Source organism: Streptomyces sp. NPDC046197, from assembly GCF_040646295.1.
In the GTDB taxonomy this organism is placed as follows: Bacteria; Actinomycetota; Actinomycetes; order Streptomycetales; family Streptomycetaceae; genus Streptomyces.
The window spans coordinates 57,672-113,106 of the sequence record NZ_JBEYZY010000018.1; the positions used below are offsets into that span (position 1 = coordinate 57,672).

53 protein-coding genes and 3 pseudogenes (1 of these 56 running past the window's edge) are annotated in these 55,435 nt (G+C 73.1%); 38 read left to right on the forward strand and 18 right to left on the reverse strand.

Annotation, left to right across the window (positions count from 1 at the left end):
- Positions 1–1,006, forward strand: partial view of a hypothetical protein gene (locus AB0A61_RS24510; RefSeq protein ID WP_361295955.1) — the 3' portion only. It extends 89 nt beyond the left edge of the window; the window shows 1,006 of its 1,095 coding nt (coding positions 90–1,095); its start codon lies off the left edge, out of view; its stop codon occupies positions 1,004–1,006.
- A 36-nt stretch (positions 1,007–1,042) separates the two neighbouring features.
- Here AB0A61_RS24510 and AB0A61_RS24515 read toward each other — a convergent pair whose 3' ends face one another.
- Both AB0A61_RS24515 and AB0A61_RS24520 read right to left on the reverse strand, forming a co-directional pair.
- Positions 1,043–1,585 (reverse strand): hypothetical protein, encoded by a 543-nt coding sequence (locus AB0A61_RS24515; RefSeq protein WP_361295958.1) that lies wholly within the window; start codon positions 1,583–1,585, stop codon positions 1,043–1,045.
- Between the two features lie 106 nt (positions 1,586–1,691).
- Complete coding sequence (locus AB0A61_RS24520; RefSeq protein ID WP_361295961.1) at positions 1,692–2,477, reverse strand: aspartate/glutamate racemase family protein; 786 nt, start codon at positions 2,475–2,477, stop codon at positions 1,692–1,694.
- Between the two features lie 57 nt (positions 2,478–2,534).
- Here AB0A61_RS24520 and AB0A61_RS24525 point away from each other — a divergent pair, with 57 nt between their 5' ends.
- Positions 2,535–3,716, forward strand: coding sequence for a glycosyltransferase (locus AB0A61_RS24525; protein ID WP_361295964.1), 1,182 nt, complete (start codon positions 2,535–2,537; stop codon positions 3,714–3,716).
- A 4-nt stretch (positions 3,717–3,720) separates the two neighbouring features.
- Here AB0A61_RS24525 and AB0A61_RS24530 read toward each other — a convergent pair whose 3' ends face one another.
- Complete coding sequence (locus AB0A61_RS24530) at positions 3,721–5,037, reverse strand: TerD family protein (protein ID WP_361295967.1); 1,317 nt, start codon at positions 5,035–5,037, stop codon at positions 3,721–3,723.
- A gap of 301 nt (positions 5,038–5,338) precedes the next feature.
- On the opposite strand from AB0A61_RS24530, the gene AB0A61_RS24535 reads away from it, so the two are divergent.
- From AB0A61_RS24535 to AB0A61_RS24550, 4 genes are all read left to right on the forward strand, one after another.
- Complete coding sequence (locus AB0A61_RS24535) at positions 5,339–5,770, forward strand: DUF6643 family protein (protein ID WP_361295970.1); 432 nt, start codon at positions 5,339–5,341, stop codon at positions 5,768–5,770.
- 40 nt (positions 5,771–5,810) lie between these two features.
- Positions 5,811–6,635, forward strand: coding sequence for an MOSC N-terminal beta barrel domain-containing protein (locus tag AB0A61_RS24540; RefSeq protein ID WP_361295972.1), 825 nt, complete (start codon positions 5,811–5,813; stop codon positions 6,633–6,635).
- 167 nt (positions 6,636–6,802) lie between these two features.
- Positions 6,803–7,408, forward strand: a complete 606-nt coding sequence (locus AB0A61_RS24545; protein ID WP_361295975.1) for a hypothetical protein — start codon at positions 6,803–6,805, stop codon at positions 7,406–7,408.
- A gap of 164 nt (positions 7,409–7,572) precedes the next feature.
- The gene (locus tag AB0A61_RS24550) at positions 7,573–10,011 is read left to right on the forward strand and encodes a right-handed parallel beta-helix repeat-containing protein (protein ID WP_361295978.1); all 2,439 of its coding nucleotides are present in this window, start codon (positions 7,573–7,575) and stop codon (positions 10,009–10,011) included.
- Between the two features lie 42 nt (positions 10,012–10,053).
- Here the strand turns inward: AB0A61_RS24550 and AB0A61_RS24555 are convergent, their stop codons facing one another.
- Positions 10,054–12,414, reverse strand: coding sequence for a hypothetical protein (locus AB0A61_RS24555; RefSeq protein ID WP_361295981.1), 2,361 nt, complete (start codon positions 12,412–12,414; stop codon positions 10,054–10,056).
- Between the two features lie 462 nt (positions 12,415–12,876).
- Here AB0A61_RS24555 and AB0A61_RS24560 point away from each other — a divergent pair, with 462 nt between their 5' ends.
- Both AB0A61_RS24560 and AB0A61_RS24565 read left to right on the forward strand, forming a co-directional pair.
- Positions 12,877–13,704, forward strand: a complete 828-nt coding sequence (locus tag AB0A61_RS24560; protein WP_361295984.1) for a DeoR/GlpR family DNA-binding transcription regulator — start codon at positions 12,877–12,879, stop codon at positions 13,702–13,704.
- Between the two features lie 68 nt (positions 13,705–13,772).
- Positions 13,773–14,246: an SRPBCC family protein gene (locus AB0A61_RS24565; protein WP_361295987.1), complete on the forward strand. Its 474-nt coding sequence runs from the start codon at positions 13,773–13,775 to the stop codon at positions 14,244–14,246.
- Positions 14,247–14,344: 98 nt separating this feature from the next.
- On the opposite strand, the gene AB0A61_RS24570 is transcribed toward AB0A61_RS24565, so the two are convergent.
- Positions 14,345–15,469 (reverse strand): PLP-dependent cysteine synthase family protein, encoded by a 1,125-nt coding sequence (locus tag AB0A61_RS24570; protein ID WP_361295990.1) that lies wholly within the window; start codon positions 15,467–15,469, stop codon positions 14,345–14,347.
- Positions 15,470–15,863: 394 nt separating this feature from the next.
- Between AB0A61_RS24570 and AB0A61_RS24575 the strand changes: the two genes are divergently transcribed.
- Both AB0A61_RS24575 and AB0A61_RS24580 read left to right on the forward strand, forming a co-directional pair.
- Positions 15,864–16,187 carry a hypothetical protein gene (locus AB0A61_RS24575; RefSeq protein WP_361295993.1) on the forward strand — a complete coding sequence of 108 codons (324 nt, stop codon included), beginning with the start codon at positions 15,864–15,866 and terminating at the stop codon, positions 16,185–16,187.
- 184 nt (positions 16,188–16,371) lie between these two features.
- Complete coding sequence (locus AB0A61_RS24580) at positions 16,372–16,920, forward strand: ATP-binding protein (RefSeq protein WP_361295996.1); 549 nt, start codon at positions 16,372–16,374, stop codon at positions 16,918–16,920.
- An 89-nt stretch (positions 16,921–17,009) separates the two neighbouring features.
- Here AB0A61_RS24580 and AB0A61_RS24585 read toward each other — a convergent pair whose 3' ends face one another.
- From AB0A61_RS24585 to AB0A61_RS24595, 3 genes are read right to left on the reverse strand one after another with little or no spacing between them, the layout of a single operon-like run.
- Entirely contained in the window at positions 17,010–19,571 is a 2,562-nt protein-coding gene (locus tag AB0A61_RS24585; protein WP_361295999.1) for an ABC transporter permease, read from the reverse strand.
- A complete protein-coding gene (locus tag AB0A61_RS24590; RefSeq protein ID WP_361296003.1) occupies positions 19,568–20,395 on the reverse strand; it encodes an ABC transporter ATP-binding protein in 828 nt (275 codons plus the stop codon). The genes AB0A61_RS24585 and AB0A61_RS24590 overlap by 4 nt, the downstream gene beginning before the upstream one ends.
- Positions 20,392–20,703: an SHOCT domain-containing protein gene (locus AB0A61_RS24595; RefSeq protein WP_361296006.1), complete on the reverse strand. Its 312-nt coding sequence runs from the start codon at positions 20,701–20,703 to the stop codon at positions 20,392–20,394. The genes AB0A61_RS24590 and AB0A61_RS24595 overlap by 4 nt, the downstream gene beginning before the upstream one ends.
- Positions 20,704–20,893: 190 nt before the next feature.
- Here AB0A61_RS24595 and AB0A61_RS24600 point away from each other — a divergent pair, with 190 nt between their 5' ends.
- The 5 genes from AB0A61_RS24600 (at position 20,894) to AB0A61_RS24620 (ending at position 23,743) form a co-directional block, all read left to right on the forward strand.
- Complete coding sequence (locus tag AB0A61_RS24600) at positions 20,894–21,463, forward strand: TetR/AcrR family transcriptional regulator (protein ID WP_361296008.1); 570 nt, start codon at positions 20,894–20,896, stop codon at positions 21,461–21,463.
- Positions 21,464–21,486: 23 nt separating this feature from the next.
- Positions 21,487–22,071 (forward strand): DUF4865 family protein, encoded by a 585-nt coding sequence (locus AB0A61_RS24605; RefSeq protein ID WP_361296011.1) that lies wholly within the window; start codon positions 21,487–21,489, stop codon positions 22,069–22,071.
- Positions 22,065–22,976: a phosphotriesterase gene (locus AB0A61_RS24610; protein ID WP_361296014.1), complete on the forward strand. Its 912-nt coding sequence runs from the start codon at positions 22,065–22,067 to the stop codon at positions 22,974–22,976. The genes AB0A61_RS24605 and AB0A61_RS24610 overlap by 7 nt, the downstream gene beginning before the upstream one ends.
- Before the next feature lie 120 nt (positions 22,977–23,096).
- A complete protein-coding gene (locus AB0A61_RS24615) occupies positions 23,097–23,282 on the forward strand; it encodes a DUF1272 domain-containing protein (protein WP_361296017.1) in 186 nt (61 codons plus the stop codon).
- A gap of 17 nt (positions 23,283–23,299) precedes the next feature.
- Positions 23,300–23,743, forward strand: coding sequence for a tautomerase family protein (locus AB0A61_RS24620; protein WP_361296020.1), 444 nt, complete (start codon positions 23,300–23,302; stop codon positions 23,741–23,743).
- Positions 23,744–23,770: 27 nt separating this feature from the next.
- Here AB0A61_RS24620 and AB0A61_RS24625 read toward each other — a convergent pair whose 3' ends face one another.
- Together AB0A61_RS24625 and AB0A61_RS24630 are read right to left on the reverse strand one after the other, a co-directional pair.
- Complete coding sequence (locus tag AB0A61_RS24625; RefSeq protein WP_361296023.1) at positions 23,771–25,009, reverse strand: ROK family protein; 1,239 nt, start codon at positions 25,007–25,009, stop codon at positions 23,771–23,773.
- Between the two features lie 48 nt (positions 25,010–25,057).
- Complete coding sequence (locus tag AB0A61_RS24630) at positions 25,058–25,708, reverse strand: alpha-ketoglutarate-dependent dioxygenase AlkB (RefSeq protein WP_361296026.1); 651 nt, start codon at positions 25,706–25,708, stop codon at positions 25,058–25,060.
- 313 nt (positions 25,709–26,021) lie between these two features.
- On the opposite strand from AB0A61_RS24630, the gene AB0A61_RS24635 reads away from it, so the two are divergent.
- Positions 26,022–27,164 (forward strand): methyltransferase, encoded by a 1,143-nt coding sequence (locus AB0A61_RS24635; RefSeq protein WP_361296252.1) that lies wholly within the window; start codon positions 26,022–26,024, stop codon positions 27,162–27,164.
- On the opposite strand, the gene AB0A61_RS24640 is transcribed toward AB0A61_RS24635, so the two are convergent.
- The gene (locus AB0A61_RS24640) at positions 27,154–28,026 is read right to left on the reverse strand and encodes a ketose-bisphosphate aldolase (RefSeq protein WP_361296029.1); all 873 of its coding nucleotides are present in this window, start codon (positions 28,024–28,026) and stop codon (positions 27,154–27,156) included. The genes AB0A61_RS24635 and AB0A61_RS24640 overlap by 11 nt on opposite strands.
- Positions 28,027–28,065: 39 nt before the next feature.
- A complete protein-coding gene (locus AB0A61_RS24645; RefSeq protein WP_361296032.1) occupies positions 28,066–28,947 on the reverse strand; it encodes an SIS domain-containing protein in 882 nt (293 codons plus the stop codon).
- 119 nt (positions 28,948–29,066) lie between these two features.
- On the opposite strand from AB0A61_RS24645, the gene AB0A61_RS24650 reads away from it, so the two are divergent.
- Positions 29,067–29,846 carry a DeoR/GlpR family DNA-binding transcription regulator gene (locus AB0A61_RS24650; RefSeq protein ID WP_361296035.1) on the forward strand — a complete coding sequence of 260 codons (780 nt, stop codon included), beginning with the start codon at positions 29,067–29,069 and terminating at the stop codon, positions 29,844–29,846.
- Positions 29,847–29,909: 63 nt separating this feature from the next.
- On the opposite strand, the gene AB0A61_RS24655 is transcribed toward AB0A61_RS24650, so the two are convergent.
- On the reverse strand, positions 29,910–30,290 hold the full coding sequence (locus AB0A61_RS24655) for a luciferase family protein (RefSeq protein ID WP_361296038.1): 381 nt from the start codon (positions 30,288–30,290) through the stop codon (positions 29,910–29,912).
- 375 nt (positions 30,291–30,665) lie between these two features.
- Here AB0A61_RS24655 and AB0A61_RS24660 point away from each other — a divergent pair, with 375 nt between their 5' ends.
- Together AB0A61_RS24660 and AB0A61_RS24665 are read left to right on the forward strand one after the other, a co-directional pair.
- Positions 30,666–31,496 carry an MIP/aquaporin family protein gene (locus AB0A61_RS24660; RefSeq protein WP_361296041.1) on the forward strand — a complete coding sequence of 277 codons (831 nt, stop codon included), beginning with the start codon at positions 30,666–30,668 and terminating at the stop codon, positions 31,494–31,496.
- A 176-nt stretch (positions 31,497–31,672) separates the two neighbouring features.
- Entirely contained in the window at positions 31,673–32,245 is a 573-nt protein-coding gene (locus AB0A61_RS24665) for a hypothetical protein (protein ID WP_361296044.1), read from the forward strand.
- Positions 32,246–32,295: 50 nt separating this feature from the next.
- Here AB0A61_RS24665 and AB0A61_RS24670 read toward each other — a convergent pair.
- Positions 32,296–32,755 (reverse strand): annotated as a pseudogene (locus AB0A61_RS24670) (GNAT family N-acetyltransferase).
- 809 nt (positions 32,756–33,564) lie between these two features.
- On the opposite strand from AB0A61_RS24670, the gene AB0A61_RS24675 reads away from it, so the two are divergent.
- The 5 genes and pseudogenes from AB0A61_RS24675 to AB0A61_RS24695 all read left to right on the forward strand — a co-directional run bounded on the left by AB0A61_RS24675 (position 33,565) and on the right by AB0A61_RS24695 (position 40,546).
- Positions 33,565–35,895 carry a heavy metal translocating P-type ATPase gene (locus AB0A61_RS24675; protein ID WP_361296047.1) on the forward strand — a complete coding sequence of 777 codons (2,331 nt, stop codon included), beginning with the start codon at positions 33,565–33,567 and terminating at the stop codon, positions 35,893–35,895.
- 129 nt (positions 35,896–36,024) lie between these two features.
- On the forward strand, positions 36,025–38,712 hold the full coding sequence (locus AB0A61_RS24680) for a GNAT family N-acetyltransferase (protein ID WP_361296049.1): 2,688 nt from the start codon (positions 36,025–36,027) through the stop codon (positions 38,710–38,712).
- 27 nt (positions 38,713–38,739) lie between these two features.
- A pseudogene (locus tag AB0A61_RS24685) lies at positions 38,740–39,188 on the forward strand (CBS domain-containing protein); the annotation flags it as partial.
- Between the two features lie 204 nt (positions 39,189–39,392).
- Complete coding sequence (locus AB0A61_RS24690; RefSeq protein ID WP_361296052.1) at positions 39,393–39,851, forward strand: cyclic nucleotide-binding domain-containing protein; 459 nt, start codon at positions 39,393–39,395, stop codon at positions 39,849–39,851.
- A gap of 74 nt (positions 39,852–39,925) precedes the next feature.
- Positions 39,926–40,546: a CBS domain-containing protein gene (locus tag AB0A61_RS24695; protein ID WP_361296055.1), complete on the forward strand. Its 621-nt coding sequence runs from the start codon at positions 39,926–39,928 to the stop codon at positions 40,544–40,546.
- 606 nt (positions 40,547–41,152) lie between these two features.
- Here the strand turns inward: AB0A61_RS24695 and AB0A61_RS24700 are convergent.
- On the reverse strand, positions 41,153–42,025 hold the full coding sequence (locus tag AB0A61_RS24700; protein ID WP_361296058.1) for a universal stress protein: 873 nt from the start codon (positions 42,023–42,025) through the stop codon (positions 41,153–41,155).
- Between the two features lie 131 nt (positions 42,026–42,156).
- Positions 42,157–43,062, reverse strand: coding sequence for a universal stress protein (locus AB0A61_RS24705; protein WP_361296061.1), 906 nt, complete (start codon positions 43,060–43,062; stop codon positions 42,157–42,159).
- Positions 43,063–43,232: 170 nt separating this feature from the next.
- Between AB0A61_RS24705 and AB0A61_RS24710 the strand changes: the two genes are divergently transcribed.
- Positions 43,233–43,883 carry a CBS domain-containing protein gene (locus AB0A61_RS24710; RefSeq protein WP_361296064.1) on the forward strand — a complete coding sequence of 217 codons (651 nt, stop codon included), beginning with the start codon at positions 43,233–43,235 and terminating at the stop codon, positions 43,881–43,883.
- Positions 43,884–44,076: 193 nt separating this feature from the next.
- On the opposite strand, the gene AB0A61_RS24715 is transcribed toward AB0A61_RS24710, so the two are convergent.
- A complete protein-coding gene (locus tag AB0A61_RS24715) occupies positions 44,077–44,952 on the reverse strand; it encodes a CBS domain-containing protein (RefSeq protein ID WP_361296066.1) in 876 nt (291 codons plus the stop codon).
- Between the two features lie 167 nt (positions 44,953–45,119).
- Here AB0A61_RS24715 and AB0A61_RS24720 point away from each other — a divergent pair, with 167 nt between their 5' ends.
- The 9 genes from AB0A61_RS24720 to AB0A61_RS24760 are packed head-to-tail and all read left to right on the forward strand — an operon-like array spanning position 45,120 to position 52,853.
- Entirely contained in the window at positions 45,120–45,557 is a 438-nt protein-coding gene (locus AB0A61_RS24720) for a hypothetical protein (RefSeq protein WP_361296069.1), read from the forward strand.
- A complete protein-coding gene (locus AB0A61_RS24725; protein ID WP_361296072.1) occupies positions 45,554–46,483 on the forward strand; it encodes a hypothetical protein in 930 nt (309 codons plus the stop codon). Before AB0A61_RS24720 ends, AB0A61_RS24725 begins: the two co-directional genes overlap by 4 nt.
- Complete coding sequence (locus AB0A61_RS24730; protein ID WP_361296075.1) at positions 46,470–47,912, forward strand: V-type ATPase 116kDa subunit family protein; 1,443 nt, start codon at positions 46,470–46,472, stop codon at positions 47,910–47,912. Before AB0A61_RS24725 ends, AB0A61_RS24730 begins: the two co-directional genes overlap by 14 nt.
- Positions 47,897–48,310 (forward strand): ATP synthase subunit C, encoded by a 414-nt coding sequence (locus tag AB0A61_RS24735; RefSeq protein ID WP_361296078.1) that lies wholly within the window; start codon positions 47,897–47,899, stop codon positions 48,308–48,310. The genes AB0A61_RS24730 and AB0A61_RS24735 overlap by 16 nt, the downstream gene beginning before the upstream one ends.
- A 2-nt stretch (positions 48,311–48,312) precedes the next feature.
- On the forward strand, positions 48,313–48,537 hold the full coding sequence (locus tag AB0A61_RS24740) for a hypothetical protein (RefSeq protein WP_361296081.1): 225 nt from the start codon (positions 48,313–48,315) through the stop codon (positions 48,535–48,537).
- Positions 48,537–49,046, forward strand: coding sequence for a hypothetical protein (locus tag AB0A61_RS24745; RefSeq protein ID WP_361296084.1), 510 nt, complete (start codon positions 48,537–48,539; stop codon positions 49,044–49,046). Before AB0A61_RS24740 ends, AB0A61_RS24745 begins: the two co-directional genes overlap by 1 nt.
- 56 nt (positions 49,047–49,102) lie before the next feature.
- A complete protein-coding gene (locus AB0A61_RS24750; protein WP_361296087.1) occupies positions 49,103–50,845 on the forward strand; it encodes a V-type ATP synthase subunit A in 1,743 nt (580 codons plus the stop codon).
- Positions 50,842–52,236 (forward strand): V-type ATP synthase subunit B, encoded by a 1,395-nt coding sequence (locus AB0A61_RS24755; protein ID WP_361296090.1) that lies wholly within the window; start codon positions 50,842–50,844, stop codon positions 52,234–52,236. The genes AB0A61_RS24750 and AB0A61_RS24755 overlap by 4 nt, the downstream gene beginning before the upstream one ends.
- Entirely contained in the window at positions 52,233–52,853 is a 621-nt protein-coding gene (locus tag AB0A61_RS24760) for a V-type ATP synthase subunit D (RefSeq protein ID WP_361296093.1), read from the forward strand. The genes AB0A61_RS24755 and AB0A61_RS24760 overlap by 4 nt, the downstream gene beginning before the upstream one ends.
- Positions 52,854–52,920: 67 nt before the next feature.
- On the opposite strand, the gene AB0A61_RS24765 is transcribed toward AB0A61_RS24760, so the two are convergent.
- Entirely contained in the window at positions 52,921–53,343 is a 423-nt protein-coding gene (locus AB0A61_RS24765; RefSeq protein WP_361296096.1) for an Hsp20/alpha crystallin family protein, read from the reverse strand.
- A 401-nt stretch (positions 53,344–53,744) separates the two neighbouring features.
- On the opposite strand from AB0A61_RS24765, the gene AB0A61_RS24770 reads away from it, so the two are divergent.
- From AB0A61_RS24770 to AB0A61_RS24785, 4 genes and pseudogenes are all read left to right on the forward strand, one after another.
- Complete coding sequence (locus AB0A61_RS24770) at positions 53,745–54,086, forward strand: DUF1918 domain-containing protein (protein ID WP_361296099.1); 342 nt, start codon at positions 53,745–53,747, stop codon at positions 54,084–54,086.
- The gene (locus AB0A61_RS24775; protein ID WP_361296102.1) at positions 54,070–54,951 is read left to right on the forward strand and encodes a universal stress protein; all 882 of its coding nucleotides are present in this window, start codon (positions 54,070–54,072) and stop codon (positions 54,949–54,951) included. Before AB0A61_RS24770 ends, AB0A61_RS24775 begins: the two co-directional genes overlap by 17 nt.
- 31 nt (positions 54,952–54,982) lie before the next feature.
- The gene (locus AB0A61_RS24780) at positions 54,983–55,174 is read left to right on the forward strand and encodes a hypothetical protein (RefSeq protein ID WP_361296105.1); all 192 of its coding nucleotides are present in this window, start codon (positions 54,983–54,985) and stop codon (positions 55,172–55,174) included.
- 14 nt (positions 55,175–55,188) lie between these two features.
- Positions 55,189–55,308 (forward strand): annotated as a pseudogene (locus tag AB0A61_RS24785) (CBS domain-containing protein); the annotation flags it as partial.
- Positions 55,309–55,435: the final 127 nt, after the last annotated feature.

A 55,435-nucleotide genomic window follows, 5' to 3' on the forward strand; every position in this document is an offset into this window, starting at 1 on the left:
CGTTTCTGACGCGGTGGGCGTGGCGGTGCTCGGAGGCTGCGCCGCCTGGTCGCTGATCACCGGCGCGCTGCACGAGGGCCGTCCCGAGGGTGTGCTGCTCGCCGTGCTGGCCGTGGCCGCCGGATACGCCTCGGGCCGCATCTGCGGTGCGCTGCTGCCGACAGCCGCCCCCTGCGCCGGGGCACTGGCCGGAGTGGGGCTTGCCGTCGCCGTGCCGGGGCTCGTCCCGGGCCCGCAGTTCGCCGCACCCCTGGGGCACGCCGGTGGCACCGCCGCCCTGCTGGCCCTCTCCGCCGGCGCCGCCTGCTGCGCCGCCTGGACCGCGTCCGCTCCCGCCCTGCGACTCGCGCTGCGGGCGCTGGCCGTCGTGATCACGGTGACCGCGGCCGCACTCGGCTCGGTCGCCGGGGTGGTCTGCAGCGCCGCGGTGCTGCTGTGCTCGCTCGCCTGCGGGCGGATGCGTCACCGCGGCCTCGGCATCGCGGGGCTGGCCCTGGCCGCCGCCACGGTGACCGGGGCGAGCTGGGCGGTCGCCGCGCGCGCCCTGCCCGACGGCCTCGCCGGGTCCCTGGCGGGGCAGCTGACCCCGTACCGGGTGAAGCTGTGGCAGGACGCGCTGCACCTCGCCCACCGGGACGCGGGGCTGGGCGTGGGACCGGGCCGCTTCGGGGAGTTCAGCCCGACGGTCGCGCAGTCGCTGCATCCCGACGGAAAGCCGCACTCGGCGCTGTTGCAGCAGGCGGCCGAGCAGGGACTGGCCGGCGTGGTCCTGCTGGCGGCGGCGTACGGCTGGGTGCTGTACACGCTGTGGCGCACCGAGCGGCCGACCCCGGTGGCGCTCACCGCGGGCGCGGCTCTCACGGCGGTGGCGGCGATCGCCGCGGTGGGCGACGCGCTGAGCTTCACGGCGGTGTCGGTGGGCGCGGGCCTGCTGGCGGGCATGGCCACGGCGCGGCCTTTGGCCGAGGCGGCGGGGCCAGCGGGCATGGAGGCGGGGACGCGGTGAAGCCCGCTGACGCCCTGAGAGGCGGCAGCCGGGCGCTCAGGCCGGGCCGGGCGTCGGCGGGCGCAGCCGGTCCCTGATCACCCGCACCGCCGCCTCGGCATTGTCAATGGTGATCGTGAACGTGTGGCCGTCCCACAGACGCAGCACGATGCCCTCGCCGCGGCGCACGACGACCGCGGTGCCCTTCTCGGGACGCCAGCGATAGCCCCAGCCGCCCCACTGGCGTGGAGTGACGTGCGGCGCGAACTCGGCGCCCGCGACATGGGCGAGCGGGATGCGGCGGCGCGGCAGGCCGATGTGGCCGCAGCGCACCTCGAGGGACTCCCGGTCCACCTTCAGGGCGACATGCACGAAAGCGAGGGTGCCGAACAGGACCAGCAGTCCCGCCGCGATGCAGCCCACCACCGACATCACCAGCGGAGCGATGCCGGAGGTCCAGGCGGAGTCGACGGCGAGCTCGATCCCCAGCGCCATGCAGGCGGCACCGACCGGGGCCAGCAGCCACTGGATCCGGTTGGTGGCACGTCCGGTCCACACCTCGGAATGGCTGCCGTTCTCGCTGCGGGGGTGGTCCCTCATATCAATGAGGTTACTCACGTTTCGCTGCGCGGGTAGCATGCTGCGGAGAGTGACTGTCCCGGCGGGACACTTCGCGGACGGCCCGCGTGCGGTTGGTGACCGGGACTCAGCGGGCGGGAAGCGCCGCCTGGAGCAGACGGCCCTCCGCGTAGGCCAGGGCCGTCTCGGGCAGCTCTGCCTCGCGCCCGCTCAGCAGCACCGTGAGGGTGGTGTCGGCGACGGCCTCCGGGGCGGGCTCCGCACCGATCCTGCGCAGTGCCTGTGCGGCCACTGCCCCGGCGGATCCGTGCAGGATGAGCGGCGGGAGACCGGGCTTCTGGACGGCGGCGCGGATGCGCTCGGCGACCAGTTCGTAGTTGGTGCAGCCCAGGACGACGGTCGTCACCTCGTCGGGGGTGCGCGCGGCGGCGGCGGCGATCGCCGCGTCGACGGCCGCCTCGTCCGCGTGGTGCACGGCGTCCGCGAGCCCGGGACAGGGCACCTCGGTGACCGCCACCCCGTCGGCGAACTGCTCGATCAGACCGCGCTGGTAGGTGCTGCCGGTGGTGGCGGGTGTCGCCCAGATCGCGACCGGTCCGCCCCCCGCGGCGGCCGGTTTGATCGCCGGTACGGTGCCGATGATCGGCAGGTCCGGTTCGAAACGTGCTCGCAGCTCGGGCAGGGAGTGCACGGACGCGGTGTTGCAGGCGACGATCAGGACGTCCGGTCCGTGGGCGGCGGCGGCCCCGGCCACAGCCAGGGCCCGCTCGGTGATGTCCTCCGGTGTGCGCGGTCCCCATGGCATGCCGTCGGGGTCCCAGGAGAGCACGAGATCCGCGTCGGGCCGCAGCCGGCGTACCGCGGCGGCGGCGGGAAGGAGGCCGATTCCGGAGTCCATGAGCGCGATCTTCACCCGGCCACGATAGACGATGGTCCCCGCGGCCCCGCCCCGGTGGGGCAGACTGCGCGCGTGAGCGCCATCGTGTGGACCGCCGTCGCATCACTCGCCGCGTGGCTGTGGCTGCTGCTCGGCCAGGGCTTCTTCTGGCGTACGGACGTCAGGCTGCCGCCCGGCGAGGATCCGGACCCTGATGACTGGCCGTCGGTGTGCGTCGTGGTACCGGCGCGGGACGAGGCCGCCGTGCTGCCCCGGAGCCTGCCGTCGCTGCTCGCGCAGGACTATCCGGGGCGGGCGGAGGTCGTCCTGGTCGACGACGCGAGCTCCGACGGCACCGGGGAGCTGGCCCGCGAACTGGCGCGGCGCCACGGTGGGCTGCCGCTGACCGTCGGTTCGCCGGGCGAGCCACCGGCGGGCTGGACGGGCAAGCTGTGGGCGGTGCGCCACGGCATCGGCCTGGCACGCGCGCGTGCGCCCGAGTACCTGCTGCTGACGGACGCGGACATCGCGCACGCCCCGGACAGTCTGCGCCGTCTCGTGGCGGCGGCGCGCGCCGGGGACTTCGACGTCCTGTCGCAGATGGCCCGGCTGCGGGTCGAGAGCCTCTGGGAGCGGCTGGTCGTACCGGCCTTCGTCTACTTCTTCGCGCAGTTGTATCCCTTCCGCCGGATCGGCCGCAGGAGCACGCGGACAGCGGCCGCCGCGGGCGGCTGTGTCCTGCTGCGCGCCGAGACGGCCGAGCGGGCACGGATCCCGGACGCGATCCGGCACGCCGTCATCGACGACGTGGCGCTCGCCCGGGCCGTCAAGCGCGGCGGTGGCCACATCTGGCTGGGACTGGCCGAGCGAGTGGACAGCGTGCGCCCCTACCCGCGGCTGCACGACCTGTGGCGGATGGTCTCGCGCAGCGCCTACGCGCAGCTCCGCCACAACCCGCTGCTGCTGGCCGGCACCGTCGCCGGGCTGGCGCTGGTGTACCTGGCGCCGCCCGTGACCCTGGTGGCGGGCCTGGCGGCGGGCAGTGCGGCCGCCGCGCTCACCGGTGGTCTCGCGTGGCTCGTGATGACGGCGACGTACGTCCCGATGCTTCGCTACTACCGCCAGCCGCTGTGGCTCGCTCCGCTGCTGCCCTTCACCGCCTTCCTGTACCTGCTGATGACCGTCGACTCCGCGGTGCGGCACTACCGGGGCCGCGGCGCGGCCTGGAAGGGCCGCACCTACCCGCGCCCGGACACGGTGCCCGAGGAGAGCTGACGCCTCACTTGCGGCCGGGCGTCCAGTTCATGCCCCACCCGTAGGCGTGGTCCACCGTCCGCTGCGGACTCACGCCCCGCTCGGGCACCAGGTAGCGGGCCTCCCGCTGGACGAGAAGGTCGCTCCCGGTGTTGGTGATCAGAGCGAGCGCGCACACCGTCGAGGGAACCGTGCACTCGTCGAGGGAGAAGTCGACCGGGGCTCCGTACTGCGGCTGGAGGGTGACCGTGGCGTGCAGGTCGGCGAAGGAGCGGGCCCCTTCGTAGATGGTCACGAAGACCAGGATCCGCCGGAAGTCGCGCTGGTGGTCGAGGTTGATCGTGAGGTTCTCGCCGCTTGCCACCGCTCCCGTCCGGTCGTCGCCGTCGAGATGGATGTACGGCGGCCGGTGCAGCGAACCGAAGGCGTTCCCGAGTGCCTGGACGACGCCCTTGCGTCCGTCGGCCAGTTCGTACAGGGCGCACAGGTCGAGGTCGAGATCCGCGTGGGCGGCGACCGCCCGCCCCCGCTTGCCACTCCATCCCGTGAACTGTTTACGCATCTGCCAGTTGAGGTTCACCCGCATGGCACCTTCGGTACCGCCCTGTTTGGTCAGCGACACCGACGGGGCCGCCTTGGTGAGCGTCACCTTGGTCAGGCGGACCGGGGATGCCAGTGGTGCCGGGGGCACGGATGCGATGGTCCGGGGCAGGCCGACGGCAGGCGCGACGGGTGGCGGCAGGGGCACGGGCGGACCGGCCGGCGGGGGCGCGGTGACCGGGACCGGGGCGGGGACGGGTGCCGGTTGCGGTGCCGCGTGCTGCGGCTCGTCCACGGTGATGCCGAAGTCCGTGGCCAGGCCCTCCAGTCCGCTGCTGTAGCCCTGGCCCACCGCGCGGAACTTCCAGGCGCCCTGACGGCGGTAGAACTCGCCGAGCACGAACGCGGTCTCCACGGTGGCGCCGGTGCTGTCGAAGCGGGCGGCCACCGTGCCCCGAGCGGCGTCCTGGACCTCGATGTACAGGTCGGGCACCTGGCCGAACGTTCCGCCGTCCGCCGAGGCGGCGACCACCACGGTCTCGACGGCGGGTTCCACCTGCGCGAGGTCGACGAGGAGCGTGTCGGTCACCCTGCCGCCGACGTTCCGCTTGCCCTCGTGCCGCACCGCGCCCGAGGGGTGCACCGGCTGGTTGTAGAAGACGAAGTCGCCGTCGGAGCGAACCTTTCCGCCCACCAGCAGCAGCGCCGAGGCATCCGCGTCGGGCACGCCCGGTCCGGGCCGCCAGCCCGTCTCGACGCGCAGGGCCGTGGTCGGCACCGGCGTGTTCGATCCCTTCGACATTGACATGTCCGCCCCCATCGCATGGGACGCCGGGCCCGGACCCGGCGATCCGTCGGCTCGCCACTTTCTACGCGCCCAACCTATTGCCGGAGGCGGCGAACTCCCACGAGGAGCTCCGGAACCCTTCCGTCCAACCGCCGGTAACCCCCCGGGAGCTTGGCCTTTACACGATCTGAACGTCGTTTGGCGTCCTTTTTTGCCAATTTCGCTCACATTGGGGATCCCGAGTCACCGCGGACGCGGAAAACAACCCTCTTATCGGTCTCCCCAACCAGCACATCGTGGGCTTAACTTATGTGCCATGACCTCCCCCCGCTCCACTTATGGTGGCGGCTACTACTCCGCCTCCTTCCCGGACACCCCGATCTACGACTCGCTCGTGGCCGAGCGGGGTACCCCGCAGATCGCCCCGATCCGGGTCCCCGCGCCGTACGACACGGGAAGCCACCTCCCCGCGCTTCCGTCGGCGCTCGCCGCCCTTCCGGCGGCCCCCTCCCAGCCCGCCTACGGCTACCCGCAGATGCCGCAGCCGGCCCCGCTCCAGCAGGCGCCCGCCGCGTACATCCCGCAGCAGGCCACCGCTCCGCGCGGGTACCCCGGCCTGCAGCAGCCCCAGCCGCCGCGCCCCATGGGGAACGGCACCGGCTACGAGACGATGCGCCCCGCGGCCCCCCGCCCCGCCGTCGCCCCGTACCAGGACCCGTACAACAACCAGCAGTACCGCGGCTACTGATCTCCCACTGACCGTCCGTGCCGCCTGGCAGGATGAGGTCATGGGCAATGCGGAGCTGCGGTCACTACATCTCTACCCGGTCAAGGCCTTCCGGGGCCTCGCGCCCCGGCAGGCCGTCGTGGAGCCCTGGGGGCTGGCCGGGGACCGACGCTGGGTGCTGATCGACGACGGGGGAAAGGTCGTCACGCAACGCCAGCAGCCACGCCTCGCGTTGGCCGCCGCCGAGCCCGGGCCCGGCGGCGGAGTTCGCCTGTCCGCACCCGGGCGTGACCCCCTCACGGTGCCCGTGCCGCAGCCCGGGGGGACGGTGACGCTGGACATCTTCGGCGACAAGGTCGAGGCCGTCCCGGCCGACGCCACCGCGCACGCCTGGTGCAGCGGCTACCTCGGCGCCGACGTACGCCTCCTCCACATGGACGACCCCGCCACGCGCCGGCCCGTCGACCCGGACTACTCACTGCCGGGCGAAACGGTGAGCTTCGCCGACGGCTTTCCGCTGCTGCTCACCACGCTTTCCTCGCTCGACTCCCTCAACTCGCTGATCGCCGAGGGCGACCATGCCGAGGAGGGCCCGCTGCCCATGAACCGTTTCCGGCCGAACGTGGTCGTGGCCGGCACGCCCGCCTGGGCCGAGGACGACTGGTCGCGCATCGCGATCGGCGAAGTCGCCTTCCGGGTCGCCAAGACCTCCGGCCGCTGCGTGGTGACCACGACCGACCAGACGTCCGCGAAGCGCGGCAAGGAACCCCTGCGCACGCTCGGCCGCCACCGCCGCTTCGGCAGCGAACTGGTCTTCGGGCAGAACCTGGTGCCCGAGTCGACCGGCACGATCCGCGTCGGTGATCCCGTGACGATTCTCGAATGAGCCAAGGCACCCTCGGGGGAACCCCGGTCCGGGCCCGGCCGTTGGAGGGTGTGAGGAGTTCATGAGGCGTCCCGGCCGCAGGTGATTTTCACTCTCTCTTCGACCGGGTCCGCGCGTGAACGGCTCCACCGGGGGTTGTCACGGAGCGGGAAGGGGGGTGCGCGACGGTGCGAGCAATCGGCGGACTATGGCGCTGGCGGGGCAATCCGCTGTGCCGCACGACCGATCTGGTCGAGTCGTGGGTGGCCCTGGTGGCCCTGCTGCTCGTCCTGGTCGCCGCGCCCGTGGTCGGCGCCCTCGCCGGCTCCGCCGCCCAGGACGCCCTGCAGCAATCGGTGCGCGACCAGCGCACCGCCCGTCACCTGGTGCCGGCCGTCGTGGTGAGAAGTCTCGACCGGACAGTGGTGGAGCCGGATCCGGAAACCTCCTCGGGCCGCGGCATACGCAGCCGCGTCGTCGCCGACTGGACGGCCCCTGACGGCACCCGGCGGCACGGCCCGGTCACCACGGGTCTCAAAGCGCCCCACCCGGGCGACCACTTCGCGCTCTGGACGGACCGGCACGGCCGCACGGTGACCCGCTCCCTGGACTCCGCGACGGCAACCACCCACGCCGTGCTCGCCGGTTTCGGCGCGGCCGTACTGGCGGCCGGTCTCGTGGAGTGCATACGCCGGCTGATCGTCCGGCACCTGGTCCGCCGCCGGTACGCGCGTTGGGACCAGGCCTGGGACCGCGCGGGCCCGGACTGGGGCCGTACGGGGACCGGCAGCTGACGGCCTTCCCGCTCTGGTCAACCGACCCTCCCCGCGCACGCTACGGTTGACCGGCCGACGCAATCGGCATCAACCCGCGCGCGAGCGAGTCGCAGGGGCAGCGGCTGCAGCGCCCCGAAGGCGAACGAGCCATCGGTACGACGAGGTGGGGGCACAGCAACGCCATGGCACAGGGCACGGTCCAGGTGACGCACACCGGCACATCGCGGTGGCGGCGCCGCACGGGTGAGTACACATCGCTCGCCGCCGCCCTGGAGGCCGCCGCGGACGGTGACGTCCTCACCGTCGCCCCCGGCACCTACCGCGAGAACCTCGTCGTGCAGCGTGCGGTGACCCTGCGCGGCCCCGAGGGATCCCCCGGCTCGGTGCGCATCGCGCCCGTCGACGGAGTGCCGTTGACCGTACGTGCCTCCGCGGTGGTCCAGGACCTGCATCTGGAGGGCCAGGACGCGGCCGCGCCCGCCCTCCTCGTCGAGGAGGGGACACCGGAGCTGCGGGACGTACGCATCGTCACGCGTTCCGCGGCGGGCATCGAGGTGCGCGGCGGCGCCCGGCCCACCGTGCGGCGCTGCACGGTCGACAACCCGGCGGGCATCGGCATCGCCGTACTCGACGGCGGCGGCGGGGTGTTCGAGGAGTGCGAGGTCGTCGCGGCCGGCCAGTCGGGGGTGGCGGTCCGCGGCGGCGCCCACCCACGGCTGGAGAGCTGCCGCATCCACCACGCCTCGGGTGCCGGCCTCACGGCGACCGGCGACAACTCGGCCCTGGAGGCGGTGGGTTGCGAGATCTACGAGGTCCGGGGCAGCGGCGTCCAGGTCACCGCCCGGGCCACGGCGCACCTCACCGACTGCGACGTGCACCGCACCACCGCCGACGGTGTCACCCTCGACACCGACGCGGTGGTGACCCTCGCCGACTGCCGCCTCCACGACATCCCGGAGAACGCGGTCGACCTGCGGTCGCGTTCGGTGCTGACGCTGACCCGGACGACGGTGCGTCAGTTCGGGCGCAACGGCCTGTCGGTGTGGGACCCGGGCACGCGCGTGGACGCCAACCAGTGCGAGATCTTCGACAGTACCGGTGACTACCCCGCGGTGTGGATCAGCGACGGGGCGACCGCGGTGCTCGACTCCTGCCGGGTGCACGACGTGCCGGACGCGCTGTTCGTCCTCGACCGCGGCTCCCGCGCGGACGTCGTCGACAGCGACCTGTCCCAGGTGCGCAACACCGCCGTGTCGGTGAGCGACGGCGCCACCGCACAGCTCGACGACTGCCGGATCAAGGACGCGGCCACGGGCGCCTGGTTCCGCGACCACGGCAGCGGCGGCACCCTCAACAACTGCACCGTGGACGGCACGCAGACCGGCGTGATCGTCACCAAGGGCGCCGATCCGACCATCGAGCGCTGCACCGTCGCCTCCCCCGCCGAGGCCGGCTTCTACGTGTCGGCGGGAGGCCGTGGCAGCTTCCTGGGCTGCCGGGTGACGGGCAGCGGCGGCTACGGCTTCCACGTGATCGACGGCTGTCGTACGACGCTGAAGAGGTGCCGCACGGAGCGGTGTGCGCGCGGCGGGTACGAGTTCGCCGACGGCGGGCCGGACACCGGGGCCGGGGCGGGTCCCGTGGTGGAGGACTGTGCCAGCGACGAGAGCGGGAGCCTGCGCCCGCCCCCGGCGCGGGAGACGGTCGTGCAGACGGCCGACCCGTCACCCGGTCTGCTGGGCGCAATCCCCGGGCAGCGCACCACGGAACAGGAGCCGCTGGTGGCGGACCTGGAGCCGGCGCCGTTCTCGCGGACCGCGAAGGACGTCCTCGGTGAACTCGACGCGCTGGTGGGCCTGGAGAGCGTCAAGCGAGAGGTGCGGGCCCTCACCGACATGATCGAGGTGGGCCGGCGCCGGCAGCAGGCCGGGCTGAAGGCGGCCTCGGTCAAGCGCCACCTGGTCTTCACCGGCTCCCCCGGCACCGGCAAGACGACGGTGGCCCGCCTCTACGGCGAGATCCTCGCTTCGCTCGGGGTGCTGGAGAAGGGCCACCTGGTCGAGGTCTCCCGTGTCGACCTGGTCGGCGAGCACATCGGCTCCACCGCGATCCGCACCCAGGAGGCGTTCGAGCGGGCGCGCGGCGGAGTGCTGTTCATCGACGAGGCATACGCCCTGTCGCCGGAGGACGCGGGTCGTGACTTCGGCAAGGAGGCCATCGACACCCTGGTGAAGCTGATGGAGGACCAACGGGACGCGGTGGTGGTGATCGTGGCGGGCTACACCGCGGAGATGGAGCGCTTTCTCTCCGTCAACCCGGGCGTGGCCTCGCGCTTCTCACGGACCATCACCTTCAGTGACTACGGCGCCGAGGAGCTGCTGCGGATCGTGGAACAGCAGGCCGAGGAGCACGAGTACCGGCTGGCTCCGGGCACCGCGGATGCCCTGCTGCAGTACTTCGCCGCGATCCCGAAGGGTCCCGCGTTCGGCAACGGCCGCACCGCGCGGCAGACCTTCGAGGCGATGGTGGAGCGCCACGCCGGCCGGGTCGCACAGCTCGGCGACCCGAGTACGGACGATCTGACGCTGCTGTTCGCCGGGGACCTGCCCGAGCTGCCCTGAGACATCGCTGGGCGTGCCGGGGCTCACGGTGCGGGGACCGGGTCAGCCCCGTGCCGTGGCGTCGGCGGCCCCGGCGGGCTGTCCTCCGCGGTGGCGCGGCGTCGGCAGGCCGGGGCGCAGCCGGGCCAGCAGGCGCTGCCGCTCCTCGACGAAGACCGGGTCCGCCTGGTAGTCGGAATGGCCCAGAATCGGGGCGGGCAGCGGATGCCGCGCGGTGCGGCCGTACGCGAGCGGGTCCTTGAGCGGAGCCCGGTCCACGTCCGGGCCATCGTCACCGGGCAGCCGGACCGGCCCGCCGATGGGGTCGGTGAGCCGGTACAGATTGCGCCAGCAGTCCACGTCGTGGTGCAGCGCGATGAGGGCGGCGGGGCCGAAGTGGGCCGGGAACCAGCGACCGTAGAGGCGTTCGAGCGGGGACCCGTACGTCAGGAGTGCCACGCGCCTGCGCACCGGCGGGGTGAGCTGCCAGGCCGCGGCGGCCGCCAACACGCTGCCCTGTGAGTGTCCGGAGAGAACCAGTTGTCCGCCCGTGGCACGGGTCCATGTCGCCATGCGCCAGGTGAGGTCGGGCACCGCGCGCTCGGCGTAGCAGGGCGGGGCGAACGGGTGGGCGGCGCGCGGCCAGAAGGTGCCCACGTCCCACAGGATGCCGATCGTGCGCCGGGCGGAGGCGTCCTTGTACGCACGTCGGCCCCAGGTGACGAAGAGCAGGAAGCCCAGTCCGATCAGCCAGGATCCGAACGTCTGCGCGGTCTCGGCCGCGCCGCGGACGACGGGCGGCGCTGCCTCGGCCGCGCCGGCCGGGGTCCGGCCGCTGCCCAGGGCCCCCACGAGCGCGGCGGCGCCCAGCGCGAACGTGGCGGCGGAGGTGACACCGACGACGAGGGGGCCGTCGTCGGTGAGCGTGGCCATCGCGCGAGTGCGCGCGATGCGCCGGGTGCGCTCGGGATCCTTCGGCTCGCCCGGATGGTCCAGCTCCACCGCGACGCGCTCGGCACGGGCCAGGCGCCCGGTGCGCCCGGCGAGCCGGCCGCACAGCACCAGCAGCACGACCAGAAGCGGCGGGATCGTGGACGCCTGCCAGGTGAGCAGGACCGGCGGGCCGGTGACGGCCACCCCGGGGCCGCCCAGCCAGTCGGCCACGCGTTGCGCGACCCCGCCGGACATCACGGCGCCGAGTGCGCAGGCCAGCAGCGCGACCGCGGGTCCGCCAAGGCCCCGCAGCGCGGCGCGCGGGTCGGGAGAGGTGCGGTGCAGGAGGTGCGCGGTGACGCCCAGCGCGACGACCAGCGCACCCTGCACCAGGGCGATGCCGCCGAAGGTCGCGTCCCCCGGCAGCCGCCCCACCGCGTGCCATCCAGGCCGCGACCAGCCCGCGTACAGCACGGCCAGCAGGAGCAGGAGCAGGGCGCCGAGCGGCAGCCGCCGGACGAGATGGCGGTCCAGCCGGCGGTCGAGCCGGTGCTCGCTGCGGCCCCGGCGGCACACCACCCACACCACGCCGGCCGCCCCTGCGGCGAGGCCGGCGAGCAGGAGCCACCCGAGGGTGTCGAGGGCCGCGGGCCCGCCGGGGCGGCGGTCGAAGTGCGCGGCGGGCGTGGCGACCGCCGCGGCGACCGTCAGCAGGCCCGCGGCGGTGTGGGCGGCCCGCAGCCGGGCCACCAGACGGCGGCCGTACCAGAAGCCGGGCCGGCCGAGCGCTGTACGGCCGGTCTCCTCCTCGGGCTCGGCTGTGCGGGACATCGGCTCCGCAGACTCGTAGGCGCTCCAGGTGCGGTGGGAGAGGTACCAGAGCAGGGCGGTGAGCGCGGCGGGCACCAGGGCCGCCACGGCGAGCCGCCGGCCCGGCGCCGTCCACCAGCCGTCACCTGGGGCCGGCAGGAAGACCGGCCAGGAGTGCCGTGCCGCACACGCGGGTGTACCCGCGCACTGCCAGGCCCCGAGGTCGAGGGCGACCTCGCACGCGGCGGCCACGAGCAGCACCGTCAGGGTCAGGCCAACGAGCCGCACGAGCAGCCCGTACAGGCGCACCGTGCGGGTACGGTCAGGTGCGGCGGGGCGCATCCAGTGGGCGAGGTTGACGACCATGAACGGCAGCAGCAACAGCCACAGGGCGCGTGCGCCGTTGCCGGAGGTGAGATTGCACCAGACGTACGCCTCGGGCACCGGTCCGCCGGGGTGGTCCCCGGGCCGGGCCTCCGCGTCGACGTCGTCGGCGCGCCGGAAGACGGCCGCCGTGTCGTCCCCGGTGATCCGCACCGTGCGTGGATCGTCCAGCATCTTCTCGGGCGTGGTGCCGCCGACCCCGTGGACCAGGAGCTCCAGGGCGATACCGGTCGGTGCGGGTGGCGGCCCGGCGACCTCGCGCCCACTTGTTCCAGGTCGTTGCTGCGCACGCTCCACTGTTCGTTCATCCCCCGTGATGCGCCGTCGGTCCGTACCGTGTGCGGGTCCGTGCGGGCACCAGGATCTCGGCAGGGGGCGTGCCGCACAGCCGGTGTCACGGAATCTCCCCGATCCGGGTGACGGCGACGACGGACAGGATCCAGGGGGGTGTCGTTTGGATCGGCGCGGATCAGGCCGCGGCGCATGATGCGGTGCATCGCAAGGCGGAGCATGACCCGCGTACTGGGCGTACGCGGGTCATGCGACAACGCGGCGAGGTGCCGTGCCAGGCGTCGCGGACCCGCGGTGATCCAAACGACACCCCCTAGTGGCATGTGCACGGCCAGGCAGGTGATGGCGCGGCGGGCGGCGAGGCGTGAAAGGATGGGACGCCCACACATCGGGACGGGGCGGACCCCCCGTCGGAGCGGGTGCGCAGGGCGTGTCGGACGGCTTGAGGCGAAAGGAACCGGAGCACACGTGAGTGAGAATCAGAACCTCCTCGCGGAGCAGCGGCGCGCCCTGATCCTGGACGAGGTGCGGCGGCGCGGTGGCGTCCGGGTGAACGAGCTGACCCGGAAGCTCGGCGTGTCGGACATGACGGTCCGCCGTGACCTGGACGCGCTGGCCCGCCAGGGCGTTCTGGAGAAGGTGCACGGCGGCGCGGTGCCGGTCGTCGAGGCGAGCTCCCACGAGCCGGGCTTCGAGGCCAAGTCGGGACTGGAGCTCACCGCCAAGGAGGACATCGCGCGCGTGGCGGCCGAGCTGGTCGCGCCGGGCACGGCGATCGCGCTCTCGGGCGGTACGACGACGTATGCGCTGGCCCAGCACCTGCTGGACGTGCCGGACCTGACGGTGGTCACCAACTCGGTGCGGGTGGCGGACGTCTTCAACACGGCGCAGCGCACCTCCGGCCAGCGGCAGGGTGCGGCGACCGTGGTGCTGACCGGTGGTGTGCGCACTCCGTCCGACTCGCTGGTGGGTCCGGTGGCCGACCAGGCGATCGCCGCGCTCCACTTCGACATGCTGTTCCTCGGCGTGCACGGGATATCGGTCGAGGCCGGCCTGTCGACACCGAACCTCGCGGAGGCCGAGACCAACCGGCGGCTGGTGCAGTCGGCGCGGCGGGTCGTCGTGGTCGCCGACCACACCAAGTGGGGCGTGGTCGGCCTGAGTTCGTTCGCGACGCTGGAGCAGGTCGACACGCTGGTGACGGACGCGGGGCTGCCGGCCGGGGCACGCTCGGACGTCTCGGAGCATCTGCGGCTGGTGGTCGCGGGCGAGCCCGGTGACGGGGCAGACATCTGAGGGGCCGTCAGTTAGGGTGACGGTGCTCGGTCACTCGCCCCGCGGGACCGCCACAAGGGGGTTCGTCCATGGCTCGCCGTCTGCGCCCGGTGGGAATCGACTTCGTCCGGGCCGCGCCCGTACGCCTGATCTTCGCCCGGGAGATCTCCGCTGCGCCACAGCGGGTCTTCCACGCCCTCGCCGAGGACGTGCCGGGCTGGACACGTTGGTTCTCCGCGGTGACACTCGCACGCCCCACCGACGGGGGTGCCGGGCGCGAGATCCGGCTCAGAAGCGGAACGCGGTTCGAGGAGACGGTCCTCGCGGCACAGGCGCCCGAGGTCTACGCCTACCGTGTGGACGCCACCAACGCGCCGGGCGCCCGTGCGCTGGCCGAGGAGTGGCGGCTCACCCCGGCCGGTACGGGGACCCGTGTGCAGTGGACCTTCGCGGCGGACGGGACGGCACCCTTCCGGCTCGTCCTCTCCCTGGCCCGCGCGGGCCTGGGGCACGCCTTCCGGAACGCCGTGACGTCCTTGGACCGGCATCTGGCGAGCGCCTGACGGCACGGCGGCGCGCCTGCGCCCGCCCGATCGGTCTCATGCGGTGCGCCCGCGACCCGACCGATCGGTCTCATGCGGTGCGCCCGCGACCGACCGCGTCAGAGCGGCCACTCGCCCGAAAGCAGGAACGACTCGATCGCCGCCGTGTAGGGCGCGATGTCCAGGCCCTGCTCGGCCAGCCACGCGTCCGAGTAGTACTTGTCGAGGTACCGGTCCCCGGGGTCGCACAGCAGCGTCACCACACTTCCCCGGCGCCCCTGGGCGACCATCTCGGCGACGATCTTCAGCGCACTCCACAGACCGGTGCCGGTCGAGCCCCCCGCCTTGCGGCCGATGGCTCCCTCCAGCGCGCGGACGGCGGCGACGCTCGCCGCGTCCGGCACCTTCATCATCCGGTCGACGGCGCCGGGCACGAAGCTCGGTTCCATGCGCGGTCGGCCGATCCCCTCGATGCGCGAGCCGCAGTCGCAGGTGACGCCGGGATCACCGGTGGTCCACCCCTCGAAGAAACAGGAGTTGTCCGGATCGGCGACGCAGATGCGGGTGTCGTACTGCATGTAGTGGACGTAGCGCGCGAGGGTCGCGGAGGTGCCGCCGGTGCCCGCGGTGGCGACGATCCACGCCGGTTCCGGGAAACGCTCCAACTCCAGCTGGCGGAAGATGGATTCGGCGATGTTGTTGTTGCCGCGCCAGTCCGTGGCCCGCTCGGCGTAGGTGAACTGGTCCATGTAGTGGCCGCCGGTCTCGACCGCGAGGCGGCCCGACTCCTCGTACATCTTCCGTGAGTCGTCCACGAAGTGGCACTGCCCGCCGTGGAACTCGATCAGGCGGCACTTCTCGGCGCTCGTCGTGCGCGGCATGACCGCGATGAAGGGCACCCCGATCAGCTTGGCGAAGTACGCCTCGGAGACGGCCGTCGAGCCGCTGGACGCCTCGATCACCGGGCGGCCCGGCCGGATCCAGCCATTGCACAGACCATAGAGGAAAAGCGATCGCGCCAGCCGGTGCTTGAGGCTTCCGGTCGGGTGGGTCGACTCGTCCTTCAGGTACAGGTCGATGCCCCACTGCTCGGGCAGCGGGAAGCGCAGCAGGTGGGTGTCGGCCGAGCGGTTGGCGTCGGCCTGGACCTTGCGGACCGCCTCTTTCAGCCAGTCGCGGTAGCCGGCGTCGCTGCGGTCCACGTCGAGGGTTTCGCCGGTCCTGCGCTGCTGGGTCGTGCTCACGTCGGGACTCCTTCCGCTGTGCGCCGACGGCGTGTCGCGCGGCCGGACGCCACCGATGATAGACACCTTCAGCACGCTTCTCACCTGCATAAACGCTCCTTTGAGCGGGTCAAAGACACCCCTGGGGCGGGGCTCGGGGTGCGGGGTTCGGAGCGCCACCACCGGGCAGGCGGCCGCCGGGGGCGCGAACCTGGGGGCGCATTCGCGGAGTGCTCCTGGCGCCGGTCGCGTGCGCGTTGTGTGTACTGGTGCTTCACGCCGGAGGCGTGCAGACTGCACCGGGACGGGACCAAGGTCCCGAACGGGGCCGCACACTGGTTCACGAACGAGACGGGCCGACTCGTCGACCAGGCAGGACCAGAACCCAGTGACACGCACGAGGGGGCGGGGAAGGATGGCGGAACCGGAGTTCACGGCCACGGGCGTACGGATCGACAAGCGGCTGCGCTCGCTCACCAGGGCCGGGCAGGTCCGGATCAGCGACGGCAGGCTGGAGTTGCTCACCAGCTACGGCAGCGAGATCGACAGCGCGCCGGTGCAGGCGGTACGCGCGTCGAGGCCCTGGTTCGCCCCGGACGACCGGGCGCTGGCCGACCTCAACGGCAAGCGGTATCTGCTGACCCTGGGTGATCACGACCCCGCTCCCGGCGAGCCCGGGCCGCCCGCGGCACGCCGGTTCATCGAGGCCGTCCGCAGGGCGGCCGGACGGGGCGGTTGACGTACCGCGACTTGCGGGACCCAACCCCTTGCGTCACGCTGGTCTCACGTCACTCTGGGTTTACCGGCGATAACGCTGCGAACCAGCCCGCCGGCCACGACAGCAGGCGGCCGTGTCACGCAGGCGTCCTGCTGGATCCGAAACTTCGTGTTCTTCCGGACCTCAACGTCGGGGAGTCGCAGCCGTGATCAGTCACCCAAGCAGGCACTGCACGGTGGAGCTCCAAGCCCTGCCGTCGCGGATCGGCCAGGTCCGCAGAATCGTATCTGCGCACTTGCGCTACTGGCATCTGGACCCTCTGATAGACCGGGCCGCGCTCGGTGTGACGGAGCTGTTGACCAACGTCCACCAGCACGCGGAGCCCGACAAGCTGTGCACCGTGGAGATCGAACTGCTGCTCGACCGGCTCATGGTCTCGGTGCGCGACCACGACCCGCGCCTTCCCGTGGTGGAGGACATCGACGGCATCGCACCGCTCGCCACGGGCGGCCGTGGGCTGGCGATGGTGGCCGCGATGAGCGAGAGCTGGGGGGTACGGCCGGACGGCGACAAGGGAAAGGTCGTCTGGTTCGCCCTGCCCACCTCCGGGGTCGCGGTGGCCGCACCGGTTCCCGCGCGCGTACCGCGCCTTGTGGCCGGGGAGCAGCCCGCACGCCGCTTTCCCGAGGTCGAGCCCGCGCTCGACGGCGGCAGGTCCGCCCACGCTCCCGCCCGGTCCGCCGTTCCCGGCTGACCGGGCGGTGAGGGGGCCCACGCAACGGCCCGCCGGTGGTAGCGCGGCGTCCGCGCATCGCCTCTGCTCCGCAGCCGCACCCCGAGCGCTCACTCGGCCGCGATGGCCCGCAGTACGTCCAGGCGGGCGGCGCGCCGGGCCGGGCGCCAGGCCGCGAGGGCTCCGGCCACGATCCCGACCAGAGCCACCACCGCGAGCCGCGCCGGTGGCACCGCGAAGGCGAAGGCGGTGTCGCTCACGCCGTCGGACGCCTTCACGAGCACCCACCCCAGGAAGGCACCGAGGGCGAGTCCGCCCGCTGTGCCGAACGCGGCGACCAGCACCGACTCCCAGCGGACCATGGCCCGCAACTGGGGCCGGGTCTGGCCGACGGCCCTGAGCAGGCCCAGTTCCCTGGTGCGTTCGTGGACGGCCAGCGTCAGCGTGTTGGCGATGCCGAGCAGCGCGATGAGCACCGCGAGGGCGAGCAGGGCGTAGACCAGGGTCAGCATCATGTCGATGCCGCCGGCCGAGGACTGCGCGTACTCGTCGCGGGTCTGCACCTGCGGATTGCCGTAGCGGGCGGCGACCTTCCGCACCGCGGCCTTGCCGGCGTCCGTGTCCACGCCCGGCCTGAGCGACACCGCGACGAGCGTGTCCGAGTCCTGGGTGCGGTGCGGTGCCCAGGCGGCACGGGTGATGACGTAGTCACCGGCGAGTTCCGACTGGCCGTACACCGCGCGGACGGTGAAGGTCTCCTTCCTGCCGTCGGTGAAGGTGAGCCGCACCCTCTTCCCCGTGGTGAGTCCTTGCCGGTCGGCTTCCTTCCTGGTGACGGCGATCCCGTCGGTGCCGAGGTCGCGCAGGGATCCCTGCACCGTGCCCAGGTCGAAGGTACGGGCGAGCGCGGCCGGGTCGGTGACGGTCAACGCCCTCCCGCTGCCGTCCACTTGGGCCACACCGCGGCCGAGCCCGACGGCGGTGTCCACCTCGGGCAGCTTCCGCAGGGCCCCGGCGAGGGCGGGGCTCAGTCCACTGCCACCCGCGCCGAAGGACGGGGTGCTGACGGCGAGGTCGCCCGCGAAGGAACGGGACACCGTCTGGTCCATGGTGGCCTTGAGCGAAGCGCCGAAGACGGTGAACAGCGACACCACCGCGACGCCGATCATCAGGGCGCCGGCCGTGGCGGCGGTGCGCTTCGGACTGCGCAGCGCGTTGCGCCGGGCGAGGCCGCCGGTGACACCGCGCAGCCGGGCAAGGGGGCTGCCGAGAAGTCGTACGACGGCAATGGAGGCGACCGGACCGAGCACCACGAAGGCGACCAGGGCCAGTACGGCGCCGAGTCCGGCCAGCCATACCGACGGGGAGACCAGGACACCGGTGAGAGTCACCGCTACGGCGACCGCGGCGAGAGTGGCGCCGACGACGGCGCGCGGCCGCCCGGCGCCGGAGGTGTCGACGGCCGTTTCACGCAGGGCGGCCAGCGGGGCAGTGCGGCCGGCCCGTACGGCGGGAGTCAGCGCGGAGCCGAGGCAGACCACGACGCCGACCGCCGGCGGCAGCACCATCGACAGGGGCCTGACGACCAGGCCGCCCCCGGGGAACGGGAAGCCGATGGCCGGGAACAGTGCCTGCAGTCCGGCGGCGATGCCGATGCCGCCCGCCAGTCCGGCGGCGGACGCCGTCAGCGCGACGGCGCCCGCTTCGATCAGCGTGGACAGCGTGACCTGGCGCCGGGAGGCACCGAGGGCCCTCAGCAGGGCGTTCTCGCGGGTGCGCTGGGCAACGACGATGGCGAAGGTGTTGTGGATGGAGAAGGTCGCGACCAGGAGGGCGACGCCCGAGAACACCAGCAGGAAGGTGGTGAAGAGGGTGAGGAACTGACTGGAGATCATGTCGGTGTTCTCCTGCGCCGACTCCTGGCCGGTGATGGCCTCGACGCCGTGGGGCAGCACCGGCGTCAGCCGTCGCACCAGTTCCTTCTGGCTGATACCGGGCCCGGCCCGCACCTGGATGCTCGCGGCCCGGCCGGGCCGTGCGGTCAGGTACTTCTCGGCGTCCGCCCGGGTCATGCCCGTGAAGGTCACCTGCGCCATGCCGTCCTCGCCGCCGAAGGTGGCGAGGCCCACGATCGTCACCCGGACGGGGCCGGGGGTGCGCAGCGTCGTCGTGTCGCCGATCTTCAGGCCGCCCCGCTTCGCGGTGCCGCGGTTGACGACGACCTCCCCGGACCTGGCCGGGGCGCGGCCTTCGGCCAGGCGGTACGGGTTGAGTCCGGGGTCGGTGATCCAGTTCCCGGCGAGGGTCGGCGGCCCCTGGCCGCCGATGGGTTTGCCGTCGTGGCCCACGAGTTGGCCCGCGCCCTGGATGTTCGGGGCAGCGGCCGCCACGCCGGGAACCTGCTCGACGGTACGCACCAGGGAGGTGTCCACCGGTTGGCGTACTCCCTGGCTCTCGCCGGGGGCGGTGATGGCGTCGGCGCTGCGCACCACGGCGTCCGTGCCGCTGGTCGCCTCGCCGAACATCGAGTCGAAGCTCGCGCGCAGTGTGTCGCCCATGACCAGCGTCCCGGCGAGGAAGGCGACGCCGAGGAACACGGCGAGGAAGGTACCGGCGAAGCGCCGTTTGTGGGCGCGCAGGGAGGACCGGCTGAGGCGGACCGAGGCGTTCACGACCTCACCTCGAACGCTTTCATGCGGTCCAGGACCCGGTCCGCGGTCGGTGACTCCATACGGTCGACCAGGCGTCCGTCGGCGAGGAAGAGCACCTCGTCGGCATGGGCGGCGGCGACCGGGTCGTGGGTGACCATGACGACCGTGCGGTCCATCCGGCGCACCGCGCGGCCGAGCAGGCCGAGCACCTCCTCGCCGGAACGGGAGTCGAGGTTGCCGGTGGGCTCGTCGGCGAAGACGACGTCCGGCCGGCCGGCGAACGCCCGGGCCACGGCGACGCGTTGCTGCTGGCCGCCGGAGAGTTCGGCGGGCCGATGGTGCAGGCGGTCGCGCAGTCCGACGATGTCGACGAGTGCGTCGATCCACTCGCGGTCGCCGGAACGGCCCGCGAGGTCCAGCGGCAGCGTGATGTTCTCGGCGACGGTCAGCGTGGGCACGAGGTTGAAGGCCTGGAAGACGAAGCCGACCCGGTCGCGGCGCAGCAGGGTCGAGCGGCGGTCGTCGAGGGCGCTCAGTTCCGTGTCACCGATGTGGGCGGTGCCCGACGTGAGCGTGTCGAGTCCGGCCGCGCAGTGCATCAGGGTGGACTTGCCGGAGCCCGAGGGCCCCATGATCGCGGTGAAACGCCCGGCGGCGAAGGCCACACTCACCCCGTCCAGGGCCCGCACGGCGGTGTCACCGGCGCCGTAGGTCTTCACGGCGTCGACGACCCGCGCGGCCGTCCGGGTGGTGGTCGTCGCGGGGGCGGCGCGAGGGGGAGCCTCCAGGGCAGTGGGCTCCGGGCAGGCCTCGGGGGTCGTTGGGTGCGACGGGCGGGACGTCATGCGGCACCGCCCTTGCCCGTGCGGCCGAAGTGCTCCTCCAGCACCGACAGCCGGCGCCAGTACTCGTCCTCGTCGATCTCGCCGGAGGCGAAGCGGCGGCCGAGGACGGCCAGGGGCGAGTCGCCCGCGGGCCGGCCGTCCGTGCCGTGCCAGGGCCGGCCGTCCATGCCGCGCCAGGGTCCGCGGCCGTGCCGGGCGGTGCGGCGCACGACGGTGACGACGCCGGCGACGGCGGCGGCGGCCCAGAACAGTGGGAAGAAGAGGATCCACGGCCCGGGGCCGCCGTCCCAGTTCGCCAGGGTGTGCATCTCGGTTCAGCTCCTTCGATGGGGATGCGCGGGGGTTCTCCAGTGACCACTCGAGAGTGGCGCCGAGACGGGGTCCGGGTCGTCGTACGGCCAGCGGCAGTGCGCATACCTCCCAGGGAGTACGCCATGGGGTGCTGCTGCTCCTACTGGGGCCTCGACTTCTGTACCTACTAGTATGTACAGTGCTCTCATGAGCACCCCGGAACGACTGATCGAGTCCACCCGTGAGCTGCTGTGGGAGCGCGGCTACGTGGGCACCAGCCCCAAGGCCATCCTGGAGCGCGCCGGTGCCGGACAGGGCAGCATGTACCACCACTTCAAGGGCAAGCCCGATCTGGCGCTGGCCGCGATCCGGCGCACGGCCCAGGAGATGCGGGCTACGGCCGCGGGAGTACTGGACGGTCCCGGCACGCCGTACGAGCGCATCGAGGCCTATCTGCGGCGCGAACGCGATGTGCTGCGCGGCTGCCCGGTCGGACGGCTGACGATGGATCCGGACGTCGTCGCCAGCGCCGAACTGCGCGCTCCGGTGGACGAGACCCTGGACTGGATCCGGGAGCGGCTCGCCCGGATCGTCGACGAGGGCAAGGAGCAGGGCCAGTTCGCGTCCGCGCTCGACGGCGAGGAGATCGCGGCGACGATCCTGGCGACCGTGCAGGGCGGGTACGTCCTGGCCCGCGCCTCCGGCTCCCCCGCGGCCTTCGACACCGGCGTCAGAGGGCTGCTCTCCCTTCTTGCCCCACCGAACACCCGGAACTGAACGAGTCGGAGGACCCCGTCACGATGCACGCCATGCAGTACGAGCTCACCCTCCCCGCCGACTACGACATGGACGACGTCCGTCGCCGGGTGGCCCGCGTCGGGCACCTGCTGGACGACCGGGACGGCCTCGGCTTCAAGACGTACCTGATGCGGGAGCGCGGGGTGCACGGCTCGCCGGTCAACCAGTACGCGCCGTTCTACTTGTGGAACACCGTGGAGAGCATGAACTCCTTCCTGTGGGGCGGGCCCTTCCAGGGGCTCGCCGACGACTTCGGGCGGCCCGAGGTCCGGCAGTGGACGGGCCTGGCGTACGAGGAGGGAGGCACCCCGGACTCGCCGGCGGCCGTCGCCGTGCGGCACCGGCAGCCCCTCCCCGACGGGGTCGTGCTGTCCGAGGTCATGGAGGACGCGGTGCGCGAGACCCGACGGCTGGCCCGTCAGGAGGGCGCGGTGCTCGCGGCGGCGGCCGTGGACACCCACCGCTGGGAACTGGTGCACTTCTCGCTCTGGCCCGACGGCGCGCCCAACGCCGAAGGCGAGGCGTTCCAGGTCCTGCACATGTCCGCGCCGGGGCGAAAGGAACTGCCACGAGGACGGCAGTGGTGAGCTTCGTCCGTACGGTCCTGGGTGACGTACGCCCCGAGGAGCTGGGTGTGACGGACGCCCACGACCACCTCTTCTTCCGCAGCCCCCAGCTGCCCGGCCAGGAGCTGGACGACGCGGCGGCGGCGCGGGCCGAACTGGCCGCGTTCAGTGCGGCGGGCGGGACCGGCGTGGTCCAGTGGACGCCGTACGGCCTGGGCCGGCGGGCCGCCGACCTGCCGCTGCTGTCCCGGGCCGCCGGGGTGCACGTGGTCTGCGCGACGGGCCTGCACCAAGCCGTGCACTACGAAGGGGAGTTGCTCGACGGGCTGCGCGGCGGGCTCGCCGACGTCTTCGTCACCGAACTGACCGAGGGAATCGGCACGTCGGGCGTCCGCGCCGGATTCATCAAGGTGGCGGGCGGTTTCCACGCCCTCGACGCGCACGCCCGCTGGACGATGACGGCGGCGGCCGAGGCCCACCACGCCACCGGCGCGCCCGTCGCCGTCCATCTGGAGCTGGGCACCGGCGCCCTCGACGTACTGGAGCTGCTGTGCGGCGAGTTGGGCGTGCCGCCCCACCGGGTGATCCTCGGGCATCTCAACCGCTCCCCCGACTCCGTGGTGCAGCGCCAGGCGGCACAGTCCGGCTGCTATCTGGCGTTCGACGGCCCGTCACGGGCCCACCACGCCACCGACTGGCGCATGCCCGAGGCCGTACGCGCCCTGGCAGAGGCCGGGTTCGGGCACCGGCTGCTGCTCGGCGGGGACACCGTCGTCGCAGGCGCCCGGTCGGTCGACGGCGGTCCCGGTATGCCGTACCTGCTGCGCCGGGTACGGCCGCGGCTTGCGGCCGTCCTGGGTGCGGAGCTGGTGGACCGCATCCTCACGGAGAATCCCGGACGCGCCTTCGCCGTCGACCGGGCCTGAGGGACCGGCCGCCCGGTGGCCCGATCGTGCCGGTCGTCGACCCGGGCGGCGCTTTCGGCCTCGCTGACCGGCCGGAGGATGGAGGGAAACAGTCCGCGGATGTGAGGAGAGGCGACGACCATGGCCCTGGAGATGCGTGACCGCTGCGAACGGTGCGAGTCCGCGGCGCTGCCGCACGACGCGCCGGCCCGTATCTGCTCGTACGAGTGCACCTTCTGCGTGGCGTGCAGCGAGAGCATGCGACACATCTGTCCCAACTGCGGCGGCGAGCTCGTGCCCCGGCCCCGCCGGGCGGCGGCCGCCTGAAAGGAACCGGAACACTCATGCCCCTGGTCCGTATCGACGCGATGGACGCCGACGGCGACCGGCTCGACGCGCTCGGCCGCGCCGTGCATGACGCACTGGTCGAGACACTCGGCATCCCACCCGACGACCGCTTCCAGATCCTGACCCGCCACGACGGCACCCGCGGCGGCCTCCGCTACGGCGACTACCTGGGCGTGCACCGCGACGAGGGCATCGTGTACGTCGCGATCACCATGCGCAGCGGGCGACCTCCCGGCCGGAAGCAGGCGCTGTACCGGCGGATCGCCGAACTCGCCCACGCCTATGCGGGCACCGAGCCGCGCAACGTGTTCGTCACCGTCACCGAGAACGGGCCGGCCGACTGGTCGCTCGGCGAGGGGCGGGCGCAGTACCTCGCCGGCGAGGGCCGGCCGGAACCGTCCCGGACGCCTGCCGCCGGACGGCACCTGCCGCCCGCGTGACGTCGTACGCTGCAGCATCACCGGCGGTCAGCTCAGGGCCGCCAGTGGGTCGTCCAGGACGGGCTGCCAGGCCAACTCGGCGGCACCGACGAGGCTGTTGTGATCGAGGGTGCACGGGAGGATGGGGACACCGCCGCTCTGCCCCCACAGGCTGCGGTCCGCGACGACCGCACGCAGGCGGTCCGGGTCGGCGTCGAGCAGGGTGCGGTGGAGTCCGCCGAGGATGATCCGGTCCGGGTTGAGGATGTTGACGAGGCCGGCCAGGCCCAGCCCGAGGCGGTCGATGAGGGTCTCGGTGGCCGTGCGGACGGCCGGATCGTCGTAGTGGTTGCGGATGAGGTCGTTGGCCTGCTGCAGCAGCGACACCTCGGGGCCCGTCTCACGGCCCGCGGCGGTCAGGAAGGCCATCGGGTCGGCCTCGACGTCGAGGCAGCCCCGGCTGCCGCAGTAGCACGAACGGCCCTCGGGGTTGACGGTGAGGTGCCCGACCTCCAGCGCCAGCCCCGAACTCCCCGTGTGCAGCCGCCCGTCCAGCACCAGCGCGCCGCCCACGCCCCGGTGCCCGGTGGCCACGCACAGCAGGTCGCGGGCGCCGCGCCCCGCTCCGTGGCGGTGCTCGGCGAGCGCGGCGAGGTTGACGTCGTTGGCCGCGAACGCCGGTCCGGCGATGCCGGCCGCGTGCAGGCACTCCGTGAAGATCCGCCGGACGGGCGCTCCCACGGGCCAGGCCAGATGGAGCGGGTTCAGCGCGAGGCCCTCCGGCTCGGCGACCGCCGACGGCACGGCCAGCCCGGCGCCCACGCAGCGCAGCCCGGTGGTCCGCAGCAGTTCGGCGCCCGCCTCGACGGCGGAGCCGAGCACCTTGGCCGGGTCGGCGTCGACGGTCTCACAGTTGGGTGCGGTCGCCACGATCCGGCCGCCGAGGCCCACCAGGGCCACGCGGAACCCGTCGGTGTGCACCTGAGCGGCGAGCGCCACCGGACCGTCCTCGGCGACCGCGAGCCGGTGCGACGGCCGGCCCTGCGAGCCACCGGCGGCGCCCGGCCGGGCGTCCACCCGGATCAGGCCCAGCGCCTCCAGTTCGGCGGCCACCGCGCCGGCGGTCGCCCGGGTCACCCCGAGTTCGGCGGTGAGCACGGCCCGGGTCGGGGCACGCCCGGTGTGCACGAGCTCCAGGGCCGGTCCTAGCGCACCGCGCCCCCGGTCCAGCCGCGTCCTGGAGGTGGTCCCTTCCCCCGCCGTCCGGGGGTCCGCCTTGCCGCTCATGAGGGCGAGTCTCCCATGATCCGCAGGTCCCGTGACCGCCGCCGCGGCTCAGAAACCGCTCACCCGGAGGGTGATGTTCAGCCGTCCGGCCAGCCCCAACTCGGGTGGTGCCGTGCCCGGGTGGACCCGCGGCACACCGTGGTACGCCGACCGCGACGGGCCACCGAACACGAACAGGTCGCCGCTGTGCAGCTCGACGTCCGTGTAGGGCTTCGCGCGGGTCTCGGTGTTGCCGAAGCGGAACACGCACGTATCACCGAGGCTCAGCGACACCACCGGTGCCCCGGATCTCTCGTCGCCGTCGCGGTGCATGCCCATGCGGGCGTCGGCGTCGTAGAAGTTGATCAGTGCGATGTCGTACGGCGCCGTCATCGCCGCCCCCGGCCCCAGCGCGTCCGCCACCGCGCGCCGGCCCAGCTCGTCCAGCCAGGCCGGGAACGGCTTCACCGGGGCGCCGTCACCGTCGACGACCGTGCGGGCGTAGGCGCAGGGGTACCAGTGCCAGCCCAGACACACCTGCCGGGCGGTCATCGTCCCGCCGCCCGGCGTGCGCACGGTGCGCAGGCCGGCCGGCGGCCGGGCCCATTCCCGGCAGGCCGCGAGCAGCTCGCGCTGCCGGTGCGCATCCAGCCAGTCCGGCACGTGGACGGCCCCCGGCGCCACCTCGGCGCGGGTCCGGGGGAAGAGCTCGGCGTCCATGTCCCCCATACTCCCGCTACTCCCGGACGGCGGTACGACACTCCCCCTGAGAGGGGTACGACACTCCCGCGAAGGGGGTACGACGGCCCGGTCACGAGCGGGGCGACGCCGGACAGGACCGGTGCACGGCATTCACGAACCGCGCACGGCCTGGGCGGACACCGGACAGGGCCCGCGCACGGCTGGGGCCGGCGCCGCACCCCCGGGCGGAGACGCCGAGGTGTCCGGGCCAGGTCGCCGAGGTGGCTGCCGGGGCCGGCCGACCGGGCCTGAGCTGGGGCTCCGCTAGCCTTGACGGACGATGAACGACCGTATGACGACGCCCTGGGGCGAGCTCGAGCTGGCCCGTTTTCCCGAGGACCCGCGTGACCGGCTGCGCGCCTGGGACGCCTCCGACGAGTTTCTCCTGCGACATCTCGCGGAACGGGAGGAGCAGGGCGCCGCCCTGTCCGGAACGGTCGTGGTCGCCGGGGACCGCTGGGGCGCGCTGGTCACGGCGCTGGCGCGGCACCGGCCGGTGCAGATCACCGACTCGTACCTGGCCCAGGAGGCGACCCGCGCCAATCTCGCCCGCAACGGCGTCGAGACCGGCACGGTCCGGCTCCTCACCACCCAGGACCCGCCGCCCGACCGGGTCGACGTGTTTCTCGTGCGGGTGCCGAAGAGCCTCGCCCTGCTGGAGAACCTGCTGCTGCGCCTGGCACCCGCGGTACACGAGGGCACGGTCGTCGTCGGCACCGGCATGGTCAAGGAGATCCACACCTCGACGCTCCAGCTGTTCGAGCGCGTCCTCGGCCCGACCCGGACCTCCCTGGCGCAGCGCAAGGCCCGGCTGATCTTCTCCACCCCGGACGTGTCGCTCCCGCGGCCCGCCAATCCGTGGCCGTACACCTACGCCCTGCCCGACGGCATCGGCGCCGTCTCCGGCCGGACCGTCGTCAACCACGCCGGCGTCTTCTGCGCCGACCGGCTGGACATCGGCACCCGCTTCTTCCTGCAGCACCTGCCGGAGAGCCGGGCCGCCCGGCGGGTGGTGGACCTGGGCTGCGGCAACGGTGTCGTCGGCACCGCCATGGCGCTGGCCCACCCGGAGGCCGAGGTGCTGTTCGTGGACGAGTCGTTCCAGGCCGTGGCCTCGGCGGAGGCCACGTACAAGGCGAACGACGTGCCGGGGCACGCCGAGTTCCGCGTCGGTGACGGGCTGGCCGCAGTGCCGGCCGGCAGCGTGGACCTGGTGCTCAACAACCCGCCGTTCCACTCGCACCAGGCGACGACGGACACCACGGCGTGGCGCATGTTCGCGGGGGCCCGGCGAGCACTGCGGCCGGGCGGCGAGCTATGGGTGATCGGCAACCGCCACCTGGGCTACCACGTCAAGCTGCGCCGCCTGTTCGGCAACAGTCAGCTGGTGGCCTCCGACCCCAAGTTCGTGGTGCTGAGGGCCGTCAAGAAGTAGTCGGCACATGCCGCCCGGCCAGCACGCCGATGAGCCGTCGCACCTCCCCGACCATCGCCTCGCGGCCCACGCTGAGGTACTTGCGTGAGTCGACCGCCTCCGGGTGGGCGGCGAGGAAGGCGCGGATCGCGCCGGTCATGGCGATGTTGAGGGCGGTGCCGACGTTGACCTTGGCGATGCCGGCGGCGACGGCCGCCGTCAGCTCGCCGTCCGCAACGCCCGAGGAGCCGTGCAGGACGAGCGGGACGTCCAGCGTGGTGGCGAGGCGCTTGAGGAGGTCGTGGTCGAGGGCGGCGGTGCGCTCGGTCATGGCGTGCGTGTTGCCGATGGCGACGGCCAGGGCGTCCACCCCGGAGTCGGTGACGAAGGCGTGCGCCTCCACGGGGTCGGTGCGGGCGCCGGGTGCGTGGGCATCGAGGGGAGGCCGGCCGTTCTTGCCGCCGACCTCGCCCAACTCGGCCTCGATCCACAGTTCCTGGGCGTGCGCCCATTCGGCGGCGGCCCTGGTGGCGGCGAGGTTCCCGGCGTACGGCAGGCGGGAGGCGTCGTACATCACGGAGCTGAAGCCCGCGCCCGGCGCCTGGCGCAGCAGATCGTCGCTCTGCACGTGGTCGAGGTGGAGCGCGACGGGGACCGCGGCGCGTTCGGCCGCGGCGGCGGCCGCGCGGGCGAGCGGCAGCAGCCGGCCGTAGCGGAACTTGACCGCGTTCTCGCTGACCTGGAGGACGACCGGGGCGCCCGCCGACTCGGCGCCGGCGATGACGGCCTCGACGTGCTCCAGCGTGATGATGTTGAACGCGGCGACGGCGGAGCGCGCGGCGGCGGCGCGGGCGACCAGCTCGCCGGTGGCTGCAAGCGGCACGGCCTGTCCTTTCGGGGGCGTCGGGCGGAGAGCAGGACGTCAGGGGGTGAGGATCACCGAGCGGGTCAGGTGGCGCGGCCGGTCCGGGTCGAGGCCGCGGGCCGCGGCGACCGCTACCGCGAGCCGCTGGGCACGGACCAGGTCGGCGAGCGGGTCGAGCCCGCCCTCGATCCACATCCCGCCGGTGGCACGCACCTGGTCGGCGAGGCCCTCCGGTGCCGGGCCGAGCATCCAGGTGGCCGTGGAGTGGGTGGTGATGCTGATGGGGCCGTGCCGGTACTCCGTCGCCGGATAGGCCTCGGTCCACGACAGTGAGGCCTCCCGCATCTTCAGTGCGGCCTCATTGGCCAGGCCCACGGTCCAGCCGCGCCCGAGAAAGGTGAACTGCGTGCGGTCGAGGAGCCCTTCGGGCAGCGGAGCGGACAGCGCGGTCCGGGCGTCGGCGACGACGGCGTCGGTGTGCAGCCCGAGGTGGGCGCGCAGCAGGGTGAGCGCGGTGGTCGCGAACCGGGTCTGCACCACGGAGCGTTCGTCCGCGAAGTCGAGTACGACGACGTCGTCGGCGGCCGACATGACCGGCGTGTCCGGGTCCGCGGTCACGGCGGTCGTACGGGTTCGTCCCTTCAACTGCTCCAGCAGACCGAGGACTTCGGTGGTCGTGCCGGAGCGGGTGAGGGCGATGACGCGGTCGTACGAGCGGCCGTGCGGGAACTCGGAGGCGGCGAACGCGTCGGTTTCGCCGCCTCCGGCTCCCTCGCGCAGCGCGGCAGCCGCCTGCGCCATGAAGTACGAGGTGCCGCAGCCGACGATCGCGACCCTCTCACCGCGCCCCGGCAGGGTCCGCCGGTGCCCGGGGGCCTCGGCCACGGCCCTCGCCCAGCACTCCGGCTGGCTGATCAGCTCGTCCTCGACATGGGTCATGGCATGCCCTCCGCTGTGATTGTTCCTGCAAGATAGCGCTGAGTTTCACGCACAATCAAGCATTTCAGGGCGTGCTGGGTGCGTTAGGGTCGCGGGAGACGGAGGAACGGAGGCTGCGCATGTCGCGCGACGCCCGCTGGAAGGCGCTGCTGGAACTGCTGGTCGAGCGCGGCCGGCTGGATGTCGAGGAAGCGGCCGCCGAGCTGCGGGTGTCGGCCGCGACCATCCGCCGCGACTTCGACCAGCTGGCCGAGCAGCAGATGCTGGTGCGCACCCGGGGCGGCGCGGTCGTGCACGGCGTCTCCTACGAACTCCCCCTGCGTTACAAGACCGCTCGCCGCGCCTCCGAGAAGCAGCGCATCGCCAAGGCGGTCGCGGATCTCGTCGCGCCCGGCGAGGCGGTGGGCCTGACCGGCGGTACGACCACCACCGAGGTGGCCCGCGCCCTTGCCGTGCGCGGCGACCTCGCCTCCGGTTCACCCGCCCTCACCGTGGTGACCAACGCGCTCAACATCGCCAACGAGCTGGCCGTGCGGCCCCAGTTCAAGATCGTGGTGACCGGCGGGGTCGCGCGCCCGCAGTCGTACGAGCTCATCGGGCCGCTGGCGGACGGGGTTCTGAGTCAGATCACGATCGACGTGGCGGTGCTCGGCGTGGTCGCCTTCGACGTCCCACACGGCGCCGCGGCCCACGACGAGGCGGAGGCCGCCGTCAACCGCCTGCTGTGCGAGCGCGCCGAACGGGTCGTTGTCGCCGCCGACTCCAGCAAGCTGGGCCGACGCGCCTTCGCGCGCATCTGCGCGGCGGAGTCGGTCGACACCCTGGTCACGGACACGGCGGCGGGGCCGGAGACCGTGCTGCGGTTCGAGGATGCGGGCATCCGGGTCATGGCCGTCTGACGGCGCGTCCACCCGATCCGCCGGATCCGACCGACGTCAGACGGCCATGACCCGCCCGATCCGTCAGACCCGCAGAAAACCCACCCCGCGACCGTCATTGCAGCTGGAGGACGGTGTCCGGCCGGCGCCGGGTGCGGTCTGATGCGCCTGGAGGGCGACGCTCACCAGCGTCATGAGGAGATCGACGTCGGCCGAGGCGTCGAGGCGGAGTGTCACCCACTGCGAGCCCGCCACCATACGGACCGCTGCGAAGCGTCTCAGATCGTTCGCCAGGCGCCGGATGGCCCGATCGGTGAGGTGGAGGTCGACATCCCGGTCGGAGTGGAAGTGGGCGATCTCCCCGTGGGCGGAGCTGAGCGCCTGCCCCGTGCCGCAGCTGGGCACGGCCTCCGTCAGGTCGGGCCAGGTGGCCAGTTGGGCGAGAGCGCGCGCGGTCAGCGTCATGGCCCCATCATGGCGCGCTCACCGTGAGGCAACCGCTACGTGAGCAAGCCTTAACCGATCCGTATCCGGCACCGCCCCGTTCCGGCCATCCGGCACGACGGACCGATCATCGGCGGGCGGCAAGAGCAACGACGAAGCACTGGGCGGGACAGCGGTGCGGGACCCGCACGCGACGCCACGCCGCGTCAGGTCGGCGCTCGCGCCCGGGGTCGACACAGGCGCCGCATGACCCGAAGCAGCCACCGCCATGGCGGAGCGGGTTCACCATGCGGGGAAGTCGTTCCGTTTGACGTTTACCCTCTGGACGTTCAGCATCAAATCGTTACGCTCGCAGCCAAAAGCGCCCATCCTCGTTCGAGCGGAAGGCGGTGCCCCATGGCAAACGGGACGTCCAGACGGGTACTGCTCGGCGAGCTCTCGGCCGAGTTCCTGGGCACCATGGTGCTCATCCTGTTCGGCTGCGGTGTGGTCGCGCAGGTCCTGGGCGCGGGGCTCGGAAATCACGACAGCATCGCCTGGGCGTGGGGCTTCGGAGTCACCTTCGGCGTCTACGTCGCCGCCCGCATCAGCGGCGCTCATCTGAATCCCGCGGTGACCGTGTCGCTGGCCTTCTTCAAGGGCTTCTCCTGGGCCAAGGTCCTGCCCTACGCCCTGGCACAGACCTTCGGCGCCTTCGTCGCCGCGCTGCTGGTGCGCTGGAACTTCACCGAGGCCCTCGCCAAGGCCGACCCCGGTCACACCATCAAGACGCAGATCGTCTTCTCGACTCTGCCCGGCAACGGATCCCTGCCGATCAGCGAGTGGGGCGCGTTGCGGGACCAGATCATCGGCACCGCGCTCCTGGTCATGCTGATCTTCGCCGTCACGGACCTGCTCAACACCCCGCCCGGAGCCAACCTGGCCCCGCTGATCATCGGCTTCATCGTCGTGGTGATCGGTATGGCCTTCGGCGCGGACGCCGGCTACGCCATCAACCCGGCCCGTGACCTCGGTCCGCGCATCGCGAGCTTCATCACCGGATACTCGCACGCCTGGCGCGACCAGTACGGCAATCTCTACTTCTGGGTGCCGATCGTCGGACCGTTCATCGGCGGCCCGCTCGGCGCTCTGGTGTACCGCCTGCTGATCACTCCGTTCCTGCGCGAGGAAGTGCCGGGCGAGCAGGAGCCGGGCCGGATCCCTGCGCCCGACGCCGGTCCCGACTGACCCGAAGGCCCGCGGTCCCAGGGGCTCGTCCGAGGACGGACGAGCCCTCCGGCCGTTGGGCCGCACCCCGCCGCCGGGAACGGCCAGCCCAATCCCGGCATCAGCGGGAGCCTCTGATCGCTTTTGGGAGCACACTGGCAGGAGGGGCCGTCGGTGCTCACGAGGGGGTGTCGAGGGTGACACGTCGTCCAGGAGTGCGGTTGTGGCGATGGCGGCGCAATCCGCTGCGGCGGACCAGCGACGTCGTGGAGGCGTGGATCCTGCTCGTCGCCTGGGTCCTCGCCCTGGCGGGCGGCCTGCTGGCCGGGGTGCTGACGGCGGGCACGATGCAGCAGAGCGCCGACCGGGTGCGCGCGCAGAGCCGGCAGGTGTCGGCGGTACTGACCTGGGAGGCGACCCGCGGAACCGGCCGGCCGACGAGCGGCGCCCTGGTGTGGGGGACGGTGCAGTGGACCGACCCGGACGGCTCGACGCACACGGGACGGGCCAGAGTCCCGGCCGCCGCGACCGCCGGCAGTCACGTCACGGTGTGGACGGACGGGCACGGCGCGCTGACGTCACGGCCCACCTCGCGGGCCGACGCGGCGTTCCAGTCGGTCCTGGGCGGCATCTGGGCCGGCACGGCCACCGTCGGCGTGGTCATCGGCGGTGCCAAGCTGGTGCGGGCGCGGCTGGACCACCGCCGCATGGGCCAGTGGGCCGATGAGTGGGCCCGGGTGGACGCGAGGTGGGGGCGGAAGACGGGCTGACTGCACGGGGCGGCCGCCGGGGGCGCCAGCGCTCCTGGACGCCCGACATCTCACCAGATCTCCCCCTCGGCGGGCAGGGGTCGCCGGAAGACGACCATGGGACGGCCCGGACCGTTGTAGTCCTCTTCCACTCGCGCGTCGAACCCGAGGCTGCGGTGGAAGGCGACGGAGCCGGAATTGGCCACTGAGGTGATCGCCTTCAGCCGCTCGGCACCCTGGCTTCGTGCGGCCTGTGCGAACGCGGCGTAGAGACGGCGCCCGAGACCCGCCCCTCGGGCATCGTCCCGCGTGGCGATCAGATGCACGTACCCCGTGCGGGCAGGCGTGACGAAGCCGATGAGGTACCCGCGGACACCGTCCTCGGCGCGTGCCATCAGACAGGTCGAGCCGAAACTGCACGAGCGCCGTCAGATGCAGGGACCGCAGGTCCCGCTCCCCCCAGTAACGGGAGTGGTCGTCGAGAACCTCGTGGAGGTCGGTCGGTTGAGCCGGCAGGATCCGCGCGTCCATGGCGCCGATCATGACAGGTCCGCCACTGGCGGCCGACCCTGCCCCCCGGCAGCGCTGCAGCGCTGCAGCGCTGCAGCGGCCGATCATGCCCGGCTTCCACGCCGCGTTTCCCTGTCAAGTCCGCGTGTTGGGGTCCGCCATGGTTGCGATGCACTCCCGTCAGGCGACCGGGTCGTCCGGTCGCGCCACAAGGTGCCCGGCGCGCTTGTGGGTATGGGCGCCCTGCCGAACGGGAGATACCGCTCGACCTCCTCCCAGGCCATCAGCAACGTCTCGTCCTCACTGATTGCCTATTGCGTACGGCGCCCCGTGATTGCGTACGGCGCTCCGTTCATCATGGCGCTCACAGAAAGCCTCTCGTCCACGGCTGCCCCATTCCGATCAGCACCCACCGGACCGGGGACGCCGCCAGCGGTTTCCCCAAGGACGGTCAAGCGGCGGTAGTACCCGTCCTCGTCGATCTCGCCTCGGGCGAAGCGTTCGGCAAGGAGCCGTTCGAGGGACGGCCCGGGCCGCCGAGCCTCGGTAAGGTCACTGCTCCCTCCCGTCCTCGCCACGGCGCGGTACAGGAGAACGCCCGATTGCAGGCGAGAGTGCCCTGATGAGGACGACCGCAGCATCATGGAGTCGCATGTGCGGGCTGGACAGCAGGACACGCCGCTCATCGCCCCGACGCGCGGTGGCGCGAACAGCGTCTGTACGGCCCTGGCCGCAGAGCCGTTCGTCCCCTGACCAAGCCAAGCCCACCGAGATGTGATGGACGGGGGGCCAGACCTCGGGCAGGGATGCCCGGATGGACAGAGGTGACCATGAACCGCTCCGCCTTCCCCACACGGCTTCGCTCTTCGACCAGGGCGGTCGCCTCGCTACGGCTGGAGCCCGCCCTTCTGGCCGTGACGGCGGCGGCCCTGGCCGCAGGCGGTGCCGCCTGGCTCGCCGGTGAGGAGGGTCTCGCCGACCTGCTGTGGGGCCTGGGCACGCTGGCCGCGATCCCACCGGCGGTGGGCTGGGTACTCGCCGCACTCCGCCACGGCCGTGCGGGCGTCGACCTGATCGCGGTTCTCGCTCTCGGTGGCACCCTCGCCGTCCACGAATACCTGGCCGGTGCGCTGATCGCGCTGATGCTGGCCACCGGCCGCACCCTGGAGGCGGCAGCCCAGCGGCGGGCCTCGCACGACCTGCGTTCGCTGCTGGAGCACGCGCCCCGCTCTGCGCGCCGCCGGACACCGGCTGGAGTCGCCACGGTGCCGCTGGCCGAAGTCGCCGTAGGTGACCTGCTCGTCGTGGGTCCGGGCGAGGTCGTCCCGGTCGACGGGCGGGTGGAGGGCGCCATGGCCAACCTCGACGAGTCCGTACTCACCGGTGAGTCCCTGAACGTCGAACGAGCGGCGGGCGGCACGGTCCGCAGCGGGGTGGTCAACGCCGGCGGCGCATTCGAACTGCGGGCCACGGCGACCGAGCAGGACAGCACGTACGCCGGAATCGTGCGACTGGCCAGGCAGGCCGGGGCGGAGTCCGCGCCCGTGGTACGGCTGGCCGACCGCTACGCGGCTTGGTTCCTTCCGCTCAGCCTGGCGGTGGCGGGGCTGGCCTGGCTGCTCAGTGGCTCGCCGGTACGAGCGGTCGCGGTGCTGGTGGTGGCCACCCCGTGTCCGCTACTGCTGGCCGCACCGGTGGCCATTGTCTCCGGGATCTCCCGCGCCTCACGCCTGGGAGTCGTGATGCGCGACGGCGGCGCCCTGGAGAATCTGGGGCGGGCCCGCACCCTGCTGCTCGACAAGACGGGCACCCTCACCCGCGGCCGCCCGCGCGTCCTCGACGTGGTGGCCGCACCGGGGTGGCAGCCGGCGGAGGTGCTGAGGCTGGCCGCGTCGCTGGACCAGTATTCGCCCCATGTCCTCGCCGAGGCGATCGTCGACACCGCGCACGAACGGAAGCTGGTGCTGTCCGTCCCGTCCGATGTCACCGAGGAGCCCGGCCGAGGTGCTTCGGGCGCCGTGGACGGGCACCGGGTGTGTGTCGGCCGCTTCGACACGTCCGACGCCTGCCCGTCCTGGACGAGGGCGGTGGACAACCGGGCGCTTCTCGACGGTGCTGCCGTGGCCTGGCTGACCGTCGACGGATGTCCGGCGGGTGCGGTGCTCCTCCGGGATCCCCTGCGCCACGACGCCCCACGCACCCTGCGCCACCTGCGGGCCGCGGGCATCGAACGGCTGCTGATGCTGACGGGCGACCGCACGGAGCCGGCCCGCGAGGTGGGCGCCATCCTCGGCCTGGACGACGTCCGCGCCGGGCTCGACCCGGCCGGCAAGGTCGCCGTCGTACAGGCCGAACGCGAACGCGCGGTCACCGTCATGGTGGGCGACGGCGTGAACGACGCCCCCGCGCTCGCCGCCGCGGACATCGGTGTGGCGATGGGGGCGCGCGGGTCCACCGCCTCGTCGGAGGCCGCCGACATCGTGCTGACCACCGACCGCGTGGACCGGCTCGCCGACGCCGTCTTCATCGCCGTACGGGCCCGGCGGATCGCCGTGCAGAGTGCCCTGGGCGGAATGGTGATGTCCCTGGCCGCGATGGCCGCGGCCGCCTTCGGCCTGCTGGCGCCCGCCCTGGGCGCCCTGCTCCAGGAGGCCATCGACGTGGCGGTCATCCTCAATGCCCTGCGCGCACTGCGCGTGGACCAGGCCGCGCGGCCGACACTGACGCCCGCTGCCGAGGCGCTCATCCACCGCTTCGCATCGGAACACGACGACCTCCAGGACGTGCTCGAGGCGGTGCACGGTGCAGCCGACCACCTCTCCGACAGTCCCGGCCCGCAGGCCCTGGCGGCCGTCGAGGAGGCGCACCGGCTGCTCACCGAACGGCTGCTCCCCCACGAGTACGCCGAGGAGCACCAGCTCTACCCCGCCCTCGCCCCCGCTCTCGGCGGCCCGGAGGCCACGGCCACCATGAGCCGGGCCCACACCGAGATCGAACGCCTCTCCCGACGCATCGCCACCCACCTGCGGCTGGCTCACGCCCAGGGCGCCCTGTCCCCCGGCCAGCTCGACGACCTGCGCTCCTGCCTGTACGGACTGCACACCGTCCTCCGCCTGCACTTCACGCAGGAGGAGGAGAGCTACTTCTCGCTGGCCCAGTGAAGTCCTGCGGGGCTTGCCGGAGCACACCGCACGGGAGGGCCACTCGGCCCGCACAGTGCCCGGTCAGCCCCTGTGCGGCCGGGACCCGCCGCCGGATGCTGAAGGTGTCATCCGGAGGGAGAGTTCGTGATGACCGGTATCCAGGAGGTCCCGGTTCATGCCCTGCTGGCCGACGGAACCACCGTTCGCATACGGCAGGCGGGTCCGGCCGACCGTGAGGAAGTGCGGCGGCTGTACGAGGAGATGTCACCGCAGAACCTGCGGTTGCGGTTCTTCTCGGTCAGTACGGCCTCCGCCCGGCTCGCCGCCGAGCGGGTGGCCGGAGGCGAACGCCGCGGATACCGCGCGCTGGCCGCCGAGTGCGACGGGCGGCTCGTGGGGCTGGCCGAGTACGAGGTGCTGCCGGGCGGCAGCACGGCGGACATCTCGGTGGCGGTCGCCGACGGCTGGCACCACCGGGGTGTGGCCACTCTCCTGCTGGAACACCTCGCGGACGCCGCGCGTACGGCGGGCGTCACCGCGTTCAGCGCCGACGCCCTGTCCGAGAACCATGATGTGCTCAGGGTCTTCCACGATCTCGGGTTGCGTGTCACCCGCCACTTCGACGGACCCGAGGTGCACTGCACGGTCGGACTCACCGAGGACGAGACGTACTTGAGCGCCGTGGAGTCGCGCGGCCGGCTGGCCGACATCGCCAGTCTGCGGCCGATGCTGCGCCCCGGCACCGTCGCGGTGATCGGCGCGGGCCGCACACCGGGGTCGGTCGGGCGCGCGATACTGCGGAACATTCACAGCGGTTCCTACACCGGGCGGTTGTACACCGTGCACCCCGAGGTGACCGCAGTCGCCGGGGTGCATGCCTGCCCGTCCGTCGCCGACCTGCCGCAAGTGCCGGACCTGGCCGTGATCGCCGTCCCGGCCGCAGCCGTTGCCGAGGTGGCCGAGCAGTGCGGCCGAGTCGGCGTGCGCGCCCTGCTCGTGGTGTCCGCGGGCCTGGACACGCACCAGAGCGGCGCTCTGACGGACGCGTGCCGACGCCACGGCATGCGGCTCGTCGGCCCGAACTGCCTGGGCCTGGCCAACACCGAGGAGGACGTCCACCTGGACGCCACCTTCGCCGCCCGGCACCCCGGGCCCGGCACGGCCGGGGTCGCCGTGCAGTCCGGCGGTGTCGGCATTGCGCTGCTGGACGGGCTGGCCCGGCTCGGCATCGGGGTGACGACGTTCGTCTCGCTCGGCGACAAGTACGACGTCAGCGGCAACGACATGCTCCAGTGGTGGGAGAGCGACGGGCGCACCGACCTGGCGCTGCTGCACCTGGAGTCCTTCGGCAATCCCCGCGCCTTCTCCCGCACCGCCCGCCGGGTGGCCCGGACCATGCCGGTGCTGACCGTGGACGCCGGGCGGTCGGAGGCCGGACGGCGTGCCGCCGCCTCGCACACTGCGGCCGCGGCCGCCCCGACGGTGACCCGGCAGGCCCTGTTCACCCAGGCAGGCATCACCGCCACCCGCACCATCGGTGAACTCCTCGACACCGCCGCCCTCTTGCATGCCCAGCCGCTGCCCCACGGTACGAAGGTCGCCGTCGTCAGCAACGCGGGCGGGGCCGGCATACTGGCCGCCGACGCGTGCGTGGACGCCGGACTCGTCGTCCCGCCGCTCGCCGCCGACCTGGTGGACGAACTGCTCGCCCTGCTGCCCGAGGGCGCCGGCGCGAACAACCCGGTGGACGTCACGGCGGCCGTCGGTGAGGAGCAGCTGCGGGCGTGCATCGGCCATGTGGCCCGGCACGGGGCCGTCGACGCCGTGCTGGTGAGCCTGGTCCCCACAGCGGTCGCCGCGGCCACCGGGGAGGATCTGGTGCACGCCCTGACCGCGCCTCCTGGACCGCTCGCCCGCCCGGTTGTCGCGGTGCTGCCTGCGCAGGCGGCCCGCGTCGAACTGCTGCCGACCGCCGACGGGGACACCCTGCCCGCGTACTCCGACGCCGAGGACGCCGCCCGTGCCCTGGCCCACGCAGCCACCCGCGCCGACTGGCTCGCCCGGCTTCCGGGCGCCGTACCTGAGTTGCCGGGAGTGGAGACCGAGCGCGCGAAGAACCTGACCGCCGCCTTCCTGGAGGGGAACCCGGAAGGGGGCTGGCTCGATCCGCAGGCAACGGCCATGCTCCTCGGCTGCTACGGCATCCCGCAGATCCGCTGGGCCTGGGCCCGGGACGAGGACGAGGCGGTCGCCGCGGCCGAACGGCTCGCCGGACCGGACGGACGGGTCGTCCTGAAGGCGTACTGGCCCGGTCTGCTGCACAAGAGCGAACAGCACGCCCTCCACCTCGACCTTCAGAACGCCTCCCAGCTCAGGGCCGCGCACCGCGATCTGGCCACCCGGTTCGGCGACCGGATGACCGGGGTAGTGGTGCAGCCGCTCGCCGAACGCGGCACCGAACTGTTCGCCGGAGTCGTCCAGGACGAGGTCTTCGGGCCGCTCGTGGTGTTCGGTCTCGGCGGTACGGCGACGGAGTTGCTCGCAGACCACGCGGCCAGGCTCGCCCCGCTCACCGACCTCGACGTGCACGACCTGCTCACCTCGCCCCGGTGCTCCCCGCTGCTGTTCGGCTACGCCGGCAGCCCAGCCGCCGACATCGGCGACCTGGAACAGCTGGTGCACCGGCTGTCCCGGATGGCCTCCGACCTGCCCGAACTGGCGGAGGCCGACCTCAATCCCGTCCTGGCCGGGCCGCACGGCGTCACCACCCTCGACGTCCGCGTCCGGCTCGTGCCGCGCCACCCCCACGATCCGTATCTGCGCAGGCTGCGCTGACGGGGGCCACCGCTGAAGGAGGTCGCGATGAAACCCACCAAGGTCGGCGAGGTTATGACCGGTGACGTCGTCACCGTCCGCTACGGCACCCCGTTCAAGAGGTGGTTCGCCTCCTCCGCGAGTACCGCATCAGCGGGCTGCCGGTGATCGACGAGGACGACAAGGTCATCGGGGTGATCTCCGAGACCGACCTGATGCAGCGGCAGGCACACCCATCACAGTCCGGCCGTCGTTTCGCCGCCCGGCTGCACAGACTGAGCCGGGGTGCCCGCCGGAGTGCAGCCAGGAGCCGGGCGCGCACGGCCGGCGGGCTGATGTCGGCGCCGGCCGTGACGGTCCCGGCGGAGGCGGCCCTGCCGGAGGCCGCCCGGCTGATGGCGCGACACGGCATCGAACGACTGCCGGTGGTCGACGAGGAGGACCGGCTCGTCGGCATAGTCACCCGCCGCGACCTGCTCCCACTGCGGGTGCCTCCAGCCTGCGGGACGGAACATGCGGCGCCCATGGGCCGAAACGCCCCGTCACGGGGCCCGTGTGGCCTTTTCGCGCGAGGCGGCGGCCAACCCCTGCACCAGGCCCGTGGGTGGGCCGAAGGTCCCTGGGCGGGTCCGGGCGGCCCGTGGTGAAAGGCCGGTGACGCGCGCACGCTGGGGTCAGGAACCACGAAGGGAGACGGTGCGATGACCTCCGCCACCACCATGAACGCGGTGCTCCCCGCCGAGCACCGTGAACGGCTGATGCGGCTTGCCCGCGAGGTCTCCTTCGAGGCCGGGACCCGCCTGTTCGAGGAGGGCCGGCACGCCGACCGCTTCTGGATCGTGCGCACCGGGACCGTCGCCCTCGACCTGCACGTGCCGGGCCGCCGTCCAGCCGTCATCGAATCGCTCGGTCATGGTGAACTGGTTGGCTGGTCCTGGCACTTCCCGCCGTACATCTGGCACCTGGGTGCCGAAGCGATGAGCCCGATGCGGGCCTGGGAGTTCGACGCCGAGGCGGTCCGGTCGATCTGCGCCGAGGACGCCGAGTTCGGCCGGACGATCGCGGCCTGGGTCGGACGGGTGGTCGCCCAGCGGCTGCACGCCTCTCGAATCCGGCTGCTCGATCTCTACGCACCGTACGGCAGCGGGGGGCTGACATGACCGCCGTTTCCGGGCCTCACCGGCGTTCCGAGGAGAAAAGCACGCCGGGCAGTCCGCACCGTGTGAGTGACGTGATGACGCGCGAAGTCGTGGCGGTGGGCCGCAAGACCCTGTTCAAGGACATCGTCGAGCGCATGGAGCAGTGGCGGATCAGCGCGCTGCCCGTGCTGGAGGGCGACGGACGGGTGATCGGGCTCGTGTCCGAGGCCGATCTGCTGCCCAAAGAGGAGTTCCGGGACAGCGATCCGGACCGGTTCACCCAACTGAACCGACTGTCCGACCTGGCCAAGGCCGGGGCGGTGACCGCGGAGGAGTTGATGAGCACCCCGGCCGTCACCGTCCATGCCGACGCCACACTTGCCGAGGCGGCCCGCATCATGGCGCTGCGACGCGTCAAGCGGCTGCCCGTCGTGAACTCCGAGGGGCTGCTGGAGGGCGTGGTCAGCCGCGGGGACCTGCTCAAGGTGTTCCTGCGCCCGGACAACGACCTCGCCGACGAGATCCGGCGCGACATCGTCGACGTCCTCTTCCCGGCGCCGGTCGAGCCCGTGCACGTCACGGTCACCGAAGGAGTCGCGACACTGACCGGCCGGGTCCAGGACACCGCCCGGATTCAGCTGGCCGTTCGCATGGTGCGGGGCGTCGAAGGCGTGGTGGGTGTGGACTGCCGGCTCGCCGCTGCAGACACGGAATGAACCACCAGGCCCGGGCTCCTGCCCGAAAGGCGCGCCACCCGGTTGCGGCGTTCGGTCCGGATGACGAGTCGGCAGGAGCGACCGCGTTCAGCCCTGTCGCGGCTGAGGTTTCGCCATTCGGGTCCGACCTGCTTCCACTCCGCGCCCCATTCGGCCGGACGCCGCCGCATGAGCCGGCTGTACGGGTTCCGGCCGGGCGCCGGGGAACACCTCAGCCCGGCCCTTGTGCGGCGAGCCGTCCGTATCCGCCACGCCTGCAAAGACTCCACCGAGAACGGCCGAGAACGGCGAGGATCCAAGCCGCGAGCACGGTCCAAACCTCAACGACGTCGCCGTGCCGCCGGAGCGGAGTGCGCCGTCGGCGCCATAGCCACACCCGGGTCACGGCGGTGGCGGTGTCCGTGTCATCGTCGCGGCCTGCTCTCGCCTGCCGTGGGCCGCTGTCGGGCGCCTGCCGTGGGCCGCTGTCGGGCCGAGGCGGTGCCCAGGTGGACGGCATCACCCTGTGGATGCTGGGCGGCGCCGCACGCCTGCACGGCGAGGCCCCGACACCGGCCACCGAGCTGCGCATGCGACGCGGGCCGGCCGGGAGGCCGCAGGGCATGATCAGGCAGGCTCTGGTACGACGGTCACCGGGCACGCGGCGTGGTGCAGCACGCCGTGGGCGACGCGGCCGAGTTGAAGGCCGAAGTGGCCCGGGCGGCGGCGGGCGCCGACGACCAGCAGGTCGGCCTCGTGGGACACGACCAGCAGGGCGTCGCGGGCGCGGCCCTCGAGCGCACGCCGTTGCACCCGCAGGCCGGCCGGGACGTCTCGCAGCGCCTCCTCCAGCACCTCCGTCGCCTGCCGTTCCCACAGGTGGGCCGGTTCACCGAAGATCAGCGGATGTCCCGTGGTCGCGTGTGCGGGGCGCTGCCAGGCCCGAACGGCCTCCAGCGGAACACCGCGGAGCAGTGCCTCCTCGACCGCGAACCGCACGGCTGCCGAGCCCGTCGGCCTCTCGCCCACACCCAGGACGATGCGGCCGTGTGCCCCTGCGCGGGCCTGGTTGTCGTGGCTGCCGCGCAGCACGATCACCGGGCAGTGGGAGTGACCGGCCACTGTGACACTGACGGAACCGAGGAGCGCCTCGGTCATGCCGCTGCGGCCACGGCATCCCAGGACCATTACGAGGGCCGTGCGACTCTCCCGCAGCAGCGCGTACTCCGGCTCCTCGGGCAGCACGTCGGCGGTGACCTTCACCCCTGGCTGCCTACGGTGGGCGCGCCGCTCGGCGGCCTCGATGATGTCCTCGGCCAGCACCTGCTCGTCCGGCTTGCCGAGGGCGTGCGCGAGGGAGACGCCTTCGTAGCGCTCCCAGGGGGATGCATACACCAGCCGGAGCGGCGCACCACGCAGGGCGGCCTCGTCGGCGGCCCAGTCCACGGCTCTCAGGCTCGGCTCGGAGCCATCGACACCGACGACGATCGGAAGATCCATCATCCTCACCGTCCCCCGCCCGAGCCGCACGGCGGCTCGGGCCCGACCGGCGGGTCGGCACGGTTTTCGACGACCACGCCGAACGCGCGAACGACCACTGCCTTCATCGTTCTTCTCCTCGGAGCAGCGGCTCAGCCGTGCGCGACGACGGCGACGGGCGCGGTGACGTGGTGCAGGACGGCGTGGGTGACATGGCCGATGTGGGCACCGAAGGGACTGGTGCGGATGCGTCGGCCGACGACGACCAGGGAGGCGTCGCGGGAGGCGTTGACGAGGGCCGGCGCGGCGCTTTCGTACCGGCTCGCCTCGATCACCTGAACGTCCGGGAACTTCTGCCGCCAGGGGCGCAGCACCTCGGTCAGGACGGCGGCCTCGTGGCGCGCGACGGAGCCTCCTGCTTCGAGATCGGCCGACATGCCGTACAGGTAGGTGGGCGGCGGACTCCAGCCGTGCACGACCCGCAGGGAGGTCTCCCGGCGGGCGGCGGCGTCGAAGGCGAACTCCAGCAGTGTCCCGTCCGGGGCACTGGTGTCGAGACCCAGGACCACGGGCCGGAAGGGTGTCGCGTCGGACGGTACGTCCCCGGGTGCCGTCTCGTGCTCGTCCGAGGCCTGTTCCCCTGCCCGTACCAGCACCACCGGCCGTTCGGCGTACGCGACCACGGCCAGGCTGACGGAACCGACCATGAACCCGCCGATCCCACCGAAACGCCGCGAGCCAAGCACCAGAAGTTCGGCGGAGCCCGCCGCCTCGCACAGGGCGTCGGCCGGGTTCCCGGTGAGCTGATCGGCGATCACCTCAACGCCGGGGTGGCGCAGCCGGATGCCCTCGGCCGACTCTCGCGGGATCCTCTCCGTCCAGTCCTGATGGGTCTCCGGTCCCACCAGCGGAGCCTGCGCCAACGGTTCGGGCACCGGCTCCCACACGTGGACGATCTTCAGCGGCAGGCCACGCTGCAGTGCTTCACGGGCCGCCCATTCGGCGGCGGCACGGCTCTCGGGCGAGCCGTCGAGTCCGACGGTAATGGTGCGGGACATGGTCTCCACCTCCGGGGGCTGAACGGTCCGCTTCCAGAGTTGCGGTGGGAGGGTGGCAGGGTCAGGGGCCGCATGTCCCCTGTCGGGGCCGGGCGGCCCCTGTTCCACCCCTCCGCACCGGCCCACGCTGGAAGCGGTGGAACCGCAGCCGAGGACCTCACGGAGTCATCATGTCCGGCATCCCACACATCGTCAGCGATGTCATGACTCACACGGTCGGCGCCGTCGGCCGACGGGCCTCGTTCAAGGAGATCGTGCAGATGATGGAGGACTGGCAGGTCAGCGCCCTCCCCGTGCTGGAGGGCCAGGACCGGGTGGTCGGCGTGGTCTCCGAGGCCGATCTGCTGCCCACGGAGGAGTTCCGGGACACCCCGGGGGAGGGTTACGCCCGGCTGCGCCGCCCCGCCGCCCTCGCCAAGACCGGCGCGCTCACCGCGGAGGAGCTGATGTCCTCCCCCGCGGTCACCGTCCGGGCGAACGCCACCCTCGCCGAGGCCGCGCGGATCATGGCGCGGGCGGAGGTCAAACGGCTGCCCGTGGTGGACGATCTCGGCGTGCTGGAGGGCATCGTCAGTCGCGCCGACCTGCTCAAGGTCTTCCTTCGCGAGGACGAGGACATCGCCGAGGAGGTCCGGCGCGAGATCGTGGCCTACCTCTTCCCGCCGCCTGCCTCGGCCATCCGGGCGGAAGTGCGCGACGGGGTCGTGACGCTCGTCGGCCGGATCCGCGACGCCTCCCTGGTCCCCGTGGCCGCTCGCCTGGTACGCGCCGTCGAGGGCGTCGTGGACGTGAAGTTCGACCTCGCCGCCGACGGGACGTGATCGTCCCCTGCGCAGCCGCGTGCCGGAACCGGCGTACCCGGTCTACGAGGAGGCCGTGCTCGACTTGTATGAGGAAGCCGTGCCTGAGCCGGGTCCAGACAGCGGTCCTCGCTTCCCGTCCGGACCGGACCAGCACCACTCCGGCCAGCACGCCTCAGGGAGCCTGGGGTCACACGCCTGAGGGAGCCCGGGATCAGCCGGCGGTGAGGAGGTTCTTCACCTCGACGACGTCGGCGATCCCCGCGACCTCCGCCACCAGCCGGTCCATCGTCGCGGTCGGCACCCGTCCAGTCAGCTCCACGATGCCGTCGTGCACGGCCACCTCCACGGCGTCCCGGTCGCCCGGTGGGCAGAGGGTTTCGACCCTGGTCTCGACCTCGGCCCGTATTCCCGCGTCGTCCCTGATGAGGGCCTGCAGCAGCGCGTTGCGGCGCACGACGCCGACCAGGCGGCCCTCGTGGTCGGTGACGGGGAGCCGCTTCAGCCGGGACAGTGCGGCGAGCCAGGCGGCCTCGGCGACCGTCGCACCCGGCAGCACCGTGATCGCGGGGCTCGTCATCAGGTCGGCGGCCGTCTCACCGTGGGCCTTGCCGTGCATCCGGCGCTCGCGCAGCCTGCCGATGGGTCCCGGCCGGTGGCCCGAGGCCTCGAAGGCCACCTTCGCCAGCAGATCGGACTCGGAGACGACGCCGACCACGTGGTCCTCGGCATCCACGACCGGGACCGCACCCGCCTGCTCGCGCGCCAGCAGGCGGGCGATGTCGCGGTACGGCAGGTCGTCATGGACAGACGCGGCGGGCACGTCCATCACGTCCCGGACCAGCGCGAACCCGGCCTCGGGCGGTGAGGGCCCTTGCACGGGGGCGGCGGCCGACGGTGCCGGGTGGGCGGTGCCGCGGGCAGGGACCGGCGGCGCTTCGGTGCCGGCGTGTCTGGCCGCGGCCGTGGCAACGGCGCCCAGGTAGCGGACAAGCATGTCCTGCCGCGCCGTCTCACCGGGGCTCCAGGGACGGGAGGGCGACGACTGCCGGGCCTCGGCCTGGGTGGAGAAGTTCTCGTGGGTGTTCACGATGGCCTCCGGACTCCCTCGAGTTCCTACCATCCCAGTCTTCCGCTGTACCCGCCCACGCCAAGAGCCGAACGGCCCTGGTGCGACGGCTTGACAGCCCTATCCAGTGCGTGCAGGCACGACAACGGTGAAACTGAAGGAACAGCCGACCGGCAGGAGGCTGGCCGATGAGCCTGCGGGACTTCCTGGAGCGGTTCCGCCCGGCGGGCACGCCGGGAGCGTCCGCCACCGGCGTGCCCGCCGACCGTACGGCGGAGCGCGCCGCGGAACTGGAGCCCGCCCTCGCGCGGTTGACGGAGGTGCAGCAGGAGGCGTCCCGCATCCGGGACGCCGCGGACGAAGCGGCCGAGGCCATCCGGGAAGAGGCCGCGCGGGAGGCGGCACGCCTCGTGGCGGCCGCCCGTGAGCAGGCCCCAGTGGTCCGCCGGCAGGCCGCGGAACCCCTCCTGCGGGAGGCACGGCGCGAGGCGGACACCCTTCGCGCCGCTGGAGATCGTGCGGCCTCGGCGGTCCGGGAGCGGGCCAGGGAGCGTATGCCGGATCTGGTGGAGCGCGCGGTGGACGACGCCCTGCGTCTGGCAGGCGGGTGGGGCGAACCGCCATGAGCGCCGGCTGGGTCGCCGGTACGGTGCGCGCCAAGACCCTCGTCGGCCGGTACCCGGGTGCCGACGGGATACTGGAAATCGCTGCGAGCCCGACGCTCGACGACGGCCTGCAGCGCCTCGCCGCAACGCCGTACTCGAGGTACACGCGCACTGCGGCCGACCTGCCCGGGGCACAACGGGCGGTGTCCGCAACCCTGCTGTGGCATCTGCGCGTGCTGGCCGGCTGGCTGCCGCCAGGCGGTGCCCGCCTGCTCGTCCCGCTCGCCGCGGGCTTCGAGATCGCCAACGTCATCTCCCGACTGCCCGCACCGGCGGGACACCGCACTGACGTGCCCGAGCCGTACCGGCTCGGGGCGCTGGAGACCGCCTGGCGGAGCCTGGAGCGCGCGGACACCCCTGCGCGGTTGCGGGCGGCCCTCGCCGCCTCACCCTGGGGCGACCCCGGTGGCGACACGCCATGGGCGCTGGTCACCGGCATGCGCATGGCTGCCGCACGGCGCACCTCCGTCGCCGTGCCGTCCGCACGCCGCTGGGCCCAGGGACGGGCCGTGCTGCTGACCGCCCGTGAACTGTTCGTGCACCGGCGCTCGCTGCCAGGGCCCGTACTGCGCGATGCGGCACGGTTGCTCGGGGCGCGTGCGCCGACCGCCACCACGTACGAGGAGTTCCGCGGAAGCCTCCCCTCGGCGGCTCGGTGGGTTCTTGCCGACGTGGAGGCGCCGGGCGAGCTGTGGCGGGCCGAGACCCGCTGGTGGCGGACGGTGCTGGCCGATGGCGCGGCTCTGCTGCGCGACGGCCGGTACGGGCCGCGCGTGGTCGTGGGCGCGGTCGCCGTGCTGTCGGTGGACGCCTGGCGGGTGCGGGCCGCGCTGGAGTCGGCTGCCCGCGGCGGACGGCCGGGGGAGGTCTTCGATGCCCTGGCCTGAGGCGATGGCGCCGGTCCGGATGCGCCGCGTGGCGGTGGTCGTGCCGCAGGCGGCCCTGCGGGACGCGCTGGTGCGGATCGCAGAGGAGGGCTGCGTGGAACTGGACCGTGCCGAGGAGGCCGTTCCGGGATCGGCGGCGGTGCGGCTGCAGCGGATGCGAGGGCATGGCGACGCGGCGGAGTCGCAGAGCGCCGCGACCGCCGTGCTGGCCGCCGCCGCACCCGACCTGGACCTTCTGGAACGGCAGCACAGTGTCGGACTGCTGGCGGGCGAAGCCCAGTTGGAGGAACGGGCGCAGGGCGCCGTACGGCGTGGGGACGTGGCCGCGCTGGCCGGGTGGTGTCCGGCCGGCGAGGTGTCGCGCGTCGCGGGCCGACTGGCCGCAGCGGGTGGCGCTCTGCTGCCTCTGCCGTCCCCTCGCGGCACCGATCCGCCGACGCTGCTGCGGCCGGGCGGCCCCGTCTCCTTCACTCCGCTGGTGACCACGTACGGCACACCGGCCTACGCCGATCTCGATCCCTCGTGGCCGGCCGGCCTCGCCTACGTCGCGATGTTCGGGATCATGTTCGGCGACGTGGGACACGGCGCGCTGCTCCTGCTCGGCGCGCTCGCGCTGCGCCTCGGGCGGCCCCGCCGGTTCGCCCCGCTGAGCCGTCTCTGGCCGTTCCTGACGGGTGCCGGAGCCGCCGCCATGCTCGCGGGCGCCGCCTACGGCGAGTTTTTCGGACCGACCGGACTGCTGCCGGTGCTGTGGCTGAGCCCGCTGCACAGCGCGGCCCGCCTGCTGGCCGCCGCCGTGCTCTTCGGGGCGGGACTGCTCGCCCTCGCGCATGCCGCCGGCGCGGCCAACCGGGTACGTGAGGGGGGTTGGGGCACTGGGCTGTACGCGGCATCCGGCTGTGCAGGGCTGCTGTTCTACCTGGGGCTCGCCCTGGCCGCGGCGGGCCTGCTCCTGCACCGGCCGCCCGCGGCCGTTGCAGGAGCCGCGCTCGCCGGGGCCGGGCTGGCGCTGGTGGCGTACGGCCTGTTCCGGGCCACGGCGGGCGGCGGCGCGGGACTCGCCGAGACGGCGGTGCGGCTGTTCGACATCGTCGTGCGCACGGGCACCAACACACTGTCCTTCGCCCGGCTCGCGGCCTTCGGCCTCACCCACGCTGCACTCGCCGACCTGGTGTGGCGCGGCACCACAGGCCTGGCCGCGCGCGGTGCCGCCGGGGCAGCGGGCGCCGTGCTGCTCTTCGCCGTGGGCACTGCCGTCTCGTTCGGCCTGGAGGCCCTGGTGGCCGGTGTGCAGGCCCTGCGGCTGGAGTTCTACGAGCTGTTCTCCCGGCTCTTCGAGACGGAGGGCCGCCCGTTCCGTCCCTGGCACGTTTCCCCGGTGGAACCTGCCGACCGCGCTGTGAAGGTGATCCCATGCTCACCTGGCTGATCGTCCTGCCGGTCCTGGCCGCGGTGCTCGGTGCCGTCCGGCTGCTGCGGCGACACCGGACCAAGCACGCCTTCCGCTGGCTCCTCGCCACGAACCTCGCCCTCCTGGGCGGCGCCTGTGTCGTCCTGGCCACGGCGCTCGTGCGCCCCGCGCAGGCGTCGGCCCAGGCCGCCGCCTCCGGCGCGGTCAACGGGTCCGCTCTGATCGGGGCGGCCATCGCGGTGGCCGGGGCCTCCATCGGGGCCGCGATCGCCGTCGCGTACACGGGTGCAGCGGCGCTCGCGGCGCTGAGCGAACGACCGGAGATGTTCGGCCGGGCGATGGTGATCGTCGGCCTGGCGGAGGGCATCGCGGTGTACGGGCTGGTGGTCGCCGTCCTGCTCATCGGAAAGGCGTGACCATGGGCACCGTGGCCGCCATCGGCACTCGGACCGGCGTGTGCGGTCTGGCGCTGGCCGGGGTCGACGTCCTTGTCGCGGAGGACCCGGACGCCGTCCGCCGGGCCTGGCGGACGCTTCCGGCCACGGTCAGCCTGGTGATCCTCACGGCCGAGGCCGCCGAAGCGCTGGGGAGCGCGGCGACGGCGCCGGATCCGTCCCGGCCGCTGACGGTGGTGATGCCCTGATGGCGGCGCCCGCGGACGCGCTGGATCCGGTGCGCGCCGAGTTGCTGCGCGCGGCAAGGGCCTCGGCCGATGCCGTGCTGGACCACGCGCGGGCCGACGCTGAGGAGACCCTGCGCGCGGCGCGCCGCACGGCCGAGGCGTTGCTCGCGCGGGCCCGGGACCTCGGTGCGGCCGACGGTGCCGCCGCGGCGGGCCGGGAGCGGGCGCGGACGGTGCAGGACGCCTGGGCGGTGGAACTCGCGGCCCGCGCCGAGGTGTACGCGGAGCTGCGCGCCAGGATCCGCGCGGGCGTGCGCCGGGCGCTGGCGGAGGGTGCCGTCCCGCAGACTCGGCTCAGGGAGGCCGCGCGGGCCCTCTTGGGATCACGGGCACGGGTCACTGCCGCCGCAGGAGGCGGAGTGGCTGCCGAGGTGCCCGGCCGACGGGTCGATCTCTCGGCGGACGCCCTCGCCGACCGCGCCCTGAACCGGCTGGGGGTGCGGGCCGAGGCACTGTGGGGGCCACCGTGAGCGTCCGCGGCAACCCGGCGTCAGCACAGTCCGGCAGTGGGACATGCCCGCAGGCCATGCCCCGCGGCCCGGCGACCGGCCTTGCCAGGGATGCGGCTCATGTCCTCCGGGTCGCCGGTCCCCTCGTGGAGATCGGCTGCCCCGCCTCGGTCGCCATGCACGACCTGGTCGTGCTGGGCGATGACCGGCTGCCGGGCGAGGTGGTCGCCATCCACGGCGACACCGCCACCGTCCAGGCGTACGAGTACACCGGCGGGCTGGCCCCCGGACACGCCGCGGAGCCACAGGGTCGGCCCCTGTCGGTGCGCCTGGCCCCGGACCTGCTCGGCGGCGTGTTCGACGGTCTGTTGCGTCCTCTGGACGGCGCCGGGGACCTCCTCCTGACAACCGGGCCGGGAGCCGCACCGGATCAGCGCGCCTGGCAGTTCACGCCAAGGGTGTCCGAGGGTGGACGGGTCGCAGCCGGGGACGTCCTGGGCGAGATCGCGGCGAGCGTGCCTCTGCGGCTTCTGGTGCCTCCGGACCTCTCGGGCGAGGTGACCCGCATCGCGGCAGCGGGCGAGCACTCCGCGGACGCCGTGGTCGCCGTGGTGGGCGGCCACCAGGTGCGGATGGCGCAGTCCTGGCCGGTGCGCAGGCCGCGGCCGGTTTCCCGGCGGCTGCTGGCCGACGTGCCGCTGAACACCGGTCAGCGGGCCGTCGACCTGCTCTTCCCGGTGGCCCGCGGCAGCACGGTCGCCGTGCCGGGCGGCTTCGGCACCGGCAAGACCATGCTGCTGCAGCAGATCGCCAAGTGGTGCGACGCCGACGTGATCGTCTACGTCGGCTGCGGCGAGCGCGGCAACGAGATGGCGGACGTCATCGAGGAGCTGACCGAGCTGACCGATCCGCGCACCGGGGGCCGTCTGGCGGAGCGGACCGTGACGATCGCGAACACCTCCAACATGCCGATGATGGCCCGCGAGGCGAGTGTCCACACGGGTGCGACGGTCGCCGAGTACTTCCGCGACATGGGGCTCGACGTCGTCCTGATCGCCGACTCGACCTCCCGCTGGGCGGAGGCGCTGCGCGAGTTCGCCTCGCGTATGGGCGAACTCCCCGCCGAGGAGGGCTATCCGGCAGGGCTCGCCTCGCAACTGGCCGCGTTCTACGAGCGGGCCGCCGCCGTGCGCACCCTCGGCGGCACGACCGGTTCCGTCACCGTGATCGGCGCCGTGTCCCCGCCGGGCGGGGACCGCACCGAACCGGTCACCGCGCACACCGAACGCTTCGTGCGGTGTCTGTGGAGCCTGGACCGCGAACTCGCCTACGCACGGCACTATCCGGCCGTGTCCTGGGCGGACTCCTTCTCCCGCGACGCCGCCGCGCTGAGCGCCGCGCACGCGCGGGCCGGTGACGCCGAGTGGGCCGAGCGGCGCGGACGGGTGGCGCGGCTGCTGGGCGAGGCGGACCGGCTCGCCGACCTGGTCGAACTGGTCGGCATCACGGCCCTGCCGCCGCGGGAGCGGATCAGCGTGCTCGCGGGACGGCTGCTGCGGGAGGCCCTGATCCAGCAGAGCGCGCTGTCACCGGCGGACGCCTACAGCGCCCCCGAGAAGACCACGGCTCTCGTGGAGGCCGTACTGGCGGTGATCGACCGCTGTGTGGAACTGACGGACTCCGGTGCCCGGGCGGAGGACGTCGAGGCGGTCGACTTCACCCCGTTGTTGCGGGCACGTGAGACGGCGGGCCCGGCGCAGACCACTCCGGTGGCGGCGGCCCGCGACGCCGTGCTGGCCCGGCTCAAGAAGGCGGCATGAGCGGCCTCGCGGACATCGAGTACACGGGCGTACGGGAACTGCGCGGCCCCCTCGTCGTCGTCGAAGGGGTGAGCGGGGTCGGCTGGGACGAGTTCGCCACGATCGTCCTCGACTCCGGAGAACGACGACACGGGCTGGTCCTGGAAGTCGACCGGGATCTCGCGGTGGTGCAGGTCCTTCAGGACACGGCCGGCATGGACCGAACCGGCACCCGCGTCGCCTTCTCGGGCACGCCACTGCGGATCCCGGTCGGCACCGGATGGCTGGGACGGGTGTGCAACGGGCGGGGCGAGTCGGCCGACGGCGGGCCTCCGGTGCTCGGCGGCTCCTACGCGGCGGTCGGCGGGGCGCCGATCAACCCCGTGCGCCGGGAACCGCCGAACGAGCCGGTGCTCACCGGTGTGGGCGCCGTGGACGTGCTCACCACGCTGGTACGGGGCCAGAAGTTGCCGGTGTTCTCGGCGGCCGGGCTACCGCACCTGGAACTGGCCGTGCAGATCGCGGCCCAGGCGACGTGCGGTGGCGAGCCCTTCGCCGTGGTGTTCGCCGGCATGGGACTCACGCACGCCGACGCGGCGTTCGTCCGTGACGGGCTGGCGCAGCGCTCCGCCGCACGGGAACTGGTCCTGTTCCTCAACACCGCCGACGACCCGGTGATCGAGCGGTTGCTCACCCCCCGCCTCGCCCTGACGGTGGCCGAGCACCTGGCGTTCACGGAGGGCCGTCACGTCCTTGTGCTGATGACCGACATGACGGCCTACTCCGAGGCGCTGCGCGAGGTGTCCGCCGCGCGCGGCGAGATCCCGGCCCGCCGGGCCTACCCCGGCTACCTCTACAGCGACCTCGCCTCCCTCTACGAACGCTGCGGCAGGATCAGGGGCCGCCCCGGGTCGGTGACCGTCCTGCCGGTGCTGACGATGCCGGCGGGGGACATCACGCACCCCGTGCCGGACCTCACCGGCTACATCACGGAGGGGCAGATCGTCCTGTCCGCCGAGGTGCACGGCGGCGGCACGTATCCGCCCGTCGATCCACTGGCCTCACTGTCGCGCCTGATGCGCAAGGGAACCGGAGCGGGACGGACGCGCACGGACCATCCGGCCGTCGCCGCGCAGTTGATCGCCGCACTGGCCCGGTCCCGGCAGGTGCGGGAACTGGCCGACCTGATCGGGCGGCAGGCTCTCAGCCCGACCGACCTGCGCCACCTCGACCTGGAGGACGCATTCCGCAACCGGTTCCTCGCCCAGGACAGGGAGGAGAACCGGCCGTTGGACGAGTCACTGGACCGGGCCTGGGAGGTGCTGCTGGCCCTGCCGCGCAGCCAGCTCGGCATGATCCCGGCCGACCTGCTCGAGGCCCACTCCCTGCCGCTGAAGGAGGCGCCGTCGTGAGCGTGCACGGACGCCGGGTGCCGCCGGGTCGGGCCGGGCGGCTGCGGCTTCGCCGCAGTCTCGCCACCGCACTGCGCGGAGCAGACCTGCTGGAACGCAAGCTCCGGCTCCTGCTGGACCGGGAGCGCGCGGCGCGACGGGCGGCGGAGGAAGCGGGCCGGGTGTGGCGGGAACGACTGGCCGAAGCGGACGTCTGGCTGGTGCGCGGGGTGTTGCTCGGCGGCGAACGGGCGCTGGCCGAGGCGGTGCCCGCGGACCGGGCGCACATCGACGTCCAGTGGGCCACGCTGATGGGCGTGCGCCGTCCCGCGGCCGTGGCCTGGGCCGACCCCGTCCGCTCCCCGGCCGAAACAACACCGCCCAACACCGCCCTCGCGCACGCCGAGACGGCCTACCGTGCCGCGGTCGGAGCCGCCGCGGAGCACACCGTCCACCGGGCAGCCGCCGAACTGCTCACTGCCGAGGCCGAACGGACCCGGCAGCGAGTGCGTGCCCTGCGCCGGCACTGGATCCCCCGGCTGCAACAGCAACTCGCCGCAGTGGAGCTGGGGTTGGAGGAGGCCGAACACGAGGAAGCGGTACGGCGTCGCTGGGCTGCCTCCCATGGCCCCCGGTGATGGCGGGGCAAGGAACGCACGACGGCGGCGGGCCCGTGCGGGGCCCGCCGGAAGCCGTCACCTGCTGTCAACTGCCGTGCCGGATCTCGACGCGCTTGGCCTCCGTCTTCTCGGCGCCCAGGCCCACGCTGACGGTGAGCATGCCGTCGGTGTAGTCGGCCGTTACGTCGTCCTCGTTCGCGCCGGGCGGCAGCGTCACGCTGCGGCTCATCGTGCCGTACCGGATCTCACTGTGGTTCTTCGTGACGTCCTTCTCGGTGCGCTCGGCCTGGACGGTCAGCACCCCGTCGCCGATGAAGACGTCGATGTCCTCGGCAGACATGCCCGGAAGCTCGGCCCGCATCACATAGCGGCCGCCCTCCGTGCAGTCCTCGACGCGGACCGTGTACAGGGCGCCCATCGTGGGCATCCCGAAGCGGGCCGGAAGGCTCTCGAACCAGTCCGGCATCTCCGGGAAGGCGAACCTCTGCCTGCGTGCCAGTGTGGCCACCGCGCTACCTCCTCGCTGCGGTCGCGGCTGCCGACACCTCCAGTCCAGCGCGCACGGCCCCGCGCCGCTGAAGCCGAACAGCCCATGCCCTGGGTACCTGAGGTCCCTTTTTTTCCTGGTCGTTGGCGATCAGACCGGTGACGAAAGGGCGACCACACCCGGCGGCGATCACCATGTCCGACGCCCTGGTGGGTTTCGCGTGCACCAGAAACGTCGCCGCCGCCACCGCCCCGGGCATCGCGGCCCCTCGTTCCGTGCGATCGGCCGGCCAGGAGTGACCGGCCCCGGTGGGCCGACGAGTCCGGGGCGGGGACCAATGGCCCCTGGAGCTCCGGCGCATCGGGGGCTTCGATGGGATCGGCGGCACCGCTCCGCGCCGCCGCAGTGAGGAGGCGAGGACGATGACCGCTCCTGCACCCACCGAGAAGGCAGCGTCGAGTGCGCGCCCTGAGGCAACCGGCGCCTCCATGCGGGCCCGCGTCGGCGACGAGATCGTCGTACGGGGCACCACAGCCGGGGTCGTGGCCCGGGACGGCGAGGTCGTCGGGCTCCACCATCCGGACGGCAGCCCGCCGTACGACGTGCGCTGGGCCGACAACGGACGGGTGACCCTGTACTTCCCCGGACCTGACGCCTGCATCAGGCATCTGACGCCTGCCCGGGCTCCGGAGCGCGCATCGGCTGACGCACCGTCGGCTCCCGGCGAGCTGGTGGCCGGAGGCGGCCATGTCCAGGCCGAGTGATCGCCAACCGATCGTCGTGGGCGTCGACCCGGATCCCTCCCTGCGCATGGCGCTCGCCTGGGCGGCCGACGAGGCAGCCCGCCGCCGGCTGCCGTTGCGTGCGGTGCACGCCGAAGGCGTACCGGCCAGCGGATACAGAAGGCGGGTGGCCCCACCTTCCTGGGAGGAATGGAACGAAGCGCTGAACAAGGCCGGGAAGCAGGTGCTCGAGGAGGCCGCGGAGTTCGTCGCGAACCGGCACCCGCAGGTCGAGGTGGACGTCCTGCTCGCGGAGGGCGACCCGGTCCGGGTGCTGCGCGGGCAGAGCCGCGACGCCACGGCCGTTGTCCTGGGCTCACGGCACCTGAGCCGGGTCCAGGAGGTGTTCGACTCCATCTCGGTCGCCCTGCCGGTCATGGCCCGCGCGCACTGCCCAGTGGTGGTCGTGCCGGAGCCGGAGCACATCACCCAGGACCCCGCGTACTACGTCGTCGGCGTCGACGGCAGCGAGCGCTCCGCCGTCGCGGTCGACCTGGCCTTCGAGGAGGCGGCCCTGCGCCGCGCCGAGCTGCGAGCCCTGTACGTCTGGCAGCCCAGTCACCTCAGGATCTTCGACGAGTACGAATCTCAGCAGGAATGCCGCCGGTTGCTGTCCGAGATCGTGGCCGGTCGCCACGCCCGCTACCCGGAAGTGGACCTGCGTCACGAGTTGGTCGTCGGGCACCCCGTGCAGGCGCTCACCGACGCCTCGGCCCACGCGCTGGGCCTGGTGGTGGGGACCCGGGGTCGCGGCGGCTTCACCGGCATGCTGCTGGGCTCGGTCGGCCAGGGAGTACTGCAGCACGCCCACTGTCCCGTCTTCGCGGTTCCGTCGACGCCCGTGTGAACCGCGGGTCGTCACGCGAAGGGAAGCAACCGTGACTGCTCGAGCACTGGACGCGAACTCCGTCACCGCGCTCGTGGCGGACGCCGCAGCCGCACCGCCGCCGCACAACGCACAGCCCTGGGCCTTCCACTTCCTGTCCGTCGACGGCGTCCTGCGCCTGCGATCACCGTGCGGCGGCATGCGGAGCGCGGTCGGCTCCCGGCGGCGAGGAGTAGTCGCGTGAAGGTCTCCGAGGTGATGACCACCCCGCCGGTGAGCGTCGCTCCGCACCTCTCCCTCGCGGAGTCGACCCGGCGGATGGCCGAGTCCGCCGTCGGGTCGGTCCTCGTCGTCGAGGACGGGCTGCTGCGTGGGATCGTCACCGACCGCGAAGGACCGGCCGGGTATGGGTCCCACGGTCCTCGTGAGTGCCGTTCGGCCCCACCGGGCGAGGACGCCCCGGGAGCGATCCTGAGATGTGCCGACAGCGACGGCCTCGGCACCG

Bases quoted from the DNA above. Each gene is read 5' to 3' on its own strand.
- AB0A61_RS24605 (WP_361296011.1), top strand. From the start codon at position 21,487: ATGCACGCCATGCAGTACGAGCTCACCCTCCCCGCCGACTACGACATG.
- AB0A61_RS24740 (WP_361296081.1), top strand. From the start codon at position 48,313: ATGGGCACCGTGGCCGCCATCGGCACTCGGACCGGCGTGTGCGGTCTG.
- AB0A61_RS24695 (WP_361296055.1), top strand. From the start codon at position 39,926: ATGACGCGCGAAGTCGTGGCGGTGGGCCGCAAGACCCTGTTCAAGGAC.
- AB0A61_RS24515 (WP_361295958.1), bottom strand. From the start codon at position 1,585: ATGAGGGACCACCCCCGCAGCGAGAACGGCAGCCATTCCGAGGTGTGG.
- AB0A61_RS24645 (WP_361296032.1), bottom strand. From the start codon at position 28,947: ATGACCCATGTCGAGGACGAGCTGATCAGCCAGCCGGAGTGCTGGGCG.
- AB0A61_RS24615 (WP_361296017.1), top strand. From the start codon at position 23,097: ATGGCCCTGGAGATGCGTGACCGCTGCGAACGGTGCGAGTCCGCGGCG.
- AB0A61_RS24635 (WP_361296252.1), top strand. From the start codon at position 26,022: ATGACGACGCCCTGGGGCGAGCTCGAGCTGGCCCGTTTTCCCGAGGAC.
- AB0A61_RS24735 (WP_361296078.1), top strand. From the start codon at position 47,897: ATGCTCACCTGGCTGATCGTCCTGCCGGTCCTGGCCGCGGTGCTCGGT.
- AB0A61_RS24650 (WP_361296035.1), top strand. From the start codon at position 29,067: ATGTCGCGCGACGCCCGCTGGAAGGCGCTGCTGGAACTGCTGGTCGAG.
- AB0A61_RS24770 (WP_361296099.1), top strand. From the start codon at position 53,745: ATGACCGCTCCTGCACCCACCGAGAAGGCAGCGTCGAGTGCGCGCCCT.
- AB0A61_RS24540 (WP_361295972.1), top strand. From the start codon at position 5,811: ATGGGCAATGCGGAGCTGCGGTCACTACATCTCTACCCGGTCAAGGCC.
- AB0A61_RS24720 (WP_361296069.1), top strand. From the start codon at position 45,120: ATGAGCCTGCGGGACTTCCTGGAGCGGTTCCGCCCGGCGGGCACGCCG.
- AB0A61_RS24725 (WP_361296072.1), top strand. From the start codon at position 45,554: ATGAGCGCCGGCTGGGTCGCCGGTACGGTGCGCGCCAAGACCCTCGTC.
- AB0A61_RS24535 (WP_361295970.1), top strand. From the start codon at position 5,339: ATGACCTCCCCCCGCTCCACTTATGGTGGCGGCTACTACTCCGCCTCC.
- AB0A61_RS24745 (WP_361296084.1), top strand. From the start codon at position 48,537: ATGGCGGCGCCCGCGGACGCGCTGGATCCGGTGCGCGCCGAGTTGCTG.
- AB0A61_RS24595 (WP_361296006.1), bottom strand. From the start codon at position 20,703: ATGCACACCCTGGCGAACTGGGACGGCGGCCCCGGGCCGTGGATCCTC.
- AB0A61_RS24590 (WP_361296003.1), bottom strand. From the start codon at position 20,395: ATGACGTCCCGCCCGTCGCACCCAACGACCCCCGAGGCCTGCCCGGAG.
- AB0A61_RS24690 (WP_361296052.1), top strand. From the start codon at position 39,393: ATGACCTCCGCCACCACCATGAACGCGGTGCTCCCCGCCGAGCACCGT.
- AB0A61_RS24730 (WP_361296075.1), top strand. From the start codon at position 46,470: ATGCCCTGGCCTGAGGCGATGGCGCCGGTCCGGATGCGCCGCGTGGCG.
- AB0A61_RS24625 (WP_361296023.1), bottom strand. From the start codon at position 25,009: ATGAGCGGCAAGGCGGACCCCCGGACGGCGGGGGAAGGGACCACCTCC.
- AB0A61_RS24700 (WP_361296058.1), bottom strand. From the start codon at position 42,025: ATGGATCTTCCGATCGTCGTCGGTGTCGATGGCTCCGAGCCGAGCCTG.
- AB0A61_RS24710 (WP_361296064.1), top strand. From the start codon at position 43,233: ATGTCCGGCATCCCACACATCGTCAGCGATGTCATGACTCACACGGTC.
- AB0A61_RS24575 (WP_361295993.1), top strand. From the start codon at position 15,864: ATGGCGGAACCGGAGTTCACGGCCACGGGCGTACGGATCGACAAGCGG.
- AB0A61_RS24565 (WP_361295987.1), top strand. From the start codon at position 13,773: ATGGCTCGCCGTCTGCGCCCGGTGGGAATCGACTTCGTCCGGGCCGCG.
- AB0A61_RS24620 (WP_361296020.1), top strand. From the start codon at position 23,300: ATGCCCCTGGTCCGTATCGACGCGATGGACGCCGACGGCGACCGGCTC.
- AB0A61_RS24530 (WP_361295967.1), bottom strand. From the start codon at position 5,037: ATGTCGAAGGGATCGAACACGCCGGTGCCGACCACGGCCCTGCGCGTC.
- AB0A61_RS24550 (WP_361295978.1), top strand. From the start codon at position 7,573: ATGGCACAGGGCACGGTCCAGGTGACGCACACCGGCACATCGCGGTGG.
- AB0A61_RS24660 (WP_361296041.1), top strand. From the start codon at position 30,666: ATGGCAAACGGGACGTCCAGACGGGTACTGCTCGGCGAGCTCTCGGCC.
- AB0A61_RS24630 (WP_361296026.1), bottom strand. From the start codon at position 25,708: ATGGACGCCGAGCTCTTCCCCCGGACCCGCGCCGAGGTGGCGCCGGGG.
- AB0A61_RS24675 (WP_361296047.1), top strand. From the start codon at position 33,565: ATGAACCGCTCCGCCTTCCCCACACGGCTTCGCTCTTCGACCAGGGCG.
- AB0A61_RS24600 (WP_361296008.1), top strand. From the start codon at position 20,894: ATGAGCACCCCGGAACGACTGATCGAGTCCACCCGTGAGCTGCTGTGG.
- AB0A61_RS24755 (WP_361296090.1), top strand. From the start codon at position 50,842: ATGAGCGGCCTCGCGGACATCGAGTACACGGGCGTACGGGAACTGCGC.
- AB0A61_RS24655 (WP_361296038.1), bottom strand. From the start codon at position 30,290: ATGACGCTGACCGCGCGCGCTCTCGCCCAACTGGCCACCTGGCCCGAC.
- AB0A61_RS24775 (WP_361296102.1), top strand. From the start codon at position 54,070: ATGTCCAGGCCGAGTGATCGCCAACCGATCGTCGTGGGCGTCGACCCG.
- AB0A61_RS24680 (WP_361296049.1), top strand. From the start codon at position 36,025: ATGACCGGTATCCAGGAGGTCCCGGTTCATGCCCTGCTGGCCGACGGA.
- AB0A61_RS24705 (WP_361296061.1), bottom strand. From the start codon at position 43,062: ATGTCCCGCACCATTACCGTCGGACTCGACGGCTCGCCCGAGAGCCGT.
- AB0A61_RS24750 (WP_361296087.1), top strand. From the start codon at position 49,103: ATGCCCCGCGGCCCGGCGACCGGCCTTGCCAGGGATGCGGCTCATGTC.